Source organism: Bacillus sp. 7_6_55CFAA_CT2, assembly GCF_000238655.1.
Classification (GTDB): domain Bacteria; phylum Bacillota; class Bacilli; order Bacillales; family Bacillaceae_G; genus Bacillus_A; species Bacillus_A cereus.
The window spans coordinates 900560-957448 of the sequence record NZ_JH414709.1 but is presented as its reverse complement, the minus strand read 5'-3'; the positions used below and the strand labels follow the sequence as shown (position 1 = coordinate 957448).

The following is a 56889-nucleotide window of genomic DNA, read 5'->3' as shown; positions in this document are numbered from 1 at the left end:
TGTGAAGGATGTATTAGCAGATCAATTGTTGGCGAATGCAAACGATCCCAGTTGGTATATTCCATTTTCAGATGCAGTTAAGGGTTTGTCTGAGAGGGAAGCTTTCTGGAAACCGAATGAAGAGAGTAATAGTATAGCCGAAATCGTACAACATTTACTGTATTGGAACTCTACGTGGCAAACTAGGTATAAAGAATCAAATGTGAATGCAGTACCCGCTATTGGAGATAATAACAAAAGTTTTATGCTTTCAGATAATCAAACTTTCGATGAATTACGGGAAAAACTACTGAAAAAACTAGTTACAATGGAAAAATCTTATAAATGAAGAAAAGGTTGAAAGTGATGTAGTAGGATTTCCTGTTTCTGCAAAGTGGTGGGAAGTGTTAGCGAATGTAACAACTCATAATGCATATCATATTGGCCAAATTATTTACATCCGAAAATTACAGCAGAGCTTTGATAATGAATAAAATAATAGTTCTCAAATTAGGTGAACAAAAGTGGACAAAACGAGACAGATGTCTCATTTTGTCCACTTTTTTATTATGAAAGAAAAGAGAAAACCTATTAAATCAAGGATTAGAATTTGGCACGGTACTTGCAATATAACAGACGAACAAAAAAATAGGAGGGCTGGACATGTTAAAAACAACTGAAAGTAAAGGGAATGAAATTACGAAAGAACAAGCTCGTTGGATGTACGAAAAAATGTTAGAGATTCGTAAGTTTGAAGATAAGGTGCATGAATTGTTCGCACAAGGCGTTTTGCCAGGTTTCGTTCATTTATACGCAGGTGAAGAAGCGGTAGCAGTTGGTGTATGTGCCCACTTAACGGATAGTGACAGTATTACAAGTACACATAGAGGTCATGGACATTGTATCGCAAAAGGTTGTGATTTAAATGGTATGATGGCTGAACTTTTCGGGAAAGCGACAGGATTATGTAAAGGTAAAGGCGGTTCCATGCATATTGCGGATTTAGATAAAGGAATGCTTGGTGCTAATGGCATTGTAGGCGGGGGTTTCCCACTTGCTTGCGGTTCAGCATTGACAGCTAAATATAAAGGAACAAAAGATGTAAGTGTTTGTTTCTTCGGTGACGGAGCAAATAATGAAGGAACATTCCATGAAGGGGTTAATTTAGCGGCGATTTGGAAGTTACCAGTTATTTTTATTGCAGAAAATAACGGTTATGGTGAAGCAACTACCTTTGAATATGCTTCAAGTTGTGATTCTATTGCGGATCGTGCAAAAGCTTATAATATTCCAGGCGTTCAAGTAGATGGAAAAGATCTTCTAGCTGTATATAAAGCTGCTGCAGAAGCAGTGGAACGTGCGCGTAATGGTGATGGTCCAACAATTATTGAATGTATGACATATCGTAATTACGGTCATTTTGAAGGTGAAGCGCAAACATATAAAACATCAGAAGAAAAAGAAGAACATTTAAATGAAAAAGATGCGATTGTGAATTTCCGTAAGCATTTAATTCATGAAGGTTTATTAACGGAATCTGAACTTGTTGATATGGAAAAAGCAGTAGATGATGCAGTACAAAGATCCATTGAATTTAGTGAAAATAGTCCATACCCAGACGATGAAGAATTATTAAAAGATGTATACGTTTCTTACAAATAAGAGGAGGGTGAAAAAATATGACTAGAACAGTAAGTATGTCAACTGCAATTAATGAAGCGATGAAAATCTCAATGCGTCGTGATGAAAATGTAATTTTAATAGGTGAAGATGTTGCAGGCGGTGCACAAGTTGATCATCTGCAAGATGATGAAGCTTGGGGTGGTGTTCTTGGTGTTACGAAAGGACTTGTACAAGAGTTTGGCCGAAATCGTATATTGGATACACCAATTTCTGAAGCGGGTTATATGGGAGCTGCGATGGCAGCTGCTGCAACTGGGTTACGTCCGATAGCTGAGTTAATGTTTAATGATTTTATCGGTAGTTGTCTTGACCAAGTATTAAACCAAGGTGCGAAATTCCGTTATATGTTTGGAGGTAAAGCAAAAGTACCCGTTACAGTACGTACGATGCATGGTGCTGGTTTTAGTGCAGCAGCTCAGCATTCACAAAGTTTGTACGCATTATTTACGAGCATACCAGGTATTAAAGTTGTTGTTCCTTCCACGCCGTATGATGCAAAAGGCTTATTATTAGCAGCAATTGAAGATGATGATCCAGTAATCTTCTTTGAAGATAAAACACTTTACAATATGAAAGGTGAAGTGCCGGAAGGGTATTATACAATTCCTTTAGGAAAAGCAGATATTAAACGAGAAGGTTCTGATGTAACAATTGTCGCAATCGGAAAACAAGTTCATACAGCACTTGCAGCTGCAAAGCAATTATCGAAAAAGGGGCTTGAAGTAGAAGTAATTGATCCACGATCTTTATCACCGCTTGATGAAGATACTATTTTATCATCTGTTGAAAAAACAAATCGTCTTATCGTTATTGACGAAGCGAATCCAAGATGTAGTATCGCAACAGATATTGCGGCAATTGTAGCGGATAAAGGTTTTGATTTGTTAGATGCACCTATTAAACGAATTACAGCACCACATACACCTGTTCCGTTCTCACCACCACTTGAAAAGTTGTATTTGCCAACGCCAGAAAAAGTAATTGAAACTGTATCAGAAATGATTGGAGACCAATCTTTATTACATGTGTAATAAAACGATGAGAAGGGAGAGAGACACATGGCTGTAGAAGTTGTAATGCCGAAGTTAGGTATGGCGATGAAAGAAGGTATTATTACGAGCTGGAATATTAAAGCAGGCGATAATGTAGCAAAAGGAGAACTGATTGCTAGTATTAATTCAGAAAAAATTGAAACGGAAATTGAAGCGCCAGCTGATGGTACGGTACTTGATATAGCTGTAAGTGAAGATGAAGGAGTGCCGCCTGGTACTGTAATTTGCTACATCGGTAAACCGAATGAAAAAGTAGAAATGCAGGAAAGCACACATGTTATAGAAGAAAAAACATCTAATATAGAAGTACAAAATATACAAAATCAAGAACCAAATGGGAAAGAAGTATCGAAGCAAAGAATTAAAATTTCTCCTGTAGCGAAGAAAATTGCAAAGTCTGAAAATCTGGATATCAAGGCATTAGTTGGTACAGGTCCTGGCGGAAGGATTACAAAGGCAGATGTATTAAAGGCGCTAGAAGAAAGAGTAGCAAATCCAGAAGTACCTGAACAAGAAGAAAGTACAGTCGTTCCTGTTACTGGTATGAGAAAAGCAATTGCGAGTCGTATGCATGCAAGCTTACAAAATAGTGCGCAATTAACATTAACGATGAAAGTAGATGTTACAGATTTAGTTGCATTACATAAAGACATAGCGGAAGTTGTACAAAAACGATACGAAAACAAACTAACCATTACGGATTTCGTTTCTCGTGCTGTTGTATTAGCGCTTAGAGAGCATAAAGAAATGAACAGCGCTTATATAGATGATGCAATTCATCAATTTGAACATGTGCATTTAGGCATAGCAGTCGCATTAGAAAAAGGATTAGTCGTTCCAGCTATTCGCTTTGTAAATAATTTATCTTTAGTAGAGTTGTCTAAAGAGATTAAGGATATGGCACAAAAGGCGCGAGCAGGTAGCTTAAGTAGTGATGATATGCACGGAACGACATTTACAATTAGTAATTTAGGTAGCTTTGGTATTGAATATTTCACACCTGTATTAAATACACCTGAGACTGGTATTTTAGGTATTGGCGCAATTGAACATGTTCCTGTATATAAAGGGAAAAAATTAAAAAAAGGTAGTATGTTACCTTTAAGTTTAACATTCGATCATCGTGTACTAGACGGTGCACCAGCAGCTGCATTTTTACGCACAATTAAATATTATTTAGAAGAACCTATAACAATTCTTTTATAAAGAGAAGGTGAGAGAATGAGTAAATTAGTTGTAATTGGAGGCGGACCAGCTGGATATGTAGCGGCAATTACCGCGGCTCAAAATGGAAAAGAGGTCACTCTTATTGATGAAACTGACCTTGGCGGAACGTGTTTAAATGTTGGGTGTATGCCGACGAAATCATTGTTAGAAAGTGCAGAAGTGCATGACATTGTGAGAAAAGCGAATGATTATGGGGTTACGCTTAATACAGGAAGTATATCAATTGATTGGGATCAAATACAGGCAAGGAAATCACAAATCGTAATGCAACTCGTCCAAGGAATACAATATTTAATGAAGAAAAATAAAATTAAAGTTATAAAAGGAAAAGCGAAATTCGAAACGGATCATCGTGTGCGAGTTGTACAAGGAAATAAAGAAGAAGTAGTGGATGGAGAGAGGTTTATTATCGCAGCTGGTTCCGAACCTACAGAATTACCATTCGCTCCGTTTGATGGAAAATGGATTTTAAATAGTAGCCATGCGATGTCTCTTGAGAGTGTACCATCTTCATTGTTAATCGTTGGCGGTGGTGTAATAGGATGCGAGTTTGCAAGTATTTATAGTCGCCTTGGGACAAAAGTTACGATTGTTGAAATGGCACCGCAATTATTACCAGATGAAGATGAAGATATCGCACATATTTTAAGAGAGAAATTAGAAAGTGATGGCGTAGAAATATTTACAGGAGCTGCTTTAAAAGGATTAAATAATTATAAGAAGCAAGCTTCATTTGAATATGAAGGTAGTATCCAAGAAGCTAACCCGGAATATGTTCTCATTTCTGTCGGCCGAAAACCACGTGTACAACAATTAGATTTAGAAAAAGCAGGGGTTCAGTTTTCAAATAAAGGGATTGCTGTGAACGAACATATGCAAACGAACGTATCACATATTTACGCAGCTGGTGATGTGATCGGTGGAATTCAGCTTGCTCACGTTGCCTTCCATGAAGGAACGACAGCAGCATTACACGCAAGTGGAGAAGACGTGAAAGTAAATTATCACGCTGTGCCTCGATGTATATACACAGCTCCAGAAATAGCTAGTGTCGGGTTAAGTGAAAAAGGTGCAAGAGAACAATATGGTGATATTCTCATCGGAGAATTTCCTTTTACAGCGAACGGAAAAGCTCTTATTTTAGGAGAACAAGTAGGGAAAGTAAAAGTCATTGTGGAACCTAAATACCAAGAAATTGTAGGGATTTCTATTATCGGTCCTTATGCAACTGAACTTATTGGTCAAGGAACCGTAATGATTCATACAGAAGTTACCGCTGATATAATGAGAGATTATATTGCAGCACATCCAACTTTATCTGAGGCGATTCATGAAGCGTTAATGCAAGCAGTAGGACATGCTGTACATGCTTAAATAGAAATATGATAAACCACTATTCTCTAAATGAAAGAGAGAATAGTGGTTTGAATTTTTATAGAAGAAATTAAATGTCTTATTACTATTTAATTTCAATCGCTGAAGTAATATCGTTCCAATCAGCAGCTAAATTAGCAGTTTTACCGTACCAATCAGCATGTTTAAATAAAACGCCTTTTCCATATCCTTGTGTTGAAGTGTGCTCCCAAAGTGTCGTTGAATAACTTGCAGAAGGTGACGCTGTACTTACAGAAGAAATTCTGTCATTCCAGCTAGACGGTAAGTTTTTAAATCCGCTGCTCCAGTAAATGTATTGGCCACCTTTATCTTTATGTTCATAAAAATCAGTACTACCAGCACCGCTACCTAAAGGATTAATTTTATTTTTAATTGCTTTTTTATCCTTTTCAATATACGCATCTAATGTTTCACGACTAGTAAAACCATAAGCTAGCCAATCCCCATTTTCATTTTGCTCTGGTAATACCATAGTAATTTGGATATTTTTCTTATCTTGATCATTTAATTTTGCAAATGAATTAACATTTTGTTCATCCACTTTTAAATAATCAAATGACTTAATTGTGTTGCTTTTTTCTTCAGCACTTACCGCACCTAGTCCTCCAGTTAATGCAAAACCCGCTACTAATGTTCCTGCTACTAATTTCTTCAACATATAACCATCCCTTTTTGTTTGAATTTTTGTACAGGTGAATCTTGTACAGCTAAAATGTATTCTAATTTTATACTTTTGTAAATATTCTGAAGTTTTAGAAATAATAGGCGGAATATTTACAGTTTTACATTTTTTCTTTAGAAAAAATAGTTATTGGAATGATATAATAAGTGGATATATTGTTTTTACTGGATTTAAAAATGTTTTAGGAGAGGTGTCATTGAAATATTTTACAAGAGATTGGTATAAAAAAATGCAAGTTTTAGAATTTGTAAGTTTTATAGAGTCTATAAAAGAATGGTCAGAAATGGATATACAAAGTTTAAAGGAAGAAATAGAGGAAAGGAAAATAGATTTATTAAAATTCCTTCCTGAATCGATATACTCAATTATACAAAACATCACAATTAATTCAGAATACCCATCAGGTGAACTGAAAAAACGTATGCAAAAGTGGTCAACAGATTATGAGAAAAGAGTGGCACAATTAGATCAATTATACGTAGAATATTTTAATTCCATTGAGAAAAAACTTCCGTCAAATGTCGCTCAGTTACACAAGACATCACTACACGATAGTGTAATTAAAGTAATAAAGAGAGAATCAGAAGATACTTTGTCTATCGTATTAGATTGCAGTGGTACTTTTAGTGAATTTGATAAACTTGAAGTAACCTTTATAGGAGTAACAAAGTGTTCTATGCCGGAAAACTTTGAAAATGCTTGGTGGTTATATCATGAAATAGCTCTTACTGAAGATGGTTTTGAACTAGGTGTTTTATTTGACTCTCCATTTAGAGAAGTAACGATTTGCGCGGCAGATGTATTACGTGTGAAGAAATAATGTTGTATGGAGTATTACAAACGTTTGACATAATAAAAAAATAAAGTTATTGTAGATACATGAAGTCTACAATAGGGGCTGTATTATGAAATATTCTAAAGCTACAAATTATGCTCTTCATACAATGCTTTTTCTGGCAAAGGCTACACCAAATAAGTTAGTTAGTGTTCACCAATTAGCAGAAATGCAAAATGTTTCACCAACGTACTTGTCTAAAATACTAACTAAGTTGACGAAGGAAGGGATGATACGTTCATCATCTGGTCCAAAGGGCGGTTACTCGCTTAGTAAGAATTGGGAAGATATTTCATTTTTAGATATTATACATGCAATTGAAGGTAAAACGTCATTGTTTGAATGTTGTTTACATGACAAACCTGGATGTTTAATTAATGAAGTAATGCTCGCAGCAGAAGAGAAAATGGAAGAAGAGTTACGAAATCAAAAAATCGTAGATCTTGCGAAAAAAATAAAAGTGGATTTTTAATCTGCTTTTATTTTTAAATTAATTAAGGATAAAAAAACTCTTTGATATCTTTAATTGTAGTTAGAAAATGATATGAAGAAGGAGAGAAGATGATGACTAAATTTTGGAATGATCGATATAAATCAGATGAATATTTTTACGGGGAAGAACCTAATACATTTATTAAAGAACAAGCATTTCGTTTAGCAAATCACAATAAAGTAATAGCATTTGCGGAGGGAGAAGGTAGAAATGCTGTATTTCTAGCAAGACAAGGGAACGAAGTAACAGCTATTGATTATTCGGAAGATGGATTAGAGAAGACAAAAAAATTGGCAGAGAAGCATAATGTAAACGTGCATACAAAAAAAGTAGATTTATTAGCTGATAGTTTGCCAGAAAATGAATATGATGCAGCAATTATGGTATTTGGACATTTTCATGATGATTATAAAAAAATGATATTAGGTAAAATGATACAAACGATAAAGCCTGGTGGTTTAATTATGTTTGAAGTTTACTCAAAAAAACAAATAAACTATGGTACTGGTGGACCAAAAGATGTTGATATGCTGTATGATCCAATTGATATTCTTACTTGGTGTGAAGAACATAAGGTAATTCATTTCTTTAATGGAGAACAAGAGCGAGTTGAAGGGAAAGGGCACACTGGTTTAGCTGATGTTATTCAAGTTGTTATTAGAAAATGAATATAAGTGTTAATGAAAGGTAAATGTATGAATGTAAAAAGACCAGTCATTTAAGACTGGTCTTTCTATTTAGATACTAAATTATCAAGCTTCCAATATGTATTTGTTAACGGCGCAGCTTTGCTATCTATGTATAAATACATATTATTTAAATCTTTTGGTGAAGTTTTCAGTTCAAACACAACGTCAGTAGTTAAAGAGAATTCGTGTGGAACATTTTTATAGTGCTCGTCATCTATCGGATGAGCTTCACCTTCATATTTCTGACCAGTTTTTTCATCTTGTATGAAATATTTTATTTCCGAAAGATCAATAGTTTGTCCATCGTCCCGAACATTATTAATCATAACACGAGTAGTAAGGCGCCGCTCTTTGTCTATTTTTTCAAACTTTGCATTTTCAACTGTTGCTCTATAGTATTCGTTTTTAACTATTTCTCCATAGTGCATTGCATTCTTTTCGAGAGCGCTCTTTTCTTGTTTTGATGTAGTATTGCTATTACATCCTGTTAATATTCCAGTAAATAATAATGCTGTACATGTCGTTTTGATTAATGATTTCATAGTAATCCCTTTCTGTATTAAAAAGTAAAACATAGGAATAATTTTACATCAACAGGAAGGTAAATGGAAGTATTTTTGCGTAATATACAGATATACATTTATTTGGTTGGCAAATTATTGGGATAGAAAGAGGGAGAAGGCTGTATAAAACGGAATAAATAAGAACTGAAAATATTGTAAAACAGAAGAGGCATACATATAATTAAAATAAAGTTTAAGTTTCTGAATCTTCAATAACGGTGGTGATAACATGTTTACTGAAGAACGTCGAGAGAGAATCTTAGAACTACTTAATACAGATGGAAGAGTAATCGCAAAGGAACTTGCGGAAAGATTTGATATGTCTATTGATTCTATAAGAAGAGATTTGTCTATTATGGAAAAGGATGGTTTATTAAAAAGAACGCACGGAGGTGCAATTGAACTTACGCGAGTGAGGAACTTAGCTGCGGAACCAGCTAAACGTTATAGTGATAGCTCAATATATGAGGACACAATTGCAAAAGTTGCGGCATCTTATATACAAGAAGATGATTCTATTTTTATTGGCGGGGCTTCCATTCATAATGCGATGCTGAAATATTTACCGGAAGTATCATTTACGGTTATTACGAATTCTATAGAAATAGCTGGTCATCTAAGAGAATATAAGAACATCGATACATATTTAATTGGTGGAAAAGTAAAGCCTTCAGGAAATATTACTGATACATTTGCCTCTGAATTGATAAGTAGATTTTCTATTGATTTTTATTTCTCTACAGGTGGAGGCATTTCATTACAAGGTATTAGTACTGCAACACCTGAAGTTGCTTATTTTAGTAAAAGAGTAAGTGAAATTGCTAGAAGAAATATTTGTTTAGCTCCGCATAATAAACTTGGAATAGATTGTTTTATAAGAGGAGAGTCTCTAAAAGAAATTGATCTTATTATAACTGACGAAGAGGCTAGTAAAGAAACTGTTCAGGAATTTGAGAAACAAGGTAAACAAGTTGTAATAGCGCCATTATATTCATTTGAAAGGAGTTTGACATGATTGTAAAAGAGCAAGAGTTTCATATAAATGGATTAACTTATACAATTCGTTCTGCAGCTGAGAAAGATGCTGAGCAGTTATCGAAAATTAGAGTTCAGATTGATGGAGAAACTGAAAATATGGATAGAGATGCTGGAGAGGGATTTATAGATGACCTAGGGTTTCAAAAAATAATAAAAACAGATAGTGAAGAAACGAAGAATCTCTTTTTAGTTGCAGAAGTGCACAATCGAATCGTTGGATTTTCAAGGTGTGAAGGATCAAATTTTAAGAGATTATCTCATAAAGTGGAGTTTGGTGTTTGCATTTTAAAAGAGTTTTGGGGATATAAAATGGGTAAGAGCCTATTACAACAATCTATTAAATGGGCTGACGAAAATGCAGTAAATAAAATATCTTTACAAGTATTAGAGACAAACGAGAAAGCTATTCATCTTTATAAAAAAATAGGTTTTGAAGTAGAAGGCATTTTGAAAAATGACAAAAGACTATCGGATGGAAAGTATTATAATACGGTAGTGATGGGAAGATTTACTAATACTTTTCATAAAAGAGGGGAAGAGGTATGTTTTACAGAAGGAAGTACTATGTAGTGAAAAATGAATTCATAGAAGTATTTAATGATCATTTCAATAATACGAACTTACCTAATCAATTAAAGCATGGTTCTAGGCTAATAGGACGCTGGATGAAAGATAATAAGAATGGTACGTCTGAAGTATTTGCCATATGGGAATATGATAGTTATGAACAGTATAATGAAATAGAATCGAAAATTAGAAGTGACGAGAGGCATATTAACAGAATACATGAATGGTATGAAAACCATGGCGGGAAAGAATATGTTTTACAGGAGTACATAGTAGAGATGAAAAATGAAGAGTTAGTATGTACTGTAAAGTAACAGAGGGGTGAGGGATAATAGAAATTAGAACAAAATTATATTTTAGTTTAGCATCCACTATTTTATTTGCAATAGCCGTGATTGTTTTCTTTATAAATGGTAATCCACAAAAGTGGTTTTGGTTATGTATTTTCTTTGCGTCCATTATACAAAATATAGTGCTACTAAAAAAGAATAAAGAAATGCATTAGGATATTCAAATTATTAACATATTTGTGTCGTCTTGCTAGTTTTATTGAAAACGCTTTTATTCAGTTTTATAATAAAAGTATGTTTTATAAATCTCCAAAACAATTAAAAGGGAGATGATACAATGTTAGCTTCACCGTTTTACTTACATACATGGAAAAAGTTTATTGATGAAGGAGTCCTTGATTCGAACCGTATAAACGAAAGAATTTCAGAATCATGGTACCGATGTAAACAAGCAAATGTGAATCCTCATATGAGTAAAGGTCAGAAAATTTTGTCTTCTGTTTTTTTTCAAGAACAAAAGAAAAAGAGTGAAATTTTCCTTAATATAGCATTACCTCAAATACAAAATATGAGAAAAACCATTGATGAATTACAAATGATGGCATTATTAATCGATCCAGATGGTTATGTTCTATCGTTAAGTGGAAATAAACAAACGTTAAAGCGAGCGAAACATATTAATTTTATTGAAGGTGTAAAATGGACGGAAGCAGCTGTTGGCACAAATGCAATTGGAACAGCGCTAGAAATTGAAGAAGCTATTATGATAAGTGGTACTGAACATTATACCGTGGCATCTCATAGCTGGAGTTGTGCGGCTGCTCCCATTCATAATGATGATGGGAAATTAATTGGTGTTCTAGATTTCTCGTGTCCAATTGAATTTTCGCATCCATATATGCTCGGTATGGTAACTTCAATTGCACATGCGATAGAACGTGAATGTAGCATAAGAGTTCATCAAAATGAATTACACTTAATTCATCGTTTTTTAGATGTTATTGATAGTGATGAACAAGTAGTTATTTGTAATCATCGTGATGTTATCGTTTCTGCGAGTAAGAGCGTTCGTGAACGAATAAATAATTGGTCAAGAATGAAAGTTGAAGAGTTAATGCACCATGGATTGGAAACTAAATTAGAGATACCGGTATATAGTAATGAAAGAATGATTGGGAAATGTATGTATTTAAAGGAAAACAAACAAATGAATACATATTCTACTTTCACATTTATAAAAGGAATTACTTTTCCAGGAGTTACCGGGACAAGCAGAGCATTTCAACACACACTAGAAGAAATTAAGCTTGTTTCACCGACTGATGCTAGTGTGTATGTATGTGGTGAGACAGGAGTAGGAAAGGAATATGTCGCGAGAGCGATTCATGAAAATAGTCCAAGAAAAGACGGGCCCTTTATAGCTGTTAACTGCGGTTCTTTGCCTAAAGAATTAATGGAAAGTGAATTGTTCGGTTATGCTGAAGGTGCATTTACAGGTGCGCGGCGCCGAGGGTATAAAGGGAAATTTGAACAAGCAAACGGAGGAACATTATTTTTAGATGAAATTGGTGAAGTACCACCAGAGATGCAAGTAGCATTATTGCGTGTTTTACAAGAACGCACAATAACTCCAATTGGGAGTTCAAAATTGGTACCAGTAAATATTCGTATTATTACTGCCACACATAAAGATTTACTACGGTTAGTAGAAGAAGGGAAATTCCGTCAAGATTTATATTATCGTTTGCACGTTTATCCGTTATATGTTCCATCGTTAATAGAAAGAAAAGAGGATATCCCATATTTTATACAACACTTTTGCGAACGGAAGAATTGGAATGTTGTATTTCCAAAGAGTATATACAATCAATTTTTACAACATACATGGCCCGGAAATATTCGGGAACTAGTAAATGTATTAGAACGTATTTACATTTTGTCGCAAGGACGGGAAATATGCGAAAAACAAGTCGTTTTTTTGATACAAACAATGATGGGAAATCAAGAACAACTTGAGTTGCAAGCTGAAAATAAAACAGAACATACATTACATTTTCGCGAAAAAATACAGCGTGATAGCATGATTGAAGCATTACAAAAGACAAATGGAAATGTTTCGTTAGCTGCAAAACTATTAAATGTACCCCGTAGTACATTTTATAAACGAATGCAAAAATATAAGTTATAAAGTAGATTTTTGCAATCTACTTTTTCTTTGTGGGCTCATGTTCTGTCGGAATGTGCGCTTACCGGGGAAATAATAGAATTGTTAGAAGGGAAATTTCCTAATGGAGGTTAGTGTGTGAAGTACATTGAAATTGGAATCGGGAATAGGTGGTTTGTTCGAACGGAAACTGAAAATAAAGATGGGACTGAATTTGAAGAACGAGGTATTATAAAACCTATTTATTTTGAGTCATTATACGTACGTATTTGGTTTCGGAAAACTTGTTTTATTTTTGATACGAAAGAGGGTTTTAAGAAAGATAAGAAGAGAAGGGTTGAATATAAATTTATTGTTGGAATTGTAAGTAGACTGAATAAAGAAAAAGTGGGCTAACATGCGTAGTTATATTGGACAGGAAATTCTTTTGACTTATATCAAATTCATGAAAAGCACATTTACTAAATATAAATTGTTAATAAAACCGCTAAGAAAACTTAGCGGTTTCTTTTTAAAAAGGGAGGGTTTGCGTATGAATAGGATCGTAACTGTTTTACTTGCAATTATTATAATGGGGTATTCCATTTATAGTTGGAATGATACTTCGGAACTGAGTATGCTAATTTTACAAACGCTTTTAGGGTCTATGTTAGTTAGCTTAGGCGTGCAAAATTTAAAAAATAACGGAAAAGAAAATAGAAGTATAGGAATTGCTTTACTACTCGTGGCTTTGTTTTTAATTGTTGTATCTTTAATAAAATATTTTATATGAATAAGTTTTTAAATTAATAAAAAATGATTATTTATTGAATCCCCCTCACAATAAAAAGTTGAAATTCTACTTGTATTTCACTATATAAAATATGGCATAATGATTTAGTTAAAATAGAAATGGATAGGGTATTTGAGAGGGGCATTATAATGAGTTTTGCAATTGAAATAGTAATAAAAGCACCATTGGATGTTGTATGTGACTACATAATAGAAGATGAAAAAATAAAAGAATGGAATACGTTTATAATAGAAAATCGCTATCCTTCAAATATGGATAAAGAGAATCCACGTGTAGGAGATAAATATATTACTGTTCAAAAAGTCGGTAAGAAAATATTCGAGGCTGAAGTAGAAATCCTTGAATACGATGCACCGCATATTATTTCACTTGGTAGTGAAATGAAGCAAGGATATTCAGCAATGACTTATATGTTAGAAGAAGATGAGGAAGGTACAGCACTAACATTAATTTCAGAATATGAACCTAGTAATTTTTATTATAAAATGATGTATAAGTTAACAGGCTGGATTTCACGAGGTTTAACTATAGAACAAATGGAACGTCTAGCAGAATGTGTAGAAGCTGCTTATAATAAAGAAAATTAATATTAAAGACATATTAAGAGAAAAACGTTACTCAAAGGATTGAGTAACGTTTTTATTATTTGAAGATTTTTCATTGAAAATTTTAATAGCTCGTTCAAATATTTCTTGATCAATACGAAATCTTTCTGTTATCCAATAAGTAAGTTCAAAAGAGGTAAGGTTATGTTCTTTTTTCTTACCTTGGAAATATTGTTTTAAAACATTATCATTTATAGAAGTTGGAATGCCATCGATATAACCGAAAATTTGAATTTTCTTTAGTACAGGAGATGTACGCCAATCGTTAGACCTTGAAATAAGTTCTTTCATACTTGATAAGTGTATTGGTTCTGTGTGTAAGGTTTTTGTGGGACCTGGATTTCTAGTAATTTCAATACTATTATTTGAGATTTCATAAGTGAAAGTTTCTCTTACATTACTTACTTGAAAAGATTCATAAAGTGGGTAAGCTTGGAATAAAGGCGCGCAGTAACCAACATCGACATAGTAAGGTTTGTCTAAGTTAACTTGTAAGCATAAATGTCCGGGGTCCATATACATATAATGAACATCAAAACCAAGATTTGATAATAACCAATGGAATCCAATCGAGTGCGTCCAACAAGTGCCGCCCAGACCTTTTGTTGTAATGCGGTTTATGTATGTCTCAATGGAAGGGAAATAATTACCTGTTTCATTACCTTTTTCCTAGTCGATTATTTTAGTAAGAGTTTCCCACTTTACTTTTTCTTGATGAGCTTTAATAAGCTCATTTAAAAACTTTAAGCTAGTAGGCTGTTTTGTCGATAGGAAGCTATTTACTAGTTGTACTTGGGTCATTTTCTTATCCTTTCTATATAGAAATTGCTATTGGTATTATTATACAATAGGTGTCAGAAAATACAGTTGTTTATTATTGGAGTGGGAGAGAATTATATGTCGATGTCGCTATATTATAAAAAAATCCGTGAGCAATTAGGCTGTGAACTAATTCTAATACCGAGTATAGCTGCTGTTATTAAAAATGAGCAAGGGAAAATCTTATTTCAATATCCTGGTGGAGAATACTGGAGTTTGCCAGCTGGAGCAATTGAACCTGGAGAAACTCCAGAAGAAGCAGTAATTCGGGAAGTATGGGAAGAAACAGGATTGAAAGTACAAGTAAAAAAACAAAAAGGGGTATTTGGAGGGGAAAGGTTCCGTCATATATATCCGAATGGCGATCAAGTAGAATATATTGTTGTTGTGTTTGAATGTGAAATTACTAGTGGAAAACTGAAATCGATAGATGGTGAATCTTTAAAACTACAATATTTCTCATTTTCTGAAAAGCCTCCTTTAGCACTACCATACCCGGATAATATATTTTTATAGATGTAAAATAGCACACCTTATTTATTGAAGGTGTGCTATTTATATAACCCGGTCGTATACATCTCCGTTAACGTATACACAATTTCCTCTAATTTAATCTTTTTGTCATTTTGCATAATAGTCCAAAGAAACGATTCATTCATCGCGAACCAACCGCGTGCTACAATCTCTTTATTTAAATTAGGTTGTGCTAATCCACTTTCTTGAGAGTAAGTAATATCCTGTTTAATGCTTGTTATAAAACGTTCCCGAATCTCATCCCATTTTTGCCGTATTTCTCTTGATAATCCTATCGCTTCCTCTACAACTTGCAAAATAGCGCGTTCTTCATCTGCTAATTGCAGGAATGCTCTAACTTGATTTTGGATCATTATACGTGCTTCCTCTTTTGTTTGTGGAGAAAAAGAGCGTTCAGCGATATTATAAAAACGATTCATAACATCTTCCATTAAACTAATTAGGAGATCATCTTTGTTTTTGAAGTATACATATGCTGTTCCGTAACCAGTTTCTGCATGTTTAATAATTTGTGTAATTGTCGTTTTTTGAAATCCATTATTTATAAAAATAGTGTAACCAGAGTGTAATAGTTTCTTCTTGGTTTCTAAGGAGCGGTGTTTTCTTGATGAAAGGGTACTGTTTTTCAAAGAATCACCTCTTTATACTGAAATATCTGAAAATATAACTGTATTGTAAAAGAAATTCATATATAAAGTCAACTGACATAATATCATTGACGTCGTATCAATTGAGGTGATATATTTCAATTAGTTAGAATAAAAAGAAAATTAAGAGAAGGTGACACCATGTATAAAGAACCATTTCAACCGAATTATGAATATGCGCTTGAATGTGATAAACATGATGAACTGAAAGATTTTCAAACTGAATTCTATAAAAAAGAAGGAACGATATATTTAGATGGAAACTCATTAGGACTACTTTCAAAAAGAGCAGAGAAATCGTTACTTACTTTGCTAGATTCATGGAAAGAGTATGGCATTGACGGCTGGACAGAGGGTGAGCATCCTTGGTTTTTTCTCTCGGAGAAATTAGGTGAGTTGACTGCACCTCTTATTGGAGCTTTACCAGAAGAAACTATTGTAACCGGTTCCACGACGACAAATATACACCAAGTGATTGCCACATTTTATGAGCCGAAAGGAATACGTACAAAAATTCTTGCGGATGAATTAACATTCCCGTCAGATATATATGCACTTCAAAGTCAAATTCGTTTAAAAGGATTAGATCCAGATGAGCATTTAGTAAGAGTGAAAAGCCGAGATGGTAGAACACTTTCTGAAGAAGATATTATTCATGCGATGGAAGATGATATCGCTTTAATTTTATTACCTTCTGTTTTATATAGAAGTGGTCAAATTCTTGATATGAAACGTTTAACAACGGAAGCTCATAAACGCGGCATTCATATCGGATTCGATTTATGTCATTCAATCGGTTCTATTCCACATTTTTTCAAAGAATGGGATGTTGATTTCGCCATTTGGTGTAATTATAAATATTTAAATGCAGGACCTGGTGGCGTTGCAGGAATTTATGTAAATAGTAAACATTTTAATAGACTGCCAGGGTTGTCTGGATGGTTTAGTTCTAGAAAAGATAAGCAGTTTGATATGGAGCATACATTAACAGCTGCTGATCATGCGGGTGCTTATCAAATTGGTACACCTCACGTATTAAGTACAGCACCGTTAATTGGTTCACTTGAAATTTTCAAAGATGCTGGTATTGAACGTTTACGCGAAAAATCTTTACACATTACAAGATATATGATGAATTTAATTGATCACGAATTAAAAGATTTCGGATTTACAATTGGAAATCCATTAGAGGATGAAAAACGTGGGGGGCACATATATTTAGAGCATGCAGAAGCAGCACGTATATGTAAAGCACTAAAAGCAAATGGAGTAATCCCTGATTTCCGAGCACCTAATGGAGTAAGACTGGCGCCGGTCGCTTTATATAACACATATGAAGAAGTGTGGAAATCTGTACAAATATTAAAGAAAATTATGAAAGAAGAAGAGTATAAACAGTTTGAAAATAAGCGAGAGGTTGTGGCATAAGCATGAAAACATCAGAGTGGATTGATATTTCACAACCGCTAAATAATGATATTGCAACGTGGCCAGGAGACACACCGTTCTCATATGAAGTTTCATGGTCAAAAGAAGAAAGTGGCTCGGTAAATGTAGGAAAGTTAACGATGAGTATTCATACAGGTACTCATATTGATGCACCATTTCATTTTGATAATGATGGAAAGAAAGTATTAGATTTAGATGTTCAAGTTTATGTTGGCCCAGCACGGATTATTGACGTTTCTAATCTTGAAAGCATCGGAAAAAAAGAACTAGAAAGTTTTCACTTAGAAGGTGTAGAACGATTATTATTACGTACATCTTCACATGGGAAAGCTGAAGAATTTCCAGTTGTGATCCCTCATTTACGTGCTGATATAGCGCCGTTTCTTTCAGAAAAAGGAATACGTTTAATTGGAGTAGATGTACCATCAGTTGATCCATTAGATGATAAAGAATTAGCAGCGCATCATCAATTATTTAAACATGGAATTCATATTTTAGAAAATGTCGTACTAGATCATGTAGCAGACGGTGATTATGAATTGATTGCATTACCACTTGCATTAACTGATGCGGATGGAAGTCCAGTTCGAGCCGTTATTAGACCAATATAAGTAGAATCATATAAAAGGGGCGTTTGGCTAATATGAAAGAAAATGAAAAAGTGATTATGGAAAAAGGGATTCATACGGATTTTAAAGAGAATATGACGTATGGGGAGTATTTACAATTAGATAGTTTATTATCTTCTCAAAAAAGATTATCAGACCATCATGATGAAATGTTATTTATCGTTATTCACCAAGCAAGTGAGCTTTGGATGAAGCTCATTTTACATGAGCTAAATGCGGCGATTGAATCTATTAAACAAGATAAATTACAACCAGCTTTTAAAATGTTAGCACGTGTATCAAAAATTCAGTCTCAAATTATTCAATCTTGGGATATTCTTGCGACATTAACACCATCAGAATATATTGAGTTTCGTGATTCACTCGGTCAAGCTTCAGGTTTTCAATCGTATCAATATCGTATGATTGAGTATGCACTTGGCTATAAAACGCCACATGCATTAAAAATTTATGAAAAGGATCCAGAATTACATGCACGACTTCATAAAGCGCTACATGCACCAAGTCTATATGATGTCGCGATTCAAGCATTAGTAAAAGAAGGATTCCCTATTCATAAAGATGTGTTAAACCGTGATATTACGCAGCCTTATGAAGAAGATGCAACAGTAGAAGCAGCATGGTTAGAAGTGTATGCGGATGTGAAAAAATATTGGAATTTATATCAGCTTGCTGAAAAATTGATTGATATTGAAGACTGGCTACAACAATGGCGTTTCCGTCATATGAAAACAGTAGAAAGAATTATTGGACATAAAATGGGTACAGGTGGATCCTCCGGTGTTTCTTATTTAAAGCGAGTACTTGATCAACAATTCTTCCCAGAGCTTTGGAATGTTCGTACGAAATTATAAAAATAAACCTGTCAGTTCATTATGGCTGACAGGTTTATTTTTATTTGAGCACAATTATGTTTAAAATGAAGGAACAAGATATAATAAATGGATTAACTATTTAAATGGAGGTAAAGTTTTTGGATTTCAAGCAACTAGAAAATAAATTCGAAAAGAAAAAAGTGAATACATTTCTTGTTTATCAAAAAGGACAATTAACAACTGAATATTATAAAACACCCGAATGTGCAAATAACTTATATAAAATAAATTCGATTACAAAAAGTATCGTATCTTTATTAATTGGTATTGCAGTTGATAAGGGCTATATAAATGATATACATACACCGATCACAGAGTGGATTGAAAATGTACCTAGGGGAAAACATAATTTAACACTATATTACTTATTAACAATGACTACTGGTGAGGACTGGAAAGAGTTTGGGAATGGAGTAGTATTCCCAAATGACTTTGTAGAATCAGAGAACTGGGTACAGTACATATTAGAAAAGCCAATAATTGAAGAACCTGCTACAAAAATGAATTATAATTCAGGTTCTTCTCATTTACTGAGCTATATTATTCAAGAAGCTACTGGAATGTCGACAGAGCGGTTTGCAAAGAAATATTTATTTAATCCATTAGAAATTAACGAATACGAGTGGCAACAAGATCCGCAGGGTATATATGTCGGCGGCTTCGGTATGAAAATGAAATCTACCGATTTATTAAAATTAGGAAAATTATGTTTGCAAAATGGATATTGGAATGAAAAAGAAATTGTATCAGCGAAATGGTTAGAAGAGTCAAGTAGGGCGCATTTTGAAACATATGAACATGTCGGCGCATATGGATATCACTGGTGGGTATTACATACCGAAAGATTTCACATACCGTATTGTATATATTTCGCTATGGGATACGGCGGACAATACATCGTTATCATTCCTCAGTTAGAAGTAGTAGCTATTATAAGTAGTCATATGCCAAAACGTGGGCTCGTTCCATTAAAACTATTTATTGAGCATGTACAGGGAATTTCTAATTATATATAAGAAAAGGAGGGAATGTATGAAGGATGAAAAAATTTTATCTTTATTTAGATTCTGTTTAAGTCTTCTAGTATGTAGCGCCATTATTACGCAATTCATAATCAGGGCACAAGTGAAACCGTTCAATCCAGTTAACTTTTTTAGTTTCTTTACTATCGAAAGTAACATTTTAGTTGCATGTATTCTCCTTTTAAGCAGTATCGGAACAGCTACATTTGGTCGCTCAGAACAGTTTAGTATACTTCGTGGTGCAGCAACGGTATACATACTTACGACAGGACTCGTTTATTTTTTGTTACTAAGAGGGTTAGAAGAGTCACTTCAAACGGCAATACCATGGGTAAATACTGTGCTACATTATATCATGCCGATTGCAATGCTTTTAGATTGGATTTTAAATCCACCTATTAAGAAAATCACTTGGAAACAATCTGCAAGTTGGCTCTTATTCCCGTGTTTTTACGTTGTATATAGCTTAATACGTGGCCCAATCGTGAATTGGTATCCATATCCGTTTTTAGATCCAAGAATAGGTGGGTATGGTAAAGTACTTTTATACAGTATAGGGATAGCAGTTGTAATTGGCTCTATTTGTATATTGGTAAGATTTTTAGGGAATCGAAACTTTAGGGAAAAATTTTAGAAATGCAAGAACCCCCACTGTGTCTGTTTTAACAGTGGGGGTTTCACTTTATCCAGCTATTTGTCGGGCTGCCCGTAAAAGTCCGATTGGTGAGGGCGGATGATTAGTGGGAGATGAACAAAACCCCCACTGATTAAAGTTTCACTTTATCTACTCGTCTTCTGAAACGACAACTTTATAAATTTCTCCGTCTTCGTTTCAAATTCTACATCAACAAAAACACCGTATTCTTTTCCGTTCTCACGTAACCACAATTTAAATTTTTCAACAGTTATTTGAACTGTTTTTGGTTTTCTACCTATATGAAGATAGTCAATAATTTCTGCTTTTGGGTATTGTTCTTTCGTCTTTTCTACGGCAAGCTTACCCCATTTGGCATACGGCGGCTGCGCATGAACAATTGATGAGCCTGTATATATATTTGAACATGTTGTTAGGAACAGAATGACAAGTGCGACACGCTTTAACAATTTCTTCATGATGAACTCCTTTTATCTTTTTTGTATATTGTTTACATATTTTTTCAACGATATGAGTTTGGATTTTTTTGTCTTCTTTACATAAAAGCGAGGCTTTTACAAAACATAACCAAGAAATCATTTCCGTAATTAAGGAGGGAAAATTATGCACAAAAAGGCTATTTTTAAAATAGCAGTTTTACTTGCGTTCATAGGACTGTCTTTAATGGTCAGTAGTATACAACTAAAGAATGTAGAAGCTTTTTCTAATCAAGTCATTCAAAGAGGGGCATCTGGCGAAGATGTCATTGAACTGCAATCTCGTTTGAAATATAACGGATTTTATACGGGAAAAGTGGATGGTGTTTTCGGATGGGGTACATATTGGGCACTTCGGAATTTTCAAGAGAAATTCGGATTACCCGTTGACGGTTTAGCTGGAGCTAAAACGAAGCAAATGCTCGTGAAAGCAACGAAGTATGACAAGTCAACTGCTAATAAAGGGACGACAACGAATAAAGGAAATAGTGGTGGCACTGCACAAGAGAATAAACCACCTCAAAATAAAGGGACAAATGTGCCGAACGGTTATTCTCAAAATGATATTCAGCTTATGGCAAACGCAGTATACGGAGAATCACGCGGTGAACCATATTTAGGACAAGTTGCAGTAGCTGCTGTCATTTTGAACCGTGTTACAAGTGCGTCATTCCCAAATACTGTTTCAGGTGTAATCTTTGAGCCTAGAGCATTTACAGCGGTAGCCGATGGACAAATATATTTAACGCCAAATGAAACAGCAAAAAAAGCAGTTTTAGATGCGATTAACGGATGGGATCCAACAGGAAATGCTTTATATTATTTCAATCCAGATACTGCGACTAGTAAATGGATTTGGACTCGTCCACAAATTAAAAAAATCGGTAAACATATTTTCTGTAAATAGAGCGGAGGTGGGACAATGTTACGAGGTATTATCATTGTATTATTAACAGTAGGTGTAGTAGGAACAGGGTATTGGGGCTATAAAGAGCACCAAGAGAAAAATGCGGTTTTAATTCGAGCGGAAAATAGCTATCAACGTGCGTTTCATGATTTAGCATACGAGGTTGATTTGTTGCACGACAAAATCGGGACAACGCTTGCAATGAATTCACGTGCATCTTTATCACCTGCATTAGCAGATGTATGGAGAATAACATCTGAAGCTCGTTCGGATGTAGGGCAACTTCCTTTAACGTTAATGCCTTTTAATAAAACGGAAGAATTTTTAGCGAATATCGGTGATTTTAGTTATCGTGCGGCTATTCGTGATTTAGAAAAAGAGCCGTTAAATGATCAAGAATATAAAACATTGGAAACTTTATATTCAAATGCAGGAAATATACAAGATGAACTAAGAAAAGTACAACATCTTGTTTTGAAAAATAATTTACGCTGGATGGATGTTGAGATGGCACTTGCATCAAATCGTGATCCAGCAGATAACACAATTATTGATGGATTGAAAACTGTAGAGAAAAACGTAACATCATATTCTTCTACAAACTTCGGACCGACCTTTACTAGTGCGCAAAAAAATAAAAAAGGTGGATTTGAAGCAGAAGGAAAAGCGATTTCTAAAGATGAAGCGGCGAAAATTGCCAAATCGTTTTTGAATTTAAAAGGAAATGAAAAAGTAGATGTAGAGAAAAGTGGAAAAGGTGCGAAAGAATCCTTCTATAGTGTGAAAATTAAAGATGAAGCAACGAACAATGAGTTCTATATGGATATTACCGGAAAAGGCGGATATCCAATTTGGGTTATGAATAACCGCGAAATTAAAGAACAGAAAGTTAGTTTAAACGATGCAGGAAGTAAAGGTTTGAAATTTTTAAAGGACCATAAGTTTAATAATATGGAGCTTTATGATAGCTCTCAATATGATAATGTTGGTGTATTTACGTATGTAGTAAATGAAAATGGAGTACGAATTTATCCAGAAGCAATCCAAATGAAAATTGCTTTAGATGATGGTTCTATCGTTGGGTTCTCCGCAAAAGAATATTTAGCGTCACATCAAAAGCGAACAGTTCCATCGGCAAAGCTAACTGCAGCAGAAGCAAGAAAGAAAATCAATCCAGATGTTAAAGTTATGGAAGAACGTAAAGCTGTCGTAGTAAATGATTTGCATAATGAAGTACTTTGCTATGAATTTGTAGGTACTTTAGGGAAAGATACGTACCAAATTTTCATTAATGCAAATAGCGGAGCAGAAGAAAAAGTGAAGAAGATGCAAGCTGTTGAAAAGATTTATGATTAAATTTTAATAGTAAAGTGGTGAGAATAATGAAGAGCCTAATATATATGTTGATGCTTTGCTTGTTTATAACTGGATGCAGTATTGGAAAAAAGGACAATCCAAACGAAAAACCAGAGCAAAAAAATGTTTCGATGAAAAATGTTAACTATACAAACAAATCAAATAAACCAAATGAAAAAGCAGCGGACCATTTAGCATCTTTAGCTGCAAGTGTGCCAGGTGTGAACGATGCAACTGCGGTCGTTGTTGGAAAATATGCTATTGTAGGTATTGATGTAAAAGCAAAACTTGATCGAACTCGAGTTGAATCAATTAAATACTCTGTTGCAGAAAGTTTAAAAAATGACCCTGACGGTGCTAATGCAGTCGTTGTAGCAGATGTTGATACGTATGAACGCCTCAAACAAATTGGAAAGCAAATAAAAAAAGGAAAAACAGGTGAAGGTATACTAGATGAATTAGCCGCTATTGTGGGCCGAGTAATGCCACAAGTTCCAAATGATATGATAGAAAATAGAGAAACGAATCCAATTAAGGATAATGATAAACAATTACCAAAAGATGAAGAACAAGAGTTAAGAAAAGAACAGAATGATCAATCAAATAATCATTTGAATAAATGAAATTAGCCTCGTACTTAATTGTACGAGGTTTTTAAATATAATATTAAATATTCAGTTTATTTTTAAGGGAAAATATGGTTTAATTATGAGGGGAGGGACAACTGTTATGATGAAAAAAAGCGCATGTATATTGTTTAGTTTATGCTTAGGTTTCAGTATGACAGCGTGTGAACAGAGAAAAGAAGTGAAAAATCAAACAGCAACTTCTTCTACTGTGATGGAAAGGCAACAGAAAGAGTCTATCAATATAAATTATTTCTCGAGTATAAATGAAGGAATGACTTATACAGAAGTGAAAGATTTAATTGGTTTTGAAGGAGATTTACTTATAGAAGAAGGGGTAGAACATTCTCCACAAATTAAACAAATTTTTGCTTGGAAAGGAAACAATCCAAATTCATTTGTTGAAATTACCTTTTTAGATGGAAGAGTGCATTCAAAAGCACAGCAAGGTATAAGTTAATAAGCTAAAAAATGGGAGAGTTTAGCATGAACATACACACAGGGGAAATTCAATTAGTTCCGTATAAGGAGAAATATAAAGAAGTTATACAAACATTTACTTTACCAAGTGAACAAGTTCAGTTTACATCAGATCCAAGCGCATTACTGGAGAAAGCAAAAAGTGATCGTACAAAAAATGTGATTGTTATTTTAGATTACAATGGGGTACCGGTGGGTCTTTTCGCATTGCAAACAGGCGATAGAGTACAGGAATTTACAGACAATAAAAACGCTTTACTTTTAACCTCATTTTCTATAAATCACAATAGACAAATAAAGGGATACGATAAAAAGTCATTGTTATTATTAGACGAGTTTGTAAAACGTTATTTTCCAATAAAAAATGAAGTTGTACTTGCTGTGAATGAAAGAAATATTCCTGCACAAAATTTATATGCAAAAGTCGGCTTCCAAGATAAAGGTTTTAGAAGAATGGGACCAATAGGCCAACAAATAATAATGCATTTGTCTATAATGAAATAATGAGATAGAAAACTTACTCTTGAATATTCATGTAGTAGGTTTTTTTATTTTAATAATATACAATATATGTATATAAAATGAAATAGAAATGAAGGATATAAAAAATGAATCAAGATAGAAAATGGAATATCGTTGGGGGAAGAGTGATTAAAACTGGGATTGCAGTTTTTCTTACAGTGTTAGTTTGTGAATTTTTTAATATCTCAACTTGGAGTTATAAAAATGATTTAAAAGATTATAAACCAAATCATTATCATCACCATTTTTCAAGTGAGTATATTATTTTATTTGAGGTATTATCTATTCATGATATGTTAGAAGAATTAAAACAAATATCCGAGAAATATGAGTGGGGAAATCGATTCAATTGATAAGTTCATTTTATTGTGGGGGAAATAGTATGACACTTTATATTGCATTACTAAGAGGAATCAATGTCGGTGGACATAAAGTAATCAAAATGGCTGAGTTAAAACGAGTGTTTGAATCAATAGGGTTAAAACAAGTGAAAACGTATATACAGAGTGGTAATATCGTGTTCGAATCTAAGGAAGATATAAACTTTCTAAAAGACCGAATACAAACGGAAATAAAAAATGAATTTGATTTCGATGTTCCAGTCATGCTAAGAACACATGATGAATTTATAAATATTATTAAGCAATGTCCGTATGAAGTTCATTCATTGTTAGAAGGAGAAAGTGTTCATGTTGCTTTTTTAGCTAATGTACTTTCTGAAGAAGAGAGTAGTCAATTGCTTATATTTAAAAGTGAACTTGAAGATTGCTATATAGATGAGAAAGTCGTTTATTTGTTTTTCAAAAATAGCATTCGAAATTCTAAATTAATGAACCAGTTTCAGAAGTTACATACACCAGCTACAGTTAGGAATTGGCGGACTGTGAACAAATTAAAAGCAATTGTAGAGGGTATGTAAATATAAAAAGATGAGGTTTTCTACATGTAGAAAACCTCATCTTTTTATTTATATTGTTTTGTCAACTACGAGTTCGACAATAGGATAAATAAAGAAGGAAGAGCAAATTGCGATGAACAGAGGGAGGTTTTTTACTCCATCTAAATTAGCCCCCATAGAAAATCCTTCAGAGAAGATTAATATAAGGAACATTACAACTACAAGCACAAAATATGCAATTTTAAAGCTTTTATATGTAATTTGTTGTCCCATTTCATCTTGACTTTCTTCTGATACACCGTGGGGATCTCCCCAAGTAATGTAATTAATTAAATTACTAAGTATTAACGAAATAGCAAAAATCGTACCGCCCAAAATAGAACCTTCAGTTATGTATTTATATGTGCCATGTACTAGTATTGCAATTAATGCTAAAACAATGATTATAAAAATAGTTTTTTTAGTATTCAATAAATAATTGCCCCCTCGATTGTAAAAAACTCTTTACAAATATAAGTATAAAATTGGCAAAGTATCATGTCAAATACTTTTTACACGAAATATGTAAGTATGCAATATTTTGGTTTTATGATAAATAAAAAATTACAATACATTTGAATGTAAAAGAATGGGCTCGCATATATTTGGAAGGGATGTCAGATTAATTTAGGGGGTAGTTATGTCTATACTTTTAAAAGCTGGTGCAGATGCAGGAAACAACGGTTTGAAGTTAATGGTGAAAGGGCAAGACCCTATTTTTATTCCGAGTATTTATTCTTTATATATAGGTGAGCCTACAGGACTCTTAGATGAGGTAGATGTTTCATTATCTGAATTAGAAAACCACATTGATGTGACTATAAGTTCGCCATCGTTAATGCTAAATAATGTACGATACATCGTTGGAGAAAAAGTCATTCAAGATCAATTAAAAGGTACTGAGGTAGAGAAGAAATCAAATAAGTCAACGGATGAGTTAATGGTTATTACAATACTATCAGGTTTGGCGGTAAGCGCTATGCGTCAAAGTCCAACTTCTAGCCATATTAATATTCGTTATGATTTATCTGTCGCTCTTCCTATGCAGCTTATTACACAAGAAATAGCTGCTGAAAATGCAAAACGTTATATGGGAAATCATAAGGTTATTTTTCATTATCCGAACGGACGCGATGTGACAATTAATGTTTCAATTGAGTATTGTAAATGCCTGCCTGAGGGTGCTTCTGGGACGTGGGGCATTGTATACGATGAAGAAGGAAATGTTGTGAAACATAAAATAGAATGTGAGCAAAATCAAGTTTCTGAAATTGATTTTGTAGATAAAACTCTACTCTCTTTTGATATTGGCGCAGGGACGACAGAAGAAGTCGTTTCATTAGGGGTGAATTTCCGTCCGCAACTAAGTAAAGGTTTATCTTATGGTGTAAAAGAGACGTTACTACAAATCATTACGAGATGGAACCGGAAGTATCCAACTAAGACGATTGATAGTATTACAGAATTCAATCAAATTTATTTAAATGATAAGCATCCGAGAAATACCTTATTAGTTGAGGAATCACAGCCAGCGCTATTAGGTTTAGCAGCGCGTGTTGCAACAGATATTATAAATAAAATTGATGATATGAAAGACGATCCATACGTGTTTATTTATGGCGGGGGTGCAGTAATTATTAAAAACAGTTTAAAAATGATTTTAAAGCAAAAAGGACGACTCAAAAATGTAATCTTTGTAGATAATCCGTTATTTACAAATGCACGAGGATTATTAGTCTATACTTGTTCGCCAAAATATAGAGAGCATAAGCAAAAAGAGTTAGGATTTACAAACTTAACGATAAGTTAGTTGGTGGAAGTATGCGATCTAGGCGATATAAACGTGGTGATCGAGTAAAAATCAATATTCATAAATCGGTATCACCTGAAATGCTTGCGTGGCTGAATAAACAATCAAATCCAACTAATTTCTTCTTCTTTGCTGCGCAGCAACTATTCAAACAAGTAGGAGATATTGACGTTTCTAAAGCTTTACCAAGCAGCCATGTTTTCTCATTATATGTGGAGCCTTCATCCTTATTAAAAGTCGAAGTAAACCCTTTTAAAAACATGACACTAGACACAAATACATCCACTGAAAATGCAAAAAAAAAATTATGGGAATCTGTTGATCAATTAGATTGTCCATTTTTTTAAACATAGAAAAATATAAGAAGTCCCCATCACTATACATACGAATACAGTGATGGGGTTTTGTTTGTAAATGGAAGGGGCACAATACAATTTGTGACCCTTCCATTAGTTATTTATCTAAATTTTAGATGTATGTTTAGAAACAGCATTAATTATGCTTTCCCAGTCATCTGGATGGTTTTCATGGCCTGCCCCTTTAAGGGTTAATAGTACTGAGTTTGGAATTTCATCAATTAGTGCGAGGCCATGTTCAAATGGTAGTGCTGTATCGTCTGTTCCGTGAATAACTAATGTAGGTGCTTGTATGGATTGAAGTACACCTTCATATGCATCATCACCTTGAAGTAAAGCGTGATTAAACATACTTAATAAATTGTTTGCGCGTTCTATTTCTTGTTTTACTTGTTTATAAACTCTATTTTCATCAAATATTCGTTCTGATCCACATAATAGACGAGATCCTGAAACTAAATACTCTGCCACATCATTTTTATTTGTCCAATCTATACTTGTGCCATTTACATGATGTGTTAAAATCCTTTCATCCATTGGAGGTAAATCGCGAGTATTGTCATCAGATCCTATTACACTAGTCGCTAGTAAAGTTAGCGTCAAAATTCTTTCGGGATGTTTTACAGCGGCAATTTGAGCAATCATACCACCTAATGACATACCAAATAGGTGAGCTTTATCAATATGATAAGCATCTAGTACTCCAATTGCATCTTCAGCCATATCTGTTACTGTATAATTGGAAGTTCTAGGTTCATAGGCAACAGAGCGTCCAACATCACGGTTATCAAAGCGAATAACAAACTTCCCCGTACTAGCCAACAGCTCACAAAACTCTTCATCCCAATAAACCATGGAACATGTAGCGCCCATAATTAATAAAATAGCAGGGTTCTTAGGGTTCCCAAAGCTTTCTGTACATATATCAATTCCGTTTATTTTAAATATCTTTTCACTCATATAGTTAGGCCTCATTTCTTTTGAATTTGATCAATAAAACAGTTTTGGATGATTCTAAGATGTGTGTAAGATTCGTGGTGGAATTCATCCCGCTATTTGCTGGGCAGTAAGAGTCCCATCTTAAAATTCAGGGAAAGTAAAGAAGTTGGGAGGGGACCAACTTCCCGAAAAAGCCCGATTGGCGAGAGTTGATTAAAGTTTCACTTTATAATGCTTCTTGCATAATTACCCCCAAAAATAATTATATGTTAATTCAAGGCAAAAAATTTTGAGAAATAATTGTATGTTATTAAAATAAACAGCAAGGAGGAGAGGAAATGAAAGCAATTATTATTGATCAATATGGTATTGTTGAAGAATTAAAAGAAAGACAAGTTTTAAAACCGGTTGTTCAGAATAACGAAAAAGCTCAACAATAAATAATATCCCATACTATACATTTTCATTTTCGAGTATTATTTATTGTTAGCTATTGTGATATTACTTCGAACAAATACTGTTTCGTATTGTATCGTGTAATTTTTCTAATCCAATTTCCATATCTTTCTCGTTTAACATTGAATAGCTAATTCTTAATTGGTTATCATTTGTTTCGTAATTTAATAGACAAGCTGTTCCTGGTAAAAAAGAGACATCTACTTCATTTGCTTTTTGTAATAAGGTAAAGGAATCTATCGAATCAGGTAGTGTCACCCATAAATTAAAACCTCCATTTGGTATTTCAAAGTGTAGTTCTTTTAATGGCGATAATATATCAATTGTTAAATCACGTCTCATTTGTAAAGCTGTACGTAATTTTTCTAAATGGTTTTTCATACGTTCTGCACGTAAAAACGGTAGAAGTGCCTTCTGTGTTAATAAAGGACTACCGATATCCATTGAACCTTTTACTGCATATAGCCATTCAAAAATAGGACCATCGGCAATAAGTGCCGCGATACGCAGTCCTGGTGCTAACGTTTTACTAAATCCTTTTATATATATTACGTGGCCATCCTTATCAAAACTTTTGATTGGGGGCGGGATTATAGCATCCTCAAAATATATTTCTCCGAAAGAATCATCTTCAATAATAAAAAATTGATATAACTCCGATAGTTCTATAAGTTCCATTCTTCGTTCTTTACTCATTACTGTACCTGTCGGATTCTGGAAGGTGGGATTCGTATACAATAAAACGGGATTTTTACTTTGACAAATATCATCAATTAAGTCGGAGCGAACTCCATGATTATCAAGAGAAACGGGAATGATTTGAACACCTTTATTGATGAAAATATCAAGCGCAGCACTGTAACATGGACTTTCTACTAATACAATATCTCCAGGTTTTAATAATGTTTGAGCAATTAAATCAATTCCTTGTTGTGCGCCGCTTGTAATTAATAATTGAGATGGGTCTGTCACTAATTTCTGGTGTTCATTTAAGTAATTTGCTATTTCAACTCGCAATTCATAATCGCCTTGAACTGGCCCATAAGTTGCTAACAACATCGGATTTTTATCCAGCAATTTATGCATTTCATCTGCCAAAAATGGATTTGGTAACAGACGAGGATACAGAATTGCTTGTGAAAAATTATAATATTTACGGTGCTTATTCATTGCATATTGAGAACGCATAACATTAATCGTTTTCATTTGTTGCCATTTATACGGAATTGGTTTGAAATCTTTCTTTACCCGTTTATATATGTAAGCACCTTTTCCTTGTTCGATGCGTATATACCCTTTCGTTTCTAACTGTTTATACGCTTTACGAACTGTTAATACATTGATTTGTAAATCTGTGGCCATACAACGTAAAGAAGGAAGAGATTCACCATGTGAAAGCATACCACTTTGTATTCTGTCAACAATTTGCATATATATTTGCTTGTAATACGGTATGTTTGTTTCTTTACGCAATACAATTTTCATAGGTTCACCTATTTTTCTTTTTAACTTAATTAAAGCGAAAAATATATAGGGAATCAACTACAACTTGAAGTAACTGTTATATGTACCGATACACTGTTATACACCATAGCCTCTATACTCATTCTAAGAGTAAAAAGGAGGAAGCAAAATGGTCATTTTTAATTACATTTTAGTATGTATTATTTTCGGGACAACATTTTTAACGATAAAAATTGGAATTGAAGCAGGGGCGCCACCGTTGTTTTCAGCAGGAATTCGCTTCTTTTTAGCGGGCATAATCCTTATGATTATTTTTAAATTAAAGCGAAAAGAAATTATGCCACATATATTTTCAAAACGCATTATGTATGCTGGATTTTGTTTAACATTTATGACATTCGCAAGTTTATATTGGTCAGAACAATATATTTCTTCGGGATTAGCTGCTGTTCTTTCTGCTACGGGACCAATGATGATTTTATTAATACAAGCAAAGAGGAATAGGGAGAAATTACAAAAGGAACAACTCATTGCTTTAGTTATTGCACTAGCAGGTGTTATATTTGTTTCTTTACCAGGAATGCATCAACAAGTAAGTTTCATATGGAGTATTGCTTGTATTGTTTTAGTTATAGGGGAGTTATTTTACGGAATAGGCTCTATTCGTTCGAAAGAAATACTGTCAGATTTATCAAATGTATCACCATTTCTTATTAACGGTATTCAAATGTTTTATGGAGGGATTTTACTACTAATCGCATCTATTATTGTAGAACAACCAAACGTAACCGTATTAACTTCATGGAGTGTGCAATGGCCTATTTTATATCTCATATTTATCGGATCGATTGGTGGACACGGATTATATTACTGGCTCTTATCACAAACAAATCCAGTATTTCCATCGACGTGGTTATATGTATCACCATTAATTGCAATAATTGTGGGATATATCATTTTAGGAGAACCTTTAAATCCTACAATGGGAATGGGGGCTTGTCTTATATTGATTGGTGTATTTTTGGCCAATCGTTCAACACTACGGACTTATTTCAAAAAAGGGCGGTTATTAGAGAAGGAGATGTAGTTCCATAAAGCAACAGCCCTGTATATTACAGGACTGATAAAATAAAAAACACAGTTGGAAAAATAACCAACTGTGTTTTTTATAATTAATTCACTTTTTTAATAAAGCCTTTATAATGACGTTTTACAAGCTGGCTTTCTAACGTCTTCATAGTTTCTAGTGCTACACCGACAATGATAAGTAAGCTTGTACCACCAATTTGAGCAGAAGGTGGTAACGTAGCAATTTTCGTAAATACGAGCGGTAATATAGAAATAGCACCTAAGAAAATTGCACCGATAAATGTTAAACGGTATAGAATTTTAGTTACATATTGTTCAGTTGCTTTACCAGGACGAATACCAGGAACATATCCATTTTGCTTTTTCAAATTCTCAGCCATTTGTTCAGGATTTACTTGAATAAATGCGTAGAAGTATGTGAAAGCAACGATAAGACCGACATAAAGTGTCATTCCAATTGGATGTGCGAAATCAAGATTTGCAACTAACCATTTTGATACGCTTGAATCAGGGAAGAGCTGCGCAATTGTACGCGGCGTCATTAAAAATGCAGAAGCAAAGATAACTGGTATAACACCAGCACTATTTACTTTAAGCGGTAAATGAGTGTTTTTTGCTCCTTGATATGGATTGTTTCCTGAAACAGCTTTTGCATATTGGATCGGTATTTTACGTACAGCTTGTTGAATGTAAATAACGCCAACAACTATCGCTAAAATTACGAGTCCAATTAAAACAATTTTTATTATGTGCATGAATAGCTGATCGCCAGCATTTTGGAATTGTTGTAAATAAATTTGATTTGCAACATTTGGAATCGCAGCAACGAGACCTGCGAAGATAATCATCGAAATACCATTACCAACTCCGTTAGCGGTAATTTGTTCGCCTAACCAAAGTAAAAATGCAGTACCTGCAGTTAAAACTGTCGCAATAAATAAGTATGTAGTCCAGCTTTGATCTGTTATTAATTGTCCACCTGCTATATTATTAAAGCCATAAGACATTCCGATGGCCTGTATGAATGCGAGAATGATTGTAAAGTATCGAGTGAATTGAGCTGATTTCTTACGGCCCATTTCTCCTTGCTTTGCCCATTCCGAAAACTTAGGTATAACATCCATTTGTAGTAATTGTACTATGATGGAAGCTGTAATATATGGTGTAATACCTACAGCAAAGATTGAGAAGTGTTGCAATGCTCCTCCGCCAAATACGTTTAACATACCTAGAACGTTAGCTTGATCTTGTACTTTTAATACCTCTGCGTTAGTATGAGGAACTGGAATAAACGTGCCAATTCGAAAAACGATTAACATCGCTAGTGTAAAAAGGATTTTCCTTCTTATCTCAGCTACTCTCATGAAATTTGAAATCGTACGAAACATTATGTCGCCTCCTATATTTTTATCAGTAAAAAACTGATTATTATACCCTATGAAGTAACCACAAACCTCCTTCCACACTAAATTCATTTGACAAATGGATTTTCATACACTTTGTAGTTTTCACGGATATAAAAATATAAGGTGTTATATAAGCGACCTATACACTTTACGTAATCATTCAATACCCATAATATATCGAATAAATTAACAAATGTACATACATACGCATTAAAAATGAATAAATAGGTTCATTTTTTACATTTATTTAATGATAAATTGATAGGACATTATACTGGTAAATGCGCTTCGTATATTCCTTTAATCAATTAAAATCCTCCACCTTTTTATTTTCTTACAATCAATATATCGATTTAAAAAGACTTTAAAATCAAATAAAAGTATGAAAGTACATACTACTTTAGTAGTAGTAATAGTAATCAATTGTATTTCAATTAAAATTCATGTGATTAGAGGATTCTTTTTATTTAAGAAGGAATAAATATTTAAAGAAAGCTAAATAAACAGTGTACATATTTATAGGGGAGAAGATGTAAATGAAAGTTTTTATAAAAAAATTACCAACATTAGAAGTAGCATATATAAGACGAACTGGTAGCTACTTTGAACCACAAGATCACTGGGGAAAGTTACTAAATTGGTCAATTGAAAATAAACTTTATCCACCAGAGCAATCATTTATCGGAATATCATTAGATAATCCTGAACAAGTCATAAGTGCCGGCATGATGCATGTGTTACGATTCCTGAAAACTTCGATAAAGAAAAGCATCATGATGTGCAATTTAAAAGATTAGATGGAGGTACATATGGTCTATACCAGTTCTATGATGAACCTCATAAATTAAGTGAAGCGTATCAATACATGTATGCAGAGTGGCTACCAAATAGTGAGTATGATGCAGATTATGATAGAGATAATTTAGAGTTTTGCTTAAATAATGTTGCTGAAGATCTAGACGGAAAGTTAAAGGTTAATTTATTTGTGCCAATTAAAAAGATATAAAAAACAAATAATTTCATTTGTAGCTTTAAAATGAAATTGGAATAGTAGTGAAAGAAAAACTTTTTTTGAAGATAATATTTCTAGCGTAGGAATTTAAGTATGTAGGTTGCAATGAAAGGAGAATCCACATGGATACATTTGTAAATGAAAAGTTTTATGAAACGAGAGATCAATTAGTTGAGGAAATTAATTTGTTGAGTGATGCTCAATTTAATAGGAAACCAGATAAGGATAAATGGAGTATTGCACAAGTTTGTCATCATTTAGTTTTATTAGATGAGAGAGTTATAACAGTTATTTCATCAGGATTAAAAAAGTTAGATAGTACCCAAAATGAGTGTAAAGAAATTCACACTATTTTATTAGATAGAACGAAAAAGTTTATAGCTCCAGAAATGATTGAACCAATTATAGAACCATTTGAAGTGGAGCAAATGCTCAATATGCTAAACGAATCAAGAAAAGAATTGATGCGTTTCCTGAGTACAATAGAAGATGAGTCTATATTAGCGAAAAAAGCAGTGATGCATCCAGCTCTTGGAGAATTATCCCTTGATCAGTGGATAGAACTGATTTATTTACATGAACAGCGTCATATTTCACAAATAAAAGAGATAAAATTGCTTTGTGAAATTGAAAAGTAAAAATCATTCCCTATTTATTGATGCGTATTATAAACAGGGAAAACGGTTGATTCATATTGATTCAGAAGAAAACAAAAATAGAATGAAATTAGTTGAAAGTAACCAATAAGCTTAAGAAAATATGAAACTATCCGATTTTCTGTATAAGTGTAACCCCGTCTTAAATGAAGAGCGGGGTTATTTTTTTGGAAGTATTTTCATTGAGAAGGAAATACTTCGACAATGAAATTCAAAAAAATAATCATCATAACATATTTTATATGCGAATTTTAGTAAATTGAAATAATGATTTTATGATGATGAATGATATGTCCTTATTTTGAAAGTACTCTTCACACGCTTAAGGAAGGGGTATTCTGTCAGGAAACGATAAAATACAATTCTGTTAGGGGATGTATGCAATTTATTCTCTTTATTTTGCAACAGAACCACCTTCAAAATTATCTTTTGTAGTTGAAGTTTCCTGAATAATAAGTTACATTTTTAAAGTTCAAGCAACTTTATGAAAGTACAAAAAGGGGAGAAATATTATTATTATGCAAAAAATGAAATGGAAGAACTATGTATGTTACTTTGTAATTCTATTACTGCTTGGAACAGCAGTAATAGTCAAACCACCTATCTCTAAGGCTGAGGAATCTGAAGTTAATATCACATTGTTAGGTACTGCAGATATTCATGGTAGATTTATGCCTTGGGATTATGCGCTTGATGGAGCAAATATGAGTGGAAGTCTGACGCAGCTTTATACGGTTATAAAGAAGGTCCGTCAAGAAAATCCCAATACCATATTAGTAGATGCTGGGGATACAATTCAAGGAAACTCAGTAGAATTATTCAACGATAAACCACAATCGCCAATGATGGTAGCGATGAATACAATGGGATATGACGCCTGGGCATTTGGAAATCATGAATTCAATTTTGGATTAGATACATTGAAAAAAGTTAGTGAGCAATATAAGGGAAAAACGTTAGCAGGAAATATTTATAAGGAAAATGGAGAGCGCTTTCTTCCTGCATATACAATTGTAGAAAAAGGTGGAATTAAAGTTGGGATTATTGGTATGAATACACCAATGATTAGTGATTTTGAAAAAGGGACAGATCACTTAGATGGTTTAGTGGTGAAAAATCCGGTAGAAGAGACGAAAAAGGCAATTAAGGAATTAGAAGGTAAAGTAGATGTAATGGTAGGAGTTATGCATATGGGATTAGAAAATGAGAATGGTATCCCTGGTACTGGTGTTCAAGATATTGCAAATGCTTGTCCGGAACTAAGCGCTATTTTTGCGGCTCATATGCATAAACTTGTAAAAAAAGAAGTTGTAAATGGCGTAATTATTACAGAACCAGATAAATATGGAACACATATTTCACGTATTGACCTTACTTTTACAAAGCAAGATGGGAAATTGGTTTTAAAAGATAAAACTGCTACCGCTATACCAGTAAAAAATGCTGATGGAACAACGATATTAGCTGATCCTACACTTGAAGAAACATTAACACCTTTTCACGAATATGCGAGAGGAGATGCAAATGTTGTAGTCGCTCAATTAAAGGGGAGAAATCTTGTTCCTGAAAATGAAATAAAAGGTATTCCAAGTGTTCAGATTCAAGAAACACCTTTATCAGATTTCTTTCATGAAGTCATGCTCTACTACAGTAAAGCGGATGTAGTAGCCCATCAAATTGATAATGATTATGCTCGTTTGGATATAGGTCCTATTAAGAAAAAAGATATTGCGTACAATTACCAATATGCCTTGGGAGAAATTACAGTATATAAGATTTCTGGAAAAGATTTAAAAGACTATATGGAATGGGCAGCAGGATATTTTAACTCATCTCGTGCCGGAGATGTAACCGTTAGCTTTGATAAAACCCGCCGTGCATCTAAATACAGTACGAACGATTTCTTTGGAGGCGTAAAATACGAAATTGACTTAACAAAACCATATGGAAGTAGAATTACAAATTTACGCTCTATTCGTACAAACAAACCAATCAAAACGAGCGATGTTATGACGCTGGGAATGAATGCATATAGAATGGAGGCTCTTCAGGCAAAAGGGGGAGCTTTAGAGGGGCGTAAGTTTGAACAAATTTGGTCATCTAAACAAGAGAATGCATTTGGAGAAACAGGTGGAACCATTCGTAACCTTGCTATTACATATTTAAAAGAGGTAAAGAACGGTGTATACACACCAAAAGTTATGCGTAATTGGAAAATTACTGGTGTAGATTTACATTCTTCAGAGCATAAGGCTGTAGTTGATCTTGTGAATAAAGGGATTTTAGAAATTCCAAAAACAGAAGACGGAAAATACACAAATATAGCATCTATAAATACGAAAGACTCAATTTCAAAAGAAGAAATTGTAGCACTCGCACAAAAAGCAAATATTAATCCAAATGAGTTTAATCATGCAAAGACAAAAGGTGAATTTTATAAAAAACTTAATAGGATTACTAAAAAAATATAAATTATAAGGTTTCTTATAGTAATTGTTATTTTAATAGTATGAAACCCACTCTTACAATAGTAAAGAGTGGGTTTTTATGTTGTTATTTAGATGTAAGTATACTTTTATTAGAATGAATATAGATAATTAATAACTAACCAATTGGATGAGTGTCTATAAGGATTCTCTTTTATTCAAAATAATGTACATATGTGTTCCGTTCATTATTTATAATATTGACCACAATTTATGTAATTTTGCATAATGTTACATAAATTTCGTATTTTCTCTTTTTTCCGACAGGAATAGACAGTATACTTTGTACAAGCTTTCTATTTCAAAAATTATACGAGGTGAAATAATGAAAAACAAAAAGACATTAACTAAGGTAGCATTAACAACAGGATTAGCTTTAACAGCTGTGGCACCATATGGCGTAGGTCATGCAGAGGAAACAGATCAACTACAAGTTCAAATTCAAGAGGAATCGTTCCGTTCGGGTGAACTTACACAGCCGTCACAAAAGGCACCAGAAAATGTAGTAAAGGATGCACTTAAGGAGAAAACAGAGCAAGCTCTGTCCCAAAAACAAGTCAATGGAGAAGCAGGGGTAGATTATAAAGTCCTTCAAAAACGTGGTTCGTATGATGGAACTACACTTGTGCGTATGCAGCAAACATACGAAGGAAAAGAAGTATATGGCCATCAATTAACTGCACACGTAGATAATAAGGGTGTTATTAAAAGTGTTTCAGGTGATAGCGCGCAAAATTTAAAACAAGAAGAATTGAAAAAACCTATTAATCTATCAAAAGATGAAGCAAAACAATTTATTTATACGAAGTACGGGAACGATATCAAGTTTATTTCTGAGCCAGAAGTTAAAGAGGTTATTTTTGTTGATGAAGATAATGGAGAAGCTAAAAATGCATACCAAGTTACCTTTGAAGCTGCAACACCAACCTATGTTTCTGGTACTTATTTAGTAAATGCACAAAATGGTGATATGTTAAAAAATATGGTACAAGAATCTAACTTAAAAGCCAGTGACAAACTAGTTGGAGCTTTAAAGAAAAGTAAACAAAGCAGTCTTACATCATTAACTGGAACAGGAAAAGATGATTTAGGTATTTCTCGTTCATTTGGTATCTCTAAACAAAGTAATGGCAAATATGCTCTTGCTGATTATACAAGAGGGCAAGGAATTGAAACATATGATGTGAATTACAGAGATATTACTAAAGAAGAAAGCTATTATCCTGGTACATTAGCGACTAGTACTTCGGCAACATTTAACGATCCAAAAGCAGTAAGTGCTCATTACTTAGCAACAAAAGTATTTGATTTTTATAAAGATAAATACAAGCGTAATAGCTTTGATAATAAAGGACAAAAAGTAGTTTCAGTTGTACACGCTTGGGATTCTGAAGAGACGAATGATCCGAAAAATTGGCAGAATGCATTAAGTGCTAATAATGGAAGTATGCTTGTATATGGCGATCCTATCGTTAAAGCATATGACGTAGCTGGACATGAATTTACACATGCTGTTACTTCTAGCGAATCTAATCTTGAATATTACGGAGAATCCGGTGCGATTAATGAGGCATTATCTGATATTATGGGAACATCTATTGAGAAATACGTAAATAATGGAAACTTTAACTGGACAATGGGAGAACAAACAGGATCTGTTTTCCGTGATATGGAAAACCCAGCTTCTGTTCCATCTTCACTAGGAGTACCTTATCCAGATGATTACAGTGAATTTAACGATTTTAATGGATGGGATCAAGGCGGTGTTCATTTTAATTCAAGTATTATTAATAAAGTTGCGTATCTCATTGCGAAAGGTGGAACTCATAACGGAGTAACTGTTAAAGGAATTGGTGAAGATAAAATGTTTGATATTTTCTATTATGCAAATACAGATGAGTTAAACATGACTTCTAATTTCAAAGAATTGAAATCAGCATGTATTCGAGTGGCAACTAATAAATATGGTGCGAATACAGCTGAAGTTCAAGCAGTTCAAAAAGCATTTGATGCAGCAAAAATTAAGTAATTTAGAAATATAGTTATCATTCATATATTAATACATTATGAAAAAACAGCTAATATCATTTTAAGGATATTAGCTGTTTTTTTCGTAATGTATTGTTGGAAATAAACTGACTAAGCAATAATTAGGTGCGTTATCTGTAAGAAGTTGCGATAAATAAGGTTTAAAGTGTGTAAAAACAGAAAATTAATAATATATTGACCTCTTGATAGAAAGTCTATAAAATGAAAGCGATAACAAACGATTGCTTTAAAATGATTTCCCTGACCTTTTAGCATTTACAAATATATGAGGGCATACACAAATCTATTTTTTTAAGCATTAATGCAAACGCTTTCGTATTAAAAGGTCATTGAAATACATACGTGAAAATAGCAAATATGGAGGTGAATTAAAAGAGATTTCTAGATTAATTTAAGCAGTGTTATTCAGTGTAAGCATAATAAATCGCTAGTAATATTTGAAGAAAGGGTGTATGTGGTGCTAATTACAAAAAGATTAATTAATAAAACAGTTTTATTACTTACTTTAATCATTATGTTATCATCTGTTTTCTCTTTTCAGAGTGTGAAGGCAGTTTCAAATTCGAAAACAACTGAAATTATCATTCATTACAAAGAAAAGCTTGGAAATACAAAAGACTGGAATCTTTGGTTATGGGGAGAAAATGCAAATGGTACATCTTATGAATTTACTGGTGAAGATGAATTTGGAAAATACGCTAAGATAAAAATAGACAGTGACTATAATCGTGTAGGATTTATAGTTCGAACAAATGAATGGGAAAAAGATGGTGGGGATCGTTGGATTGAAAATATAAAGGACGGTCGTGCTGAAGTATGGATTCTTTCGGGTGATGAAAAAGTATATAACTCTAAGCCTTCATCGGATCTCTCAATTCAAAAAGCAACTATTGATAGTTTCAATGAAATTACTGTAACGACTAATGTCCCGTTTCATATTAAGGAAAAGAAAATTGAAATTGAAGGCATTAAAATTAAAAATATTACTCCTTATGATACAAACAGTGGAGATATTACTAATAAGGTTAAAATAATTACGGAACAGAAAATTGATTTAAAACAAACATACAAAGTTAAAATTGAAAACTTAGCTGATACGAATACTGAAATTGGTAAAGTCATTCGTAGCGAAGAATTTGATAATTTATTTTATTATGGTGGCAACGATTTAGGAAATACATATACTCCGCAACATACAAAGTTCCGTTTATGGGCTCCTACTGCAAGCGAAGCGAAGTTAGTTACATATAAAAACTGGAACGATAAAATAGGTGCTGAAATAAACATGCAACAAGGTGAAAAGGGAACTTGGACAGCAGAACTAAAGGGGAACCAAAAAGGGCTCTTTTATACGTATAAGGTCAAAATTGGTGATAAGTGGACTGAAGCGGTTGATCCATATGTGCGTGCTGCTTCTGTAAATGGGGATAAAGGTGCAGTCGTTAATTTAGAAGAAACAAATCCGAAAAAATGGAAAGCAAACAAAAAGCCAAAATTTAAAAATCCGGAAGATGCTATTATTTATGAGTTACATGTACGCGATCTTTCCATCCAACCTGAAAGTGGTATTAAACAGAAAGGGAAGTATTTAGGTGTAACAGAAAAAGGAACAAAAGGGCCAGAAGGTGTAAAAACAGGACTTGATCATATAAAGGATCTAGGTGTTACTCACGTTCAGTTTTTACCGATATTTGATTATGCTTCTGTAAATGAAGAGACTTTAAATGAACCGCAATATAACTGGGGATATGATCCTAAAAATTTCAACGTTCCAGAAGGCTCCTATTCTACAAATCCTTATGAGCCGACTGTGCGAATAACTGAATTGAAGCAAATGGTTCAAACACTACATGATAATAATCTTCGAGTAGTGATGGATGTAGTATATAACCATATGTATAACGCTGCTGAATCTAATTTCCATAAGTTAGTTCCAGGTTATTATTATCGTTACAATGAAGATGGAACATTTGCAAATGGAACTGGAGTAGGAAATGATACTGCTTCAGAAAGAAAAATGATGAGGAAATTTATGATAGATTCCGTCACATATTGGGCAAAAGAATACAATTTAGATGGATTCCGTTTTGATTTAATGGGTATTCATGATTATGAAACGATGAATGAAATACGTAAAGCTGTTAATCAAATTGACCCTTCTATTATACTACACGGAGAAGGATGGGATTTAAATACACCTCTTGCAGCTGAGCTGAAAGCAAATCAAAAAAATGCAGAGAAAATGAAAGGGATTGCTCATTTTAACGATAATATACGTGATGGGTTGAAAGGTAGTGTATTTGAGGAAAAGGAAAATGGTTTTATAAATGGAAAGGAAAACATGGAAGATCGTATTAAAAAAGGTATTACGGCAGGTATTGACTACGATACAAATTCGTCTACCTATCAAGATCCGGAACAGGTATTAACTTATGTGGAAGCACATGACAATCATACATTATGGGATAAACTTGAGTTAACTAATCCAGGTGACAGTGAAGAAATGCGAAAACAAATGCACAAATTGTCTTCTTCAATTTTATTAACATCACAAGGGATTCCATTTTTACATGCAGGGCAAGAGTTTATGCGGACGAAATACGGTGATCATAATAGTTACAAATCTCCAGATTCAATTAACCAGATGGATTGGCTGCGCCGTGCAACGTTTAATAATGAAGTAGATTATATGAAGGGTTTAATAGAATTACGCAAAAAGTACTCAGCTTTTCGAATGACATCTGCAGAGCAAATAAAAACAAACGTATCATTTATTGATGCTCCGAAAAATACTGTAGCTTATACAATAGAGGGGAATAAAAATGAATACTTTACAGTGGCTCACAATGCAAATAGAGAAGCTGTTGAAATAACACTTCCATCGAAAGGGCCTTGGAAAGTACTAGTAGACAGCAAGCAGGCGGGAAGTAAACCACTTTATGTTGTCCATGACAATAAAATTAAAGTTCCTGCATTAAGTTCATTTGTCTTAAAAACAGAGAAACCGATTAAATAAAAGCGAAGAATGTGGAAATAAATACTGCATTGAGCAAATTTAACAAGGATTGCAAATAAAAAAAGCGAAGTGAAGATTATTCTCACTTCGTTTTTAAAGTTAATGTAATATAATTTCACATACTGTAATTATATTACAATTTAATAAAAGAAATAAGCAATAGCTTATTTCTTTTGTGACAGTAGGAGGAGAAGATATCTTTGAGTTTATTTATAAAATTACCTGAAATACATTCGTAATTCATATAATGTTTATTGTATATTCGAACATATAACGAACTAGATGTTCGAGTTGTATTAATTCCTACAAATCGTTTAAAAATAACAAAGGCGTAAAAAGTATATGGAATTAAAATAGAGAAAAGACACCATTCAAGGTGTCTTTTCTCTATTTTGAATATGAAATGTAAGTAACTCGATTGTATGTAATAGTATGTGATATTTTCACACTAACTGATTAAGAAAAATTTAAAACTCTTTTCTTAATCTATTTGTAATAAATTACATCATAAAATTTTATCAATATAATAAATAAAACTTTCTCAACATTATTTGATTTAATAACTATATTCAACCGCTCTCCAATCCATTACAATAATTTCACATTGGAAATACATGAATATTCTCAATGTTATAAATGGTTTATACCTTATAGGATTACTATGGGAAAGGATGTGAAGTATCCAAAAAGAAATCATTTTTTATGATGAAATAAAAAATTTTAATGAAGAAAAAGTTATTTCATTATTTTCAAGTTTCGTTAAAGTGCATGTATTTATAATCACTATGAGACAAGGAGCAGAATCTGAAAAAAATTTTGTAAATTAGAAAATTGCATTTCAAAAATAAGTTAAACGTTTATGGAGGGTTATATGAGCGAGAAAATTTATTACTGGTCTCCGATTAAGCATTGGGAGAAGTTGCATAATGAAGTTTTGATAGGGGAAATGAGATTTACAGGTATTCTGTCTGAGTGGTTTCCAGATTTTTATTTTATGGCTCAAAAAGGTGTGAAAATTAGTGAACTAGTAGAGCGCTTTTCGTTAGGAAATGTAGAAGAGACACAAAAAAACATAGAGCTCATGATAAAAAATCGTGTGTTAGTAAGTAATATATTACACCCAAGAGAAGTATTTTCTTCACAAGAAAAGATTTTTTCAAATCCATATAGCAACCAGATTCGCTTTTCTAAAGAAAAGTTAGATAAGTATATGAGTGAACAATTAAATCGCACGCACGTTGCTGCACGGTCGACCGAAATTCAACTTGAAACAACAAATGAGCTACCTACTATAATCAAGGAACGTAGGTCCTGTCGTCAATTTGATATGGAAAAACATATTAGTTTTACGGAATTTTCCCAATTCTTATCAACTCTAAAACAGGTTAGGGAAGAAAAAATATACTATCATTACGCAAGTGCAGGCGGGCTCTATCCCATTGATATCTTTGTTTATGTAAAACCAAAACGTATAGAGGATATGAAAGCTGGATTTTATTATTATAACCCATCAAAAAATAGTCTTGTGATTGTAAACAACATTGATCAAGTAATCAAAAGTGATCATGAGTTAATTAATCAGGATTTATTTACTCAATCTGCCTTCTCAGTTTATTTGGTTTATAATGCGAACGCTTCCATCCCGAAATACGGTTCAGATGGATATTTATTTGCTTGTATTGAGTCAGGCATTATCACTGCTACCTTAAATATGGTTGCTGAGACATTAAATTTAGGGATTTGTTCAGTTGGTCATATGAAATTTGAAGATATTCAGCAATTTTTATGTTTGGATAATCATCAAGTGTTTCTCCATGGGCTTGAAGTTGGCTTAAAAATTAACGAGTAGAAGAAATGAATATTAGGGGGATAAAGATAAAAATGCACATTAAAGATCGAAGTTCGATTCATGAAAATAAAGAAGTAGAAGCGTTTTGGAAGGAGCAATTATCTTCCGAGATTCTCGATTTTTCTGTATTTAAATTTAATAGCGATTACCAACTAAATAAAGAAATACCTTGTGAGTACGTTCAAGTCATAGTGAATGTAGAATTTAGTAAAAGTATACAAAAAATAAGTAAGTCTCAAGATTTATTATTATTTAGCTGGTTTCAAGCCGCTTTAAGGGTTTGTTTGGCACATTATACAGATCAAGAAAGAATTACTATTGGTATTCCTATAATTGAAAAGAATCTTGAACAAAGTGAGAATCTTAATAAGTTGATTCCTTTAGGAAGTGAAATCCATCCGCATCACACCTTTAAACAATTAGTAAATGAGATTGAACAAACGACTTTATTCGGGTATGAAAATCAGGAGTATCCGCTCTCTGAATTATTAGTTAAACACAATTTAACTCCTTTTCAAATTGTAATCGGGATGGAAGGATTACATAATGAAAATTCGCTAGAAGAATACGCAGAGAATAATTTAGTCCTATGGATACGAAGAAAATGGAATGAAATACATAATGAATTTGAATTTCAAATTTCTTGCAAGTCCCGTTCATTCTCTTCTTTGCAACAGTTTGCCAATTCGTATTGTTATGTTTTAAAGCAAGTTTCACAAAATCCGAATTTGGCATTGAAAGATATTTGTATTATTGCAGAAGAAGAAAAAGAGTTGTTAGAAGGATTGAATACTTTTCAAACGGGCATAGATTTGTTTCAATCATTTCAAGATTTGTTTGAAGCGCAAGTATTAAAAACTCCAGATCAAATTGCTGTTGTTTGTAATGATCAATCTTTGACATATAGAGAATTGAATAAGAAAGCGAATCAATTGGCTTCTATTCTTCAAAGTAAAGGTGTTTCAAAAGAAAGTATTATTGGCGTTATGGTAGATCGGTCATTAGAAATGATTATTGGTATGATGGGGATTTTAAAAGCAGGAGCAGCGTATTTACCAATCGACCCTAACTACCCAACTGAACGAATTGAATATATGTTACAAGATAGTCAAGCAAAATATTTACTTAGTAAGCGAACAGAGGAAGTATTGCCGCAATTTGCAGGTGAAGTACTGTATCTTGATAAAGAATATCTTTTCCAAGGTGAAGAAAGTAATTTAGTACGAGAACATAATCCTAATGATTTGGCTTATGTTATTTACACATCAGGATCGACAGGAAATCCAAAAGGGGTAATGATCGAACAAAAATCGCTAGTTCATTTTTTAAATGTAATGAGAGAAAAAGTAAAGGCTAATCAATCATTCTTGTTTCTTGCTAGTGTATCTTTTGATATTTCCTTGTTAGAAATATGTCTTCCTTTAACGCAAGGTTCAAAAGTAGTAATTGCTACAGAGGACCAGTTTGCAACAAAAGAATTGGCTCATTTGGTCAAAAAACATAAGGTGGATTTATGGGAATCAACGCCATCGCGAATGGAAGTGATTTTGAGTGATCCAGAAGGGGCAAGTTTTCTAAAAGATTTAAAATCTATTTTATTAGCAGGAGAAGCATTTTCCATTGATTTGGTTGAAAAAATTCGTTGTATCAGTGAAGCAACAATTTTAAATATTTATGGTCCCACAGAAACAACCATTTGCGCAACAGTAAAAGACTTGAGCACTTCCAAAGAAGTTACGATCGGCAAACCAAATCCGAATTATCATTCCTATATATTGAATAAGTATGGCCAATTAAAACCATTTGGAATTCCCGGTGAACTCTGCATTGCTGGAGTAGCGGTAGCACGAGGGTATCTTGGTAAAAGTAAACTGACAGATGAAAAATTTGTACAGAGTCCTTTTGCGGCAGGGGAAATGATGTATCATACAGGTGATCTCGTTCGTTGGTTGCCTAATGGAGAACTTGAGTATTTAGGTCGAATGGATCATCAAGTGAAAATTCGAGGGTATCGGATTGAATTAAGAGAAATCGAAACTCAATTAAGGGAATATCCAGAAATAAACCAGGCTATCGTTGTTGATCAAGTGTATGGAAATAGGAAATTATTAGCTGCCTACTATGTATCGGATAACAAGGTGTCTTTTGGTGAAATCAGAAAATATTTAAGTAATAAATTACCTGAGTTTATGATTCCTGAAAAAATGATTCAGGTAGAAGAGATTCCATTGAATCCAAATGGAAAAGTGGATAGAAAAAGGTTATTGGATATAACCCAAACGGATTATGTATCAATTCCATACGTTGCCCCGCGCAATGAAATTGAACAAAAATTGGTGCGTGCGTGGGAAAAAGTTATGGAGATTGAGGGAATCGGTATTCATGATAATTTTTTTGCATTAAAAGGAGAATCTATTAAAGCACTTCAGGTAATTAATTTATTAAGAAAAGACTGCTTAAAAATAAGTACAACAGATTTTTTTAAGCACCCTACAATCGCTCAACTGAGTTCTTGTGTAAAGTTAGAGCATAAAGAAGAAAACTTTGAAAGTAGACCAACTCATGTTAAAGATTTGTCTAAGCCATTTTCCTTAACAGAAGTTCAGACAGCGTATATGATAGGACGGAATTCACAGTTTGAATTAAGCGGTATTTCACCTCAAACATATTTTGAATATGAAACAGCATTGGATATCAATCGTCTTTCAAAAAGTTTTCAAAAGGTAATTCATCGTCATCCAATGTTGCGAGCTGTAATTTTACCAGAGGGAAAACAGCAAATATTACAAAGCGTTCCTGATTACGAGATTGAAATAGTGAGTCTCATAGATTTAGATGATAGGAATCAAAATGCTCGCTTACAAGAAGAGCGTTCTCGAATGACTAACCATGTATTCCCTTTGGGGCAATGGCCTTTGTTTGAATTGAAAGCTTTTCTTTTAAAAGAAGACACGTATTTATTATGTTTTCGATACGATGCTTTATTAATGGACGGAGCAAGCATGAACATTGTTGGACAGGATTTGTTGCATTATTATTATAAACCAAATCAAAAATTAGAATCTTTATCTTTTGATTTTCAAGATTATATGTTTATCTATGATGAAATGGAACAAAGCGAAGAATATAAAACAGCAAAAGATTATTGGACAAGTAAGCTTCCTGACTTTCCTTTTGCACCTTCTTTGCTGTTAAAAAAGGATCCAGCAGAGATTGCTACTCCTAACTTCCAATCACTTACAAAAATCCTGGATAATAAAAAATGGACAAAGCTACGAAAGTTAGCACAAGAGAAAGAGGTAACGCCTTCCGCTCTACTTTGTACAATATATGGTGATGTGTTGGCATATTGGAGTAATCAACGTCGATTAGCAATTAACTTGACTGTATTTAACCGTTATCCTGTTCATGATGAAGTAGAACAGATTGTTGGAGATTTCACATCACTTATTTTATTGGATGTTGATGTAAAACCAGAGCAAACTTTCTTTACTAGAGTAAAAGAAACGCAAGCTACTTTATTAGATGGCCTTGAACATCGTCATTACGATGGAGTTAACTTTATTCGAGATTTTACTCGATATCATCAAATGACGCCAAAAGCAGTTATGCCAATCGTTTTCACCTCGATGTTAGCAGGTGCAGGTGCTTTCTCTTGGGAACAACTTGGTTCTCTTCGCTATATTCATGCTCGGACTCCACAAGTGTATTTGGATAATGTAGTAATTGAAAAAAATGGAGAGTTATTAATTAGCTGGAACTACGTTGAAGAGTTGTTTGATGTTGATGTAATAGAAGCAATGTTTTCCCAATTTGTTGACTTATTGGAACAATTGGTGAAACAAAGCGATATAACATCTTTGCAGATGAAAGAATCGGATCAAACTTTAATTAAGCAATACAATGAAACAACAGAAAAAATACCTTCAACTACTCTGTATCAATTATTTACAGACCAAGTAAAACGTACACCCGATGAAGTAGCAGTGGTATTTGAACAAGAATGGTTAACATACTCGGAACTTCATAAACGTTCTAATCAAATTGCCCACTTCTTAAAAGAGCAAGGTATTGGTCTAGGTGACAAAGTGGGTCTTTTAGCAAAAAGGCGAGTTGACACAATTGTTAATATGTTAGGTATTTTAAAATCAGGTGCCGCTTATGTTCCGATTGATCCCGATCATCCTTTAGATCGCCAAACATATATTTTAAAAAATAGCTCATGCAAGCTTTTATTAGAACCTAGTCTTTATGAAGAAAATCATTTGTCATTTTATACAACAGAAGATATGCCCGCTATTGCTGGTCCAGAAGATATTGCCTATATTATATACACTTCAGGAAGTACAGGAAAACCAAAAGGAGTAATTATTACTCACCAAGCGGTTACAAATACTATTCAAGACATAAATCAAAAATATGAGGTGAATGAAGATGATCGTATTATTGGTATCTCTTCCATGTGTTTTGACCTATCTGTATACGATATTTTCGGAGCTTTAAGCACAGGTGCAATGTTAATAATGATTCGTGATCCAAGAGACATGCAAGAATTAATCCGCACTGTCGAACGTAGAGGGATTACAATTTGGAATACAGTGCCTGCAATCATGGATTTGGCATTGGATCAAGTAGGTTCTCATTTTGAATATCCTTCTTTACGTTTAGTTTTACATAGTGGAGATTGGATTCCGCTTTCTTTACCAGAAAAAATAAAAAGACATTTTCCAATTGCAGAAGTAGTTTCACTAGGAGGGGCAACAGAAGCATCGATTTGGTCAATTTATTATCCGGTCAAACAGGTGGAATCACATTGGAATAGTATTCCATACGGGATGCCCTTGGCAAACCAAACGTATTATGTGTTGAACTATGAAAAGAAAATGTGCCCTGTTGGTGTAATTGGAGATTTATATATCGGGGGAGTGGGCCTTGCTAAAGGATATTTAAATGATGAAAAGAAAACAAATGAAGCGTTTGTGTCACATCCTGATTTTGGTCTTATATATAAAACAGGAGATTGTGGAAAAATGCATTCTGAGGGCTATATTGAATTTTTAGGCCGCCAAGATTACCAAGTGAAAATTCAGGGATATCGAGTAGAGTTAGAAGAAATCTCTCATTGTCTTCTAACTTATAAACAAGTCGAACATGCTGTCGTAATTGATCAAACAGATGAGAACGGAATAAAATTTTTAGTTGCATATGTGGTAACTGAGCAAAATATTAGTACAACAGAACTACGAAAGCATTTGCGAGATCACTTGCCAGATTATATGATTCCTTCTTATTTTGTTTATTTAGACCAATTACCCCTGACTCCAAACGGGAAATTAGATAGAAAAGCGCTTCCTACTCCGGAGAAACAAAAAAATGAAGTATTTATTGCCCCAAAAACTGAAATGGAAAAAATATTAACTAGTATTTGGCAAGAAGTACTCAAAATAGATCAAGTTGGAGTAAATGATCATTTCTTCGCCTTAGGTGGAGATTCGATAAAAGCGATTCAAGTGTCCGTTAGACTGTATCGACAAGGATTCGAGCTTGAACCAAAAAATCTATTTTCATTTCCTATATTAAGGGACATGGTTCAATTTGTTAAAAAGCTAGACCAGTTTTCAAGTTCACAAACAAATGATGTAAATATAATGAACGATAATAAAGCTATATTACTAAATGTTAAAGATAAACAACTTAATCAACATACACTTACCAAAATACAAGAAAAAATGCCGGATATAAAAATAGAACGTATTTATCCGTTAGCACCTTTCCAGGAAGTTATTTATGAGCACGCTACGAATGAACCTGATACAAATGCATATTTTGAACAAACAATTTGGGCACTTGAGGGGGAGCTGGATATTAAACTCTTTATTCAGTGTTTCCAACAATTAGTTGATCGTCATGATTCTTTAAGAACAATAATTGTGCAAGATGAACAAGCAAAACCTTGGCAAGCTGTTCTATATGATGTTCAAATAAATTCAGAAATAAAAAACTTAATTGAGATGACGAAACAAGAACAGCAAGAATTCCTAGATCAGTGGATGAATGAAAATTTAAGTCAAGGATTTAAAAATGGTGAACTTATGACCCGTCTCTGTATATTCCAACTAGGTAATAACGAGCATAAGGTAATTTGGAGTTCCCATCATCTATTATGTGATGGTTGGAGCGTCAGCATTTTGATAGACGAATTATTCCAGCTCTACGAAACTACAAATGCGGGAACTAAGGCGGAGTTACCTATGGTAAAACCTTTTGAAACATTCATAGACTGGACTTTGGCACAAGATCATGAGAAAGCACGTCATTTTTGGCAGGATTATTTATCAGGATACAATCAGAAAATTAGTATTCCTAAAAAGAAAGTCCCATCTAAAAGTGAAGGGTTAAACTTCACTTTTATGGATTTAACATTAGAAAAGGATTTGACTAATCAGTTACAGACATTTGTAACTAAAAACAATATAACTATGAATACAGCACTACTAGCTGTATGGGGAATATTACTTGGCAAATTTAACGGAACGAGAGAAGTAGTATTGCCTAATCTAGTATCAGTCAGACCTCCCGAAGTAGAAGGAATTGAAAATATGTTCGGTCTGTTCACAAATGTTTTGCCTATCCGATTAGCATGGACAGAAACGCAATCTTTTGTGGACTTCCTGCAAAAGGTACAACTAGAGACATTGAAATGTAATGAGTATGCATACTATTCATTTGTTGATATACAAAAGCAAAGTGAATTAAAAACTGAGTTGACTGACCATCTTTGGGTTTTTGAAAACTATCCAACTAATCCAGCAATCTTTTCTCCAAATGAAAACAGACATTTTGCTATCACGGATTACGAAGTTGTTGATGAGCCACATGTAAAGTATGGAATTATGTGCTTCCCTGAAGAAAGACTTACAATAAAGTTTGGATATGATCAAACGGTATATGAAGCAGAGAAAATACAGGAAATATTAAATCACATCCATGGGTTAATCAACACGATTCTTCAAAATCCAATACAAACAATTTGTGATTACAAATTATAAAAAATGAAAAGGCGAGCAAGAACTCGCCTTTTTAAATAGAATAGGAGTAAATCAAATGACAAAAAAATTACAGTTATCAGCCGGAGAAATGCGTCAGTTAGGATATCAAGCGGTTGACTTGATTGTTGATCATATGAATCATTTAAAAAGTAAACCAGTTTCAGAAACGATTGATAGTAATATTTTTAGAGACAAGCTAATTGAAACGATTCCGGAAAACGGATCTAATCCAAAAGAATTACTTCATTTTCTTAATAACAATGTGTTTAATCAAATTACTCATGTGGATCATCCTCATTTTATGGCTTTTGTGCCAGGTCCTAATAATTATGTTGGTGTATTAGCAGATTTTTTAGCAAGTGGGTTTAATGTATTTCCTACAGCTTGGATAGTAGGTGCAGGTGCCGAACAAATTGAATTAACGACAATTAACTGGTTAAAATCAATGCTAGGATTCCCTGATTCAGCTGAAGGACTATTTGTCAGTGGTGGTTCCATGGCTAATTTGACTGCACTTACTGTAGCGAGACAGGTCAAGCTGAATAATGACATAGAAAATGCGATTGTTTATTTTTCTAACCAAACTCATTTTTCTGTAGATCGAGCACTTAAAGTATTAGGTTTTAAACAGCATCAAATTTGCCAAATTGAGACAGATGAAGACTTAAAAATTTCAGTTAGTACTTTAAGAAAACAAATAAAAGAAGATCGATTAAAAGGGAAAAAACCATTCTGTGTTATTGCTAATGCAGGGACAACGAATTGCGGAGCGGTGGACTCCCTCGATGAATTGGCTGATGTATGTGGTGATGAAGATATATGGCTACACGTGGATGGGGCTTATGGGGCTGCAGCAATTCTCAGTGAAAAAGGAAGGGAGTTATTAAGTGGAATTCATCGTGCCGATTCTTTAACGTTAGACCCGCATAAATGGCTTTTTCAGCCTTATGATGTTGGTTGTGTACTTATTCGAAATAGCCAATATTTAAGTGAAACATTCCGTATGATCCCAGAGTATATTAAGGATACAGAAACTAATATAGAAGAAAAAGTGAATTTTGGGGAGCGTGGAATTGAACTTTCTCGTAGATTTAGAGCATTAAAGGTATGGCTTTCTTTTAAAGCATTCGGAGTTACAGCTTTTCGTGAGGCAATTGATCATGGCATTATGCTAGCTGAACAAGTTGAAGAGTTTTTAAGGAAAGAAAAAGATTGGGAAGTAGTAACACCTGCCCAATTAGGAATTGTTACTTTTCGTTATATTCCATGTGAGCTAACATCTACAGATACAATTCATGAAATAAACAAAAAATTGGTGGAAGAAATTAATCAAAGAGGATTTGCTATGCTAAGTACGACTAAATTAAAAGAAAAAGTAGTAATTCGACTTTGCTCTATCAACCCAAGAACAACAAAAGAAGAAATACTTCAAATCATGATGAACATAAAAGCATTAGCAGAGGAAATAAACACATCGCCTAAACATCTTATATCTGTTTCTCAACCTTAATATATTAGGCGGATTTTAAATATTAATAGCCGATTCTTATTTAGAATCGGCTATTATATTTAAATGATAAATACATATATACTATTTATAAGTGTTTCTCTTGTAATGGGATTAAGCCTCAACCTTGGATACTCGTTTGAAACCAGTCTTTATTGCTTGTACTATTTCGTTCACAGCATAAATAGATACATCGGCATTTGGATTTAACCCTTCAAACCAGTGATAGGCATTTGGATATAAATGAAACTCCACATCAACACCAGCTTGTGCTAGTTTGCTTACATAGGTTAATGTTTCGCTGCGGAATGGATCTAATTGACCAACAAATGTGTAAGTATACGGTAAGTCACTATAATCCTCAGCTCGAGAAGGTGCTGCATAGGCAGGGATTTGATCCGTTCCATACATTTCTCCTAAATACATTTTCCAGCCAGCTTCATTTGCCTTTTGGTTCCAAACAAATCCCTCTTTAATTTCATTCGCTGAAGGTGTATCATTTCTGTCATCAATCATTGGATATAGTGGCATTTGTAAACAAATTGAAGGATATTTTCGATCTCGGGCTAATAATGATAATGCTGCTGTTAGTCCACCGCCAGCGCTTACTCCTGCAACCCCAATTCGATTCGAATCAATGTTTAATGACTTTGCATTATCAGCAATCCATTTTAAAGCTGAATAACAATCCTCAATTGGTGCTGGGTAAGGGTGTTCAGGTGCTAAGCGGTAGTCTACAGACACAATCACACAGCTAGCTTCTTTTGCAAACCTCATACAAGTATCATCGTTATCATCTATAGACCCTAAGATATAACCTCCACCATGTATCCATAATAAGACAGGTAAAGATTCATGATTTGATTTTGGACGATAAATTCGTAATGGTAACGGATTATCATCAGGCCCAACAATGACTTTATCTGTTAAAGAAAGAGAGTCATCAACAACGGTAGGTGGTCTCATTTGAGCTATTCCTTCTCTGATTGATTGCAAATTTTCTGGGCGTAAATCGAGATCCGGAAACATCTCTAACCCTTGTAATAATTCTGGATTTACTCTAGTTTTCATTTTAGCACCTCTATTTGTAATTGTTTTCAAATAAATGAAGTGTATTCTAAGTAGTTTAATTGTGAAAGAACACCACAATTAAATTGTAAATTGGATATGTTATAACGGTCAACAGAATATTCGGAAATTAAAACCTTTCTCAAGAAGGAGTTTCATGCAATTAATAATACAAGTAGCGGATTTAAGAGCAAAGTGTTTTAATGTCGTTGTAATTATGTACATTAGAAAAATTTATTTTCTAGACTCATGAAGAATTATGAAAAGCAAAATTTTATAGATAGTTACCTTAAAAATAAACAAAAAGAGAAGAACTAACCAATGTTCTTCTCTCTTTTTCATATGTAATTAGGGTATCCATAAATGTAAATAAGGATGGTATAGATTAATGGATGAATAATTTATTTTTAAATTAATAACGTAATAAATAAATATTTTTGTATGTAATATTGCATATACAGGGACCACTGGTGAAAGTGCTGAGCAATGTTTTTCCATATGGTAAATTAGTTCTTTAGTTATTTATTTTATTTCATTTTCAATCGTGTAAGGCTTGGGGCTAAGATTTACAAAGGTGACTAGTAAAAAATATAACAATATAAGTATAAGATTTTGTACTTAGTAATCTCGCGATTTAAGGCATGGCATTAGATAAGTGCGGGGTGTTCAATCGATTTTGAATAAAATTGATAGTATCAGTTGCAATTTTTTTACGTTTAAGAACGATCCCGGCATGCCCGCATGTATAAATATATCGTGTAGGTTTTTCCCAAGCTTCCCACAAGTAGTCTGTATCCTCAGAATGCACATATAGATCGTGCTTACCTGAAATTAATAAAATATTTTCTTTTTGTACTTTTGGTAATGCTTGACTCGGTTCAGTGATTTTCCAATAATCTATTAAATCATCATACGTAACACCATGATGTTCCAAGTCTTCTCTAATAAATTTACCTGGAGTTGTATTCCAAATAGAATAAGAAAGTCGATTTGCATAGAAAATGGATGCTAACACATCAATTTCTTCTTCAACAAGAGAGGTTAAGTTAGTAATAAATCCGCCTAAACTAATTCCTATTAGAATCAGGGGCCCCTTTTTATTTGCTTTAATCCATTTAATCAAAGCTCGTAAATCAGCTACCGCTTGTCTAATTGCTTGTAATGTTCGTTCAATATTTGCACTTACCATATACTCTCCACTGAATAAGGATTGATCGGGTTTTCTTTCAAAATGATAGGGTAGAGTGAAATAATACATATTCCACTTCAGGCTGGTCATATGATCGTGGAATATTTTTTTCACACGTTCGTTAGAATCCATTCTCCAACCGTGAACAAAGATAACATGAGGTGCATTTTCATTTTTATGTAAGAATAATTCCCCAGTTACAGAGTCGTTGCGTGAATCACCGGATTGAACCGAACTTTTATAGTTGAATTGCCCAACCATGTATTCATTTTCCTGCTTTGAATGCTTAATGTCAAAATGAAAATGTGATGGTTTTACTTTATAAAAAGATTCTATGTTCTTTATATTTAATGAAGTGTTAGAAAGGGAAGTAAACTGAAATGCTACACTTCTTTTTTTGTGTAAATCATATAAGGCGTACCAATCAATGAGTTTTGAAAAAATCAAATTAACCTCCTCCAAAATACATATTGTTTAAAACATAGACAAAATTTATGTTTTAAATTAATTAGGAAATATTCTCTTTTCCTAATAGTAGGTGCTTGAATTATAAAAATAGGTGATAAATTTGTATATTATATTATAAATCGTGCAATAAAATAAAACTATAAATAATTTATATTAAAATTTAAGAAGAATGTTAACTTGTTTCTTTTCTTATTAAAAGATGTAATTTCTATGAGGAACTTAACAATTCCCATCTAGATATTCACAAATAGCTTCTCTATATTTATTATATTATATACATTAAATTAAGCTTAACCTCTCTTTTCTATAAGTCTCTTAAATTGACTAACTCCTTACCAATATTCAAAAACGACTGCGTTTTTGAATTTGTGTTCTAGCTTTTCTGAAACAGGTAAATAACTACACATAAACTCCTTATATCTCTAGTTAAACTACCGATTAGCTCCATATAAACTCTAGATAACCTATATAGAATACAAGATATCAAGGAGGTAAGAAAAAATGAATTTTATGAAACGAGCAATTCTCAGTATGAAAAAAAGGATAGGAACATCATTAATTTTGATGGCAGTTTTTCTGATTGTTACAAATTTGGTTCTTTCAGGTTTCACAATCCAAAATGCATCAAAAAAAGCAGCGGATGCTGCAAGAAAAAAACTTGGTGCAGATGTTACTTTAGGTCTTGATTTCGACAAAATAGGTCAAAAAGCTAAGGAAACTGGAGAAATGCCAAATCCGCCGCAGCTCGATGCAAAAGAAACAGATCAATTAGCGAAGTCCAAGTATGTAAAAGATTATAATTACATAGCTAACACTTTCGGTATTTCTGATGGACTTAAACTAGTAGGAGCTTCAGAAGGAGAAGAAGAAGAAGAAGAAGAAGAAGAAGGAAAAGGTAAAGTGGGAATGACGGCTGCACGAGGCGGTTCAAGCTCTGGTACAGAAATAGATATGAATGCTTCTTTTATGATTGAGGGAGTTCGCAAGACTGCATTACAAGAAAGCTTTAAAAACGGAAAAAGTAAAATCAT

Annotated in this window: 45 protein-coding genes and 6 pseudogenes; 40 read left to right on the top strand and 11 right to left on the bottom strand. The window is 33.5% G+C overall.

Going from position 1 to position 56889, the window contains the following annotated elements; all coding sequences use genetic code 11:
* Position 1: 1 nt before the first annotated feature.
* The 5 genes and pseudogenes from HMPREF1014_RS13865 (at position 2) to lpdA (ending at position 5315) form a co-directional block, all read left to right on the top strand.
* A pseudogene (locus HMPREF1014_RS13865) lies at positions 2-473 on the top strand (DinB family protein).
* Between the two features lie 169 nt (positions 474-642).
* The gene (acoA, locus tag HMPREF1014_RS13860) at positions 643-1641 is read left to right on the top strand and encodes an acetoin:2,6-dichlorophenolindophenol oxidoreductase subunit alpha (RefSeq protein ID WP_000921275.1); all 999 of its coding nucleotides are present in this window, start codon (positions 643-645) and stop codon (positions 1639-1641) included.
* A gap of 17 nt (positions 1642-1658) precedes the next feature.
* A complete protein-coding gene (gene acoB / locus HMPREF1014_RS13855; RefSeq protein ID WP_000198898.1) occupies positions 1659-2693 on the top strand; it encodes an acetoin:2,6-dichlorophenolindophenol oxidoreductase subunit beta in 1035 nt (344 codons plus the stop codon).
* A 27-nt stretch (positions 2694-2720) separates the two neighbouring features.
* Complete coding sequence (locus tag HMPREF1014_RS13850; protein ID WP_000257763.1) at positions 2721-3920, top strand: dihydrolipoamide acetyltransferase family protein; 1200 nt, start codon at positions 2721-2723, stop codon at positions 3918-3920.
* 15 nt (positions 3921-3935) lie between these two features.
* On the top strand, positions 3936-5315 hold the full coding sequence (lpdA, locus tag HMPREF1014_RS13845; protein WP_000041215.1) for a dihydrolipoyl dehydrogenase: 1380 nt from the start codon (positions 3936-3938) through the stop codon (positions 5313-5315).
* 85 nt (positions 5316-5400) lie between these two features.
* Here lpdA and HMPREF1014_RS13840 read toward each other — a convergent pair whose 3' ends face one another.
* Positions 5401-5994 carry a hypothetical protein gene (locus HMPREF1014_RS13840; RefSeq protein WP_000914430.1) on the bottom strand — a complete coding sequence of 198 codons (594 nt, stop codon included), beginning with the start codon at positions 5992-5994 and terminating at the stop codon, positions 5401-5403.
* 220 nt (positions 5995-6214) lie between these two features.
* Here HMPREF1014_RS13840 and HMPREF1014_RS13835 point away from each other — a divergent pair, with 220 nt between their 5' ends.
* The 3 genes from HMPREF1014_RS13835 to HMPREF1014_RS13825 all read left to right on the top strand — a co-directional run bounded on the left by HMPREF1014_RS13835 (position 6215) and on the right by HMPREF1014_RS13825 (position 8014).
* The gene (locus HMPREF1014_RS13835; RefSeq protein ID WP_000873446.1) at positions 6215-6838 is read left to right on the top strand and encodes a DUF4085 domain-containing protein; all 624 of its coding nucleotides are present in this window, start codon (positions 6215-6217) and stop codon (positions 6836-6838) included.
* 85 nt (positions 6839-6923) lie between these two features.
* The gene (locus HMPREF1014_RS13830; protein ID WP_000877652.1) at positions 6924-7325 is read left to right on the top strand and encodes an Rrf2 family transcriptional regulator; all 402 of its coding nucleotides are present in this window, start codon (positions 6924-6926) and stop codon (positions 7323-7325) included.
* Between the two features lie 89 nt (positions 7326-7414).
* A complete protein-coding gene (locus tag HMPREF1014_RS13825) occupies positions 7415-8014 on the top strand; it encodes a class I SAM-dependent methyltransferase (RefSeq protein WP_001987438.1) in 600 nt (199 codons plus the stop codon).
* Between the two features lie 65 nt (positions 8015-8079).
* On the opposite strand, the gene HMPREF1014_RS13820 is transcribed toward HMPREF1014_RS13825, so the two are convergent.
* Positions 8080-8577 (bottom strand): hypothetical protein, encoded by a 498-nt coding sequence (locus HMPREF1014_RS13820; RefSeq protein ID WP_000838470.1) that lies wholly within the window; start codon positions 8575-8577, stop codon positions 8080-8082.
* 250 nt (positions 8578-8827) lie between these two features.
* Between HMPREF1014_RS13820 and HMPREF1014_RS13815 the strand changes: the two genes are divergently transcribed.
* The 7 genes from HMPREF1014_RS13815 (at position 8828) to HMPREF1014_RS13780 (ending at position 14037) form a co-directional block, all read left to right on the top strand.
* A complete protein-coding gene (locus tag HMPREF1014_RS13815) occupies positions 8828-9613 on the top strand; it encodes a DeoR/GlpR family DNA-binding transcription regulator (protein WP_000493656.1) in 786 nt (261 codons plus the stop codon).
* Positions 9610-10206, top strand: coding sequence for a GNAT family N-acetyltransferase (locus HMPREF1014_RS13810; protein ID WP_000635674.1), 597 nt, complete (start codon positions 9610-9612; stop codon positions 10204-10206). Before HMPREF1014_RS13815 ends, HMPREF1014_RS13810 begins: the two co-directional genes overlap by 4 nt.
* Positions 10179-10517: an NIPSNAP family protein gene (locus HMPREF1014_RS13805; RefSeq protein WP_000499994.1), complete on the top strand. Its 339-nt coding sequence runs from the start codon at positions 10179-10181 to the stop codon at positions 10515-10517. Before HMPREF1014_RS13810 ends, HMPREF1014_RS13805 begins: the two co-directional genes overlap by 28 nt.
* Positions 10518-10830: 313 nt before the next feature.
* Positions 10831-12681: a sigma-54-dependent Fis family transcriptional regulator gene (locus HMPREF1014_RS13795; protein ID WP_000881385.1), complete on the top strand. Its 1851-nt coding sequence runs from the start codon at positions 10831-10833 to the stop codon at positions 12679-12681.
* Positions 12682-12795: 114 nt separating this feature from the next.
* Positions 12796-13053: a DUF3977 family protein gene (locus tag HMPREF1014_RS13790; RefSeq protein WP_000873842.1), complete on the top strand. Its 258-nt coding sequence runs from the start codon at positions 12796-12798 to the stop codon at positions 13051-13053.
* Between the two features lie 136 nt (positions 13054-13189).
* Complete coding sequence (locus HMPREF1014_RS31285; protein WP_001080077.1) at positions 13190-13429, top strand: DUF3953 domain-containing protein; 240 nt, start codon at positions 13190-13192, stop codon at positions 13427-13429.
* Between the two features lie 149 nt (positions 13430-13578).
* The gene (locus HMPREF1014_RS13780; protein WP_000006408.1) at positions 13579-14037 is read left to right on the top strand and encodes an SRPBCC family protein; all 459 of its coding nucleotides are present in this window, start codon (positions 13579-13581) and stop codon (positions 14035-14037) included.
* Positions 14038-14064: 27 nt separating this feature from the next.
* Here the strand turns inward: HMPREF1014_RS13780 and HMPREF1014_RS13775 are convergent.
* Positions 14065-14856 (bottom strand): annotated as a pseudogene (locus tag HMPREF1014_RS13775) (arylamine N-acetyltransferase).
* A 96-nt stretch (positions 14857-14952) separates the two neighbouring features.
* Here HMPREF1014_RS13775 and HMPREF1014_RS13770 point away from each other — a divergent pair.
* Positions 14953-15390, top strand: a complete 438-nt coding sequence (locus HMPREF1014_RS13770) for an NUDIX hydrolase (RefSeq protein ID WP_000062913.1) — start codon at positions 14953-14955, stop codon at positions 15388-15390.
* Between the two features lie 35 nt (positions 15391-15425).
* On the opposite strand, the gene HMPREF1014_RS13765 is transcribed toward HMPREF1014_RS13770, so the two are convergent.
* On the bottom strand, positions 15426-16037 hold the full coding sequence (locus HMPREF1014_RS13765) for a TetR/AcrR family transcriptional regulator (protein ID WP_000798538.1): 612 nt from the start codon (positions 16035-16037) through the stop codon (positions 15426-15428).
* Positions 16038-16196: 159 nt separating this feature from the next.
* Between HMPREF1014_RS13765 and kynU the strand changes: the two genes are divergently transcribed.
* From kynU to HMPREF1014_RS13740, 5 genes are all read left to right on the top strand, one after another.
* Positions 16197-17483, top strand: a complete 1287-nt coding sequence (gene kynU / locus HMPREF1014_RS13760) for a kynureninase (protein WP_000276258.1) — start codon at positions 16197-16199, stop codon at positions 17481-17483.
* Positions 17484-17485: 2 nt separating this feature from the next.
* On the top strand, positions 17486-18115 hold the full coding sequence (gene kynB / locus HMPREF1014_RS13755) for an arylformamidase (protein ID WP_000858062.1): 630 nt from the start codon (positions 17486-17488) through the stop codon (positions 18113-18115).
* Positions 18116-18147: 32 nt separating this feature from the next.
* Positions 18148-18987, top strand: coding sequence for a tryptophan 2,3-dioxygenase (kynA, locus tag HMPREF1014_RS13750; protein ID WP_000661957.1), 840 nt, complete (start codon positions 18148-18150; stop codon positions 18985-18987).
* 119 nt (positions 18988-19106) lie between these two features.
* The gene (locus HMPREF1014_RS13745; protein WP_000346266.1) at positions 19107-20024 is read left to right on the top strand and encodes a serine hydrolase domain-containing protein; all 918 of its coding nucleotides are present in this window, start codon (positions 19107-19109) and stop codon (positions 20022-20024) included.
* 16 nt (positions 20025-20040) lie between these two features.
* The gene (locus HMPREF1014_RS13740) at positions 20041-20664 is read left to right on the top strand and encodes a Pr6Pr family membrane protein (RefSeq protein WP_000650950.1); all 624 of its coding nucleotides are present in this window, start codon (positions 20041-20043) and stop codon (positions 20662-20664) included.
* 146 nt (positions 20665-20810) lie between these two features.
* Here HMPREF1014_RS13740 and HMPREF1014_RS13735 read toward each other — a convergent pair whose 3' ends face one another.
* Complete coding sequence (locus HMPREF1014_RS13735; protein WP_000734903.1) at positions 20811-21143, bottom strand: DUF3889 domain-containing protein; 333 nt, start codon at positions 21141-21143, stop codon at positions 20811-20813.
* A 145-nt stretch (positions 21144-21288) separates the two neighbouring features.
* Between HMPREF1014_RS13735 and sleB the strand changes: the two genes are divergently transcribed.
* The 7 genes and pseudogenes from sleB to HMPREF1014_RS13700 all read left to right on the top strand — a co-directional run bounded on the left by sleB (position 21289) and on the right by HMPREF1014_RS13700 (position 25971).
* Positions 21289-22068, top strand: coding sequence for a spore cortex-lytic enzyme (gene sleB, locus HMPREF1014_RS13730; protein WP_000549033.1), 780 nt, complete (start codon positions 21289-21291; stop codon positions 22066-22068).
* A 15-nt stretch (positions 22069-22083) separates the two neighbouring features.
* Positions 22084-23424 (top strand): germination protein YpeB, encoded by a 1341-nt coding sequence (gene ypeB, locus HMPREF1014_RS13725; protein ID WP_000943710.1) that lies wholly within the window; start codon positions 22084-22086, stop codon positions 23422-23424.
* Positions 23425-23450: 26 nt separating this feature from the next.
* A complete protein-coding gene (locus tag HMPREF1014_RS13720) occupies positions 23451-24047 on the top strand; it encodes a YhcN/YlaJ family sporulation lipoprotein (RefSeq protein ID WP_033689706.1) in 597 nt (198 codons plus the stop codon).
* 106 nt (positions 24048-24153) lie between these two features.
* A complete protein-coding gene (locus HMPREF1014_RS13715) occupies positions 24154-24510 on the top strand; it encodes a hypothetical protein (RefSeq protein ID WP_000976448.1) in 357 nt (118 codons plus the stop codon).
* Between the two features lie 11 nt (positions 24511-24521).
* Positions 24522-25034, top strand: coding sequence for a GNAT family N-acetyltransferase (locus HMPREF1014_RS13710; protein ID WP_157466025.1), 513 nt, complete (start codon positions 24522-24524; stop codon positions 25032-25034).
* A gap of 104 nt (positions 25035-25138) precedes the next feature.
* Positions 25139-25210: pseudogene (locus tag HMPREF1014_RS32600) on the top strand (hypothetical protein); the annotation flags it as partial.
* A gap of 224 nt (positions 25211-25434) precedes the next feature.
* Positions 25435-25971, top strand: coding sequence for a DUF1697 domain-containing protein (locus tag HMPREF1014_RS13700; protein ID WP_000177397.1), 537 nt, complete (start codon positions 25435-25437; stop codon positions 25969-25971).
* Between the two features lie 44 nt (positions 25972-26015).
* On the opposite strand, the pseudogene HMPREF1014_RS13695 reads toward HMPREF1014_RS13700, so the two are convergent.
* Positions 26016-26421: pseudogene (locus HMPREF1014_RS13695) on the bottom strand (hypothetical protein).
* A 208-nt stretch (positions 26422-26629) separates the two neighbouring features.
* Between HMPREF1014_RS13695 and HMPREF1014_RS13690 the strand changes: the two are divergent.
* Complete coding sequence (locus HMPREF1014_RS13690; RefSeq protein ID WP_000025622.1) at positions 26630-27799, top strand: ParM/StbA family protein; 1170 nt, start codon at positions 26630-26632, stop codon at positions 27797-27799.
* 11 nt (positions 27800-27810) lie between these two features.
* Positions 27811-28146 (top strand): hypothetical protein, encoded by a 336-nt coding sequence (locus HMPREF1014_RS13685; RefSeq protein ID WP_001257760.1) that lies wholly within the window; start codon positions 27811-27813, stop codon positions 28144-28146.
* Positions 28147-28260: 114 nt separating this feature from the next.
* On the opposite strand, the gene mleBCA is transcribed toward HMPREF1014_RS13685, so the two are convergent.
* Both mleBCA and pdxR read right to left on the bottom strand, forming a co-directional pair.
* Positions 28261-29115, bottom strand: a complete 855-nt coding sequence (gene mleBCA, locus HMPREF1014_RS13680; protein ID WP_001290774.1) for a BCA family alpha/beta fold macrolide esterase — start codon at positions 29113-29115, stop codon at positions 28261-28263.
* Positions 29116-29595: 480 nt separating this feature from the next.
* Complete coding sequence (gene pdxR, locus HMPREF1014_RS13670) at positions 29596-31035, bottom strand: MocR-like pyridoxine biosynthesis transcription factor PdxR (RefSeq protein ID WP_000706792.1); 1440 nt, start codon at positions 31033-31035, stop codon at positions 29596-29598.
* A 148-nt stretch (positions 31036-31183) separates the two neighbouring features.
* Here pdxR and HMPREF1014_RS13665 point away from each other — a divergent pair, with 148 nt between their 5' ends.
* On the top strand, positions 31184-32101 hold the full coding sequence (locus HMPREF1014_RS13665; protein WP_000234331.1) for a DMT family transporter: 918 nt from the start codon (positions 31184-31186) through the stop codon (positions 32099-32101).
* A gap of 85 nt (positions 32102-32186) precedes the next feature.
* Here the strand turns inward: HMPREF1014_RS13665 and secY are convergent, their stop codons facing one another.
* On the bottom strand, positions 32187-33491 hold the full coding sequence (gene secY / locus HMPREF1014_RS13660; protein WP_000490131.1) for a preprotein translocase subunit SecY: 1305 nt from the start codon (positions 33489-33491) through the stop codon (positions 32187-32189).
* Between the two features lie 554 nt (positions 33492-34045).
* Between secY and HMPREF1014_RS13655 the strand changes: the two are divergent.
* The 8 genes and pseudogenes from HMPREF1014_RS13655 to HMPREF1014_RS13620 all read left to right on the top strand — a co-directional run bounded on the left by HMPREF1014_RS13655 (position 34046) and on the right by HMPREF1014_RS13620 (position 53136).
* Positions 34046-34515 (top strand): annotated as a pseudogene (locus HMPREF1014_RS13655) (AraC family transcriptional regulator).
* Between the two features lie 128 nt (positions 34516-34643).
* Positions 34644-35159 (top strand): DinB family protein, encoded by a 516-nt coding sequence (locus HMPREF1014_RS13650; protein ID WP_000379377.1) that lies wholly within the window; start codon positions 34644-34646, stop codon positions 35157-35159.
* Positions 35160-35695: 536 nt separating this feature from the next.
* Complete coding sequence (locus tag HMPREF1014_RS13645; protein ID WP_001171077.1) at positions 35696-37648, top strand: bifunctional metallophosphatase/5'-nucleotidase; 1953 nt, start codon at positions 35696-35698, stop codon at positions 37646-37648.
* A 340-nt stretch (positions 37649-37988) separates the two neighbouring features.
* Positions 37989-39692 carry a M4 family metallopeptidase gene (locus HMPREF1014_RS13640; protein ID WP_000791443.1) on the top strand — a complete coding sequence of 568 codons (1704 nt, stop codon included), beginning with the start codon at positions 37989-37991 and terminating at the stop codon, positions 39690-39692.
* Between the two features lie 477 nt (positions 39693-40169).
* Entirely contained in the window at positions 40170-42728 is a 2559-nt protein-coding gene (pulA, locus tag HMPREF1014_RS13635) for a type I pullulanase (RefSeq protein WP_000909225.1), read from the top strand.
* Positions 42729-43599: 871 nt separating this feature from the next.
* Positions 43600-44577: a SagB/ThcOx family dehydrogenase gene (locus HMPREF1014_RS13630; protein ID WP_001290964.1), complete on the top strand. Its 978-nt coding sequence runs from the start codon at positions 43600-43602 to the stop codon at positions 44575-44577.
* A gap of 32 nt (positions 44578-44609) precedes the next feature.
* On the top strand, positions 44610-51626 hold the full coding sequence (locus HMPREF1014_RS13625; protein ID WP_000547592.1) for a non-ribosomal peptide synthetase: 7017 nt from the start codon (positions 44610-44612) through the stop codon (positions 51624-51626).
* A gap of 55 nt (positions 51627-51681) precedes the next feature.
* On the top strand, positions 51682-53136 hold the full coding sequence (locus HMPREF1014_RS13620) for an aromatic-L-amino-acid decarboxylase (protein WP_000162823.1): 1455 nt from the start codon (positions 51682-51684) through the stop codon (positions 53134-53136).
* Positions 53137-53247: 111 nt separating this feature from the next.
* Here the strand turns inward: HMPREF1014_RS13620 and HMPREF1014_RS13615 are convergent, their stop codons facing one another.
* Positions 53248-54204, bottom strand: coding sequence for an alpha/beta hydrolase (locus HMPREF1014_RS13615; protein ID WP_000857941.1), 957 nt, complete (start codon positions 54202-54204; stop codon positions 53248-53250).
* Between the two features lie 631 nt (positions 54205-54835).
* Positions 54836-55837: an alpha/beta hydrolase gene (locus HMPREF1014_RS13610; RefSeq protein ID WP_000577729.1), complete on the bottom strand. Its 1002-nt coding sequence runs from the start codon at positions 55835-55837 to the stop codon at positions 54836-54838.
* A 522-nt stretch (positions 55838-56359) separates the two neighbouring features.
* Between HMPREF1014_RS13610 and HMPREF1014_RS13605 the strand changes: the two are divergent.
* A pseudogene (locus tag HMPREF1014_RS13605) lies at positions 56360-56889 on the top strand (ABC transporter permease); the annotation flags it as partial.

Coding starts and splice junctions, on each gene's coding strand:
- acoA (WP_000921275.1), top strand. CDS start 643: ATGTTAAAAACAACTGAAAGTAAAGGGAATGAAATTACGAAAGAACAA.
- acoB (WP_000198898.1), top strand. CDS start 1,659: ATGACTAGAACAGTAAGTATGTCAACTGCAATTAATGAAGCGATGAAA.
- HMPREF1014_RS13850 (WP_000257763.1), top strand. CDS start 2,721: ATGGCTGTAGAAGTTGTAATGCCGAAGTTAGGTATGGCGATGAAAGAA.
- lpdA (WP_000041215.1), top strand. CDS start 3,936: ATGAGTAAATTAGTTGTAATTGGAGGCGGACCAGCTGGATATGTAGCG.
- HMPREF1014_RS13840 (WP_000914430.1), bottom strand. CDS start 5,994: ATGTTGAAGAAATTAGTAGCAGGAACATTAGTAGCGGGTTTTGCATTA.
- HMPREF1014_RS13830 (WP_000877652.1), top strand. CDS start 6,924: ATGAAATATTCTAAAGCTACAAATTATGCTCTTCATACAATGCTTTTT.
- HMPREF1014_RS13825 (WP_001987438.1), top strand. CDS start 7,415: ATGATGACTAAATTTTGGAATGATCGATATAAATCAGATGAATATTTT.
- HMPREF1014_RS13820 (WP_000838470.1), bottom strand. CDS start 8,577: ATGAAATCATTAATCAAAACGACATGTACAGCATTATTATTTACTGGA.
- HMPREF1014_RS13815 (WP_000493656.1), top strand. CDS start 8,828: ATGTTTACTGAAGAACGTCGAGAGAGAATCTTAGAACTACTTAATACA.
- HMPREF1014_RS13810 (WP_000635674.1), top strand. CDS start 9,610: ATGATTGTAAAAGAGCAAGAGTTTCATATAAATGGATTAACTTATACA.
- HMPREF1014_RS13805 (WP_000499994.1), top strand. CDS start 10,179: ATGTTTTACAGAAGGAAGTACTATGTAGTGAAAAATGAATTCATAGAA.
- HMPREF1014_RS13795 (WP_000881385.1), top strand. CDS start 10,831: ATGTTAGCTTCACCGTTTTACTTACATACATGGAAAAAGTTTATTGAT.
- HMPREF1014_RS31285 (WP_001080077.1), top strand. CDS start 13,190: ATGAATAGGATCGTAACTGTTTTACTTGCAATTATTATAATGGGGTAT.
- HMPREF1014_RS13780 (WP_000006408.1), top strand. CDS start 13,579: ATGAGTTTTGCAATTGAAATAGTAATAAAAGCACCATTGGATGTTGTA.
- HMPREF1014_RS13770 (WP_000062913.1), top strand. CDS start 14,953: ATGTCGATGTCGCTATATTATAAAAAAATCCGTGAGCAATTAGGCTGT.
- kynU (WP_000276258.1), top strand. CDS start 16,197: ATGTATAAAGAACCATTTCAACCGAATTATGAATATGCGCTTGAATGT.
- kynB (WP_000858062.1), top strand. CDS start 17,486: ATGAAAACATCAGAGTGGATTGATATTTCACAACCGCTAAATAATGAT.
- kynA (WP_000661957.1), top strand. CDS start 18,148: ATGAAAGAAAATGAAAAAGTGATTATGGAAAAAGGGATTCATACGGAT.
- HMPREF1014_RS13740 (WP_000650950.1), top strand. CDS start 20,041: ATGAAGGATGAAAAAATTTTATCTTTATTTAGATTCTGTTTAAGTCTT.
- HMPREF1014_RS13735 (WP_000734903.1), bottom strand. CDS start 21,143: ATGAAGAAATTGTTAAAGCGTGTCGCACTTGTCATTCTGTTCCTAACA.
- sleB (WP_000549033.1), top strand. CDS start 21,289: ATGCACAAAAAGGCTATTTTTAAAATAGCAGTTTTACTTGCGTTCATA.
- ypeB (WP_000943710.1), top strand. CDS start 22,084: ATGTTACGAGGTATTATCATTGTATTATTAACAGTAGGTGTAGTAGGA.
- HMPREF1014_RS13720 (WP_033689706.1), top strand. CDS start 23,451: ATGAAGAGCCTAATATATATGTTGATGCTTTGCTTGTTTATAACTGGA.
- HMPREF1014_RS13715 (WP_000976448.1), top strand. CDS start 24,154: ATGATGAAAAAAAGCGCATGTATATTGTTTAGTTTATGCTTAGGTTTC.
- HMPREF1014_RS13710 (WP_157466025.1), top strand. CDS start 24,522: ATGGGAGAGTTTAGCATGAACATACACACAGGGGAAATTCAATTAGTT.
- HMPREF1014_RS13700 (WP_000177397.1), top strand. CDS start 25,435: ATGACACTTTATATTGCATTACTAAGAGGAATCAATGTCGGTGGACAT.
- HMPREF1014_RS13690 (WP_000025622.1), top strand. CDS start 26,630: ATGTCTATACTTTTAAAAGCTGGTGCAGATGCAGGAAACAACGGTTTG.
- HMPREF1014_RS13685 (WP_001257760.1), top strand. CDS start 27,811: ATGCGATCTAGGCGATATAAACGTGGTGATCGAGTAAAAATCAATATT.
- mleBCA (WP_001290774.1), bottom strand. CDS start 29,115: ATGAGTGAAAAGATATTTAAAATAAACGGAATTGATATATGTACAGAA.
- pdxR (WP_000706792.1), bottom strand. CDS start 31,035: ATGAAAATTGTATTGCGTAAAGAAACAAACATACCGTATTACAAGCAA.
- HMPREF1014_RS13665 (WP_000234331.1), top strand. CDS start 31,184: ATGGTCATTTTTAATTACATTTTAGTATGTATTATTTTCGGGACAACA.
- secY (WP_000490131.1), bottom strand. CDS start 33,491: ATGTTTCGTACGATTTCAAATTTCATGAGAGTAGCTGAGATAAGAAGG.
- HMPREF1014_RS13650 (WP_000379377.1), top strand. CDS start 34,644: ATGGATACATTTGTAAATGAAAAGTTTTATGAAACGAGAGATCAATTA.
- HMPREF1014_RS13645 (WP_001171077.1), top strand. CDS start 35,696: ATGCAAAAAATGAAATGGAAGAACTATGTATGTTACTTTGTAATTCTA.
- HMPREF1014_RS13640 (WP_000791443.1), top strand. CDS start 37,989: ATGAAAAACAAAAAGACATTAACTAAGGTAGCATTAACAACAGGATTA.
- HMPREF1014_RS13630 (WP_001290964.1), top strand. CDS start 43,600: ATGAGCGAGAAAATTTATTACTGGTCTCCGATTAAGCATTGGGAGAAG.
- HMPREF1014_RS13625 (WP_000547592.1), top strand. CDS start 44,610: ATGCACATTAAAGATCGAAGTTCGATTCATGAAAATAAAGAAGTAGAA.
- HMPREF1014_RS13620 (WP_000162823.1), top strand. CDS start 51,682: ATGACAAAAAAATTACAGTTATCAGCCGGAGAAATGCGTCAGTTAGGA.
- HMPREF1014_RS13615 (WP_000857941.1), bottom strand. CDS start 54,204: ATGAAAACTAGAGTAAATCCAGAATTATTACAAGGGTTAGAGATGTTT.